The following is a 42,459-nucleotide window of genomic DNA, read 5'->3' as shown; positions in this document are numbered from 1 at the left end:
CAGCATCAACAACTAAAATCGCCCCTTCACAAGCGGCTAAGCTTCGAGATACTTCATACGTAAAGTCGACGTGTCCCGGTGTATCGATCAAATGAAAAATATACTCTTCTCCATCTTTCGCCTTATATGTTAACTGAACAGCATTTAATTTAATCGTAATGCCGCGCTCTCTCTCCAAATCCATCGAATCAAGCAGCTGGCTCTTCATTTCACGAGCAGTCAACGCCTGAGTTTTCTCTAAAATTCGGTCTGCTAACGTAGACTTCCCATGATCAATATGAGCAATAATCGAGAAATTTCGAATATGCTCCTGTCTCTTTACTCTCTCTTCATGATTCATACTTTCACCTTCTCCTGTTAATCGGCACAATTACACTAGCATTGATTATATCAGCCAAAAAAGCAAATGACAACGAAAAGCGGAAGGCGCTGGTCAGCGACGTATGGACTGGAGCGATCCGATCGAGATAAAGGAAACACGATGAACGCCAGTGAATCGATGTTGACTTATCGCAAGGAGGAGCGTGGAAGTCCACTAGTCGCTAGCGTCTGGAGCTAGACAATACGAAAAGCGGAGCCGACTGTTCAGACACGACAAGCAAATGACAGAATGACGGAATGGCGTTCTTCAGCCATGCAGTCAGGCTGGCATTTGACTCGAGTGTCTAGGAGACGGAGCTGGACAACAACGAAAAGCGGAAGGCGCTGGTCAGCGACAGAAGCAGAAAAACCCGCTCAATGATCGAAAGCGGGTGGCAAAGCTTTATCCATCAAATATCGTTGTTGTCACCACTGTCACCGTTTCAGCAATGGATTGACCGACGGCGGAAAATAGATTAATCGCTCCTTCTTCTTCTAGCCTCGCTTGTTTTTCTGCTAAATCTTGCTGCGTGACGTCTCGCTCAATCCAAGTTTGCGGACGATCGACATGAATGGCAACCTCTCGCTCATAGCCAGACTCTTTTTCCCCATTGTTTTGAAAGATGCCAATCAACATCCCTAAAAAGAATACGGAAGTGACTAAATAAATTTTTAACAAAAAAGCTTTCATGATTATTCCTTTCTAATCGGTAGAAGGTTTCGCTTGAACCGCTTCGGCTTGCCAATAATAATCCGCAAACACATCGGCAAAAGCATTCGCCGTCCGATTTAATTCCTCATAAGTATTGTCCACGCCACCGAATTCTAAAAGCAGGGCATTGTTAGACAAATCTTGATTGAACTTTCCGTTTGTCTTTTTTCCTCGTTTTAAAATCACCCCTCTTGAGAGCCCTTTATATTTTTCTTCGAGAAGATGATGCAATTGGGTGGCGAGCTTCACGTTGTTCTCATAATTAGCATGCTCTCCCCCGATAACAAACACCAACTTGGCATAGTTTTCCCCGTTAATCGTTGTCGTCGTTACCTGCTTCCGCTGTGAATCGCGGTGAATATCAATAAAGTATTGCAAATCTCGATTATTCGTTTGAGCAGATGCGACAATTTCACGTGATTGTTGATAAGCCTGACCATAGCTTCTTCCTGACTGTTCAAGCTTAGCAATGACATCTGTTTTATCAATCGCTGCTCCAATCCCTTTATGTTCAAGAGCTACTTGGACCATTTCCCCTACTTTTGTCACATTCAATGAAGAATGCTGCGCTGAATCCGGAGAGGAAACCCCTTGAAGCAAAGGTAAGTAGGATTCTCTCGTATGAGTGAAATACATAAACACACGTTCTTTCCCATTCGTTGTCATCGTCGGTGGCGAACTTTGCGGGTCCTTCTTAATTTCTTTCGGATTCTCCGCCGCCGGTGCATCATTACTCGGTAGTAACGCGTCCGCTGGCGGTTCCGATTCAATCGGCATATTTGTATAGTTCGTTCCTTCTCCAGCTACTAAAATTTGTCCATCATAAATAGAAAACCCCGGCACCTCTCTACCTAAAAAGCTCCTTGGGTCTTGGAAACGAACATTGGTCGCATATCTAAAAGCTAGTTCACTTAATAAAGGTGGCTTCACATTTTCAGGTGCATACGTCATAAACATTCGATTCTCTAACGTATACAAATAATAAAGCGTTTCACCTTTCACATGTTCGGTTGCTTCATTGACGGAATGAGAAGAAATTCGATAATTATAGGCTAGCGAAGTCAATAACCCGACAACGGCAAAAAGCGAAAGGAGAGAGATCGTTAACAGCATCATACCCTTTATGATCGTTGACAAATTAATAGATAAAATATAGTTCGACGGCGTCCCCTTCATTGCTCCACCCTTTCTACTAAAGTCTTGTACTATACGTATGACGATAGAGAAAGAAGCAGAACCAATAGTTTACTTCGTGAAAAAGCCAGTATTTTGCTGATCAATTGCTGGGTGAAGCGCGGCATTTAAGCTGTTTGCCAACAGATTAGCTGTGTCTGTCATAAATAAATCAATCTCTTTTGGTGTGACCATTAAGTTATGACCTAATGGAGCTAGCACTTCATGAATTAGCTGACGCTTTTCATTCTCTTGGAGCACACCAATCATTCCGAGAAAGGAACGTCTCTTTTCCTCATTTGGAAGATGTTCATCGGTTAACTTCTCTCTCTGCCCAAACGAAAAGCCCATCGGAGCGAGAGCAGTAGATGGGCGTTCCCCCTCTGTCATTCCTTTTCCTAAATGCTTCAAAATATAGTCAATCGTATCACTCGTAATCGATACCGCATCTACAACCGTTGGCACACCAATTGCAATCACTGGAATTCCTAACGTTTTTTCACTAATTTCTTTTCGTTTGTTGCCTACACCCGCTCCAGGATGGATACCGCTATCTGATACTTGCACTGTGGCATTGACGCGTTCAATAGAGCGTGAAGCAAGCGCATCGATCACAATAAGAAAATCAGGCTTAGACCGCTCCACGACCCCAAAAACGATATCGCTCGTTTCGATGCCCGTCATTCCCATTACACCAGGCACGAGAGCACTAACTGGTCGGTATCCTTCCTCCACATGTTCAGGCTGCAACTCAAAAAAATGTCTCGTCACCATTACGGAGCCACAAACGAGCGGACCGAGAGCATCCGGCGTCACATCACCGTTACCAAGGCCAACGACTAAACAACTCGCTCCTTCTTCAATTCCCTTCTTTTTTAAAAAAGTGGCTAACTCCGCGGCTAATACTTTTTCTACTTCATGCTGGTGAGTCGTATCATGACTTCGAATTCCTTGCGATTCTACCGTTAAATAAATACCTGCTTTTTTTCCTGTTACCTTCTCCCCTTCTTCATCGATCGTCACGTTGGTCACTTTAATTCCATCAACTTGACGTTCTTCTGACAAAACACCTCGTACTTCCTCTACTCCACCTTGGCGCTCTTTCGCCATTACCCTTGCTTCAACAGCTAAATCTGTTCGAACTTGATACACGTCTAAGTTAATTGATTTCTCTTCCATTCAAGGTATCTCCCTTCAATTTCACGTTATTTTTCATTTTACCCGACTGTGTAAAAGTTCATTCCTTTACACAAAATCCGAATGTAAGTATTGCAATCTAGCTTCTCGTTTGATAGAATAACTTTTGTTCTTTAATTGTGAAAATCGAGCAATAAATAGAATCTCGATCGTTTTAGGAGGTGACAGGAATGCCAAATATTAAATCTGCCATCAAACGCGTAAAAACTACTGAAAAACGCACTGAGCAAAACTCTCAAGTAAAATCAGCTATGCGTACAGCTGTAAAGAAATTCGAAGTAGCTGTTGCTAACAACGAAGATAACGCGAAAGTACTTTTAACTGAAGCAGTAAGCCGCCTTGATAAAGCAGCTGCAAAAGGATTAATCCACAAAAACACTGCTAGCCGTACAAAAGGCCGTCTTATGAAAAAGCTAAACGCTTAATAGTAAAAAATCCTTCAAGTCATCTTGAAGGATTTTTCTCATTATGGCGTCTTTTTCATTATTCCTTGTAATTGAAATAAAAACATTTCAATAATCATCGTTTTTGTCATCCCACTTGATTTCATTTGCAAATCACTATCCGCAAGCATCTGAATAATCTGAGCGAGCTGTTCATCTGTGAAATTTCGCGCTTGCCCAGCTGCAAGCTTCACTCGGAACGGATGCACTTTCAAAAATCCTGCTATTTGCTGCTGGCCATAGCCTTTTCTTGACAGCTCTTTCGTCTGATAAATAAGTCGAAACTGCGAAGCGATCAATGAAAGGATTTTAATCGGTTCCTCATTTAACTTCAGCAAATCATAATAAATACGAAATGCCTCTTCGATTTTTCCTGTAACAATCCGATCCACTAGTGAAAAAATGTCTTGTTCTAGCGACCGGGCCGTCAGCTTGTCCACCATCTCTTTCGTAATTCGCTGCTCTCCCTGCGCATAAAGTGAAAGCTTATCCAACTCCGACGTCAGCATCATTAAATTCGTACCAGCAAGTGCTAGTAAATGCTCAAGTGCTTCTTCATCCATCTCCACATGATGACTTTTCGCCCGGTCTTTCAGCCAGCCTGTCAACTCTTTTTCGCTGAGCTTTTTCGCTTCTAATACAGCCGCTTCTTTTTTCAATAGTTTCGTTAGCTTCTTACGCTCATCTAGCTTTTCATACGGGGCTAACAACACAAGAATCGTATATGGAGCCGGGTCTTTTATGTACTGCTCAAACTTCTGTAAATTATGTTCGACCTTTTCCTTCGTTCGCTCCGCCGTCAAAAATGTTGGATGATTTAAAAACACGACTTTCCTTTCACCCATAAACGGAAATGTTTCCGCTTCTTCTAAAGCTGTCTCCACAGGCGTTTCCTCTAAATCGTATAGAGCGAAGTTAAAATCCATCTCCTCTTCTGTCAACGCGCTAGCAATCAGCTTTTGCTTCGTTTCATTGATTAAAAAGTCTTCTTTTCCGTATAATAAATAAACAGAAGCAAACTGTTTTTGTTCGATCTCTTTCCAAATTGGTATCAAGGGCTTTTTCTCTCCATTTTCATTTGATACTATTCATGTTAAAAAAGCCTGATCGATTTGACAAGGGGAAACTGATCAAGAGGCCTCCCCTTGTAGATCTATATGAACGCCAACAATGATGTCCCGGAAACAGCCTTGCTGACGGTGATCGCTTCTTACTTATATTTTCACCGAATTTGTAAATTTTATCGAAGTTAACTCTTGTCAGAGAAGGAAATTGTCAAGAGAAGTCTAGATTTTTCTGAAATGATCGTCTATACTATAATGGAAATAGGAGGGGTAGTTGTGAACGAATTTGAAAAAAGTGTTCAGTCAAAACGTAACGATGCAGTAGACTCCGGCGTTGGATTCATCGTTTCTTTCGGTTTTTTCGCTACAATGTTTATTATTGCAACAGCTATCAAAATGATCGGATAATTCTGCGTTAGAAGCTCGTCACTCGGCGAGCTTCTTTCTTTTCCCCCGCATTAACGGGCTGGAAGGAACGCAGACATGCAGGTGGGAGGCGAAAAATCCCCCCACCGATTGAAGCGTCACTTTATTTTACGGAATACAGGTAGAAAATGTGCCTCGTCTTCCACGAAAAGTATAAGTAATTTCTCCATGAAGATCCGTTCTCCATATTTTCACTTGATACTTGTGAAGCCGCTGAACAACCTCTCGATGCGGATGCCCGTAGCGATTTTTCCTACCAGCAGAAATGATGCCATATTCAGGCGTCGCTTCCGCAATAAACGGTTCAGATGTCGACGATTTACTTCCGTGATGCCCGATTTTAACAAAATCAACATCAATATGGAAGCGATCAACTAGCTTCTTTTCAGTATTCTCTTCGGCATCCCCTGTAAACAGCCACTTTTTCCCGCCAATTTGGGCATATAAGACAAGTGAGTCATCATTGCCTTCATACTGCTCATCCTCTGGTGATAAAAATTGAAAACTAGACTCGCCAACCTGCCAACTTTCTTGAAATGTGCCATAACGAACAGGAATATGAAACCGTTTCGCCTGTTCGATCGTCTGTTGCATCACCGGCTTCACCTCTGAACCCGGACTAATGATCACTTCTTTCATTTTCATGTGAGGAAACAGCTCGGTAGCAGCACCAATATGATCATAATCACTATGAGTTAAAATCAGCTTATCAATGCGCGTGATTCCCCTACTTTTAAAATAAGGTAGCAACACATCCTCACCAATTTTAAAATCCTTTCGTTGCTTCTGCCATTCCTCTTTATGAAAAGGAAGCAAGCCGCCTGTATCAATCAAATAATTCCCTTGATTAAAAGGTAATTGAATGAACGTTGCATCCCCTTGTCCAATATCGATAAATGTCACTTCCCCTTTTGATGAATACGTTTGCGTGACGATTTGAGCACTCATCATAAAGGCTAACAAGAAAAATACCGGCTGGAGCCTTTTCGATTTTTCCCAGTATAAAAAAGCGAGAAGGCACACGCAGCAGGAAACCACGAGCAAAAGCGCAGACGGCCGACCTGTAACGACCACCGCAAACGGCCATGTACTAACTGTCATTGCTACTTCATCGACCCGACTCAACAAGGCGCCTAATGGCGGTAACAGCGTCAGCACAGGTGGAAACAGAAAGCTAACAATATAAATCACAAGCAACCCGGGTAACAGGAGAAAAGAATAAAACGGTACAAAAAATAAATTCGCCACAAACGAATAAAGCGAGATTTCAAAAAAGTGATACATCATCACCGGTAAGCCAGCGATTTGTGAGACGGTCGTAACAGCAAACATTTTTCCAAGAAAAGAGATCGGATAGGATAAAATCGAGTGCGAGGAAAGAATTAACGAAAAGCTAACGAGGTAGGACAATTGAAAGCCAACTTGATAAAGTAAATAAGGATCATACACGAGGACGAACAAAAAACTGAGGCTTAGTGCATCTAGAGGCATAAACTTCCGTTGAAATTTCATCGACATCAAAATAAGAATCGTCATTAAACAAGCGCGAACGACTGGAGGAGAACCACCCGCAAGCAAGGCATAGACAGGTAGAAATATCAGTAAAATCAGCTGTGATCGCTCTTTCGTCACCCCTATTCGAATGAGCAAGTAATACAAAAAAGCTGTCATTAAACCGACATGAAGCCCTGAAATTGCTAATAAATGAATAATCCCTAGCCGCTGATAGGCGGTTGTGATTTCTTCTTCAGTCAATGTCCGGTCACCGAACAATAAAGCAGCCGCAGTCGGTTGTAGACTTTCTGGAAACGTTTCTTTTATACGGTCAATCCCTTTTGCACGCCATAAGAAAATTTGTTGTTTAACAGAAACCTTCGACTGATAACAAGAGGATAGCGAAAGACGATTTACTTTCAGCTGCCAATACGTATGTTGATGAGCCAAAAATTTTCGATAATCAAACCCGTAACGATTACGCGCTTCTGCCGGTAGGTCTAATGTACCCGCTATGTCGCACATCGTCCCCGGCAACAGTTGCTTCAGCTTATCGGCTTCTTCCTTCGAGGAAAGCTTGTAACTTAAACGAAGCTTTTCACCTGCAGAAGATCGAACGGTTGCCTTTAAGCGATCCCCGTCCATCACCATCTCTTCGGTAAATGATACTCGAAATGCCTCTTCGTCGCCTGTATAGATAGAACGATGTTGCTTTTCATGAAACTGACCGACAAAAAAGGCAAGAACGACTGCAGCGAGCATCAGTTGTTTCATCCGCCCTATTAATCGTATCCATAAATATAGTGCTAATAATGTGAAAAATAGTCGGACACTTCCTAAAACCGGAAGTGCCCATATCATTCCTACGAAAGAAAACAAAGCGACATAAATGAATTGTCCGCGCATATAGCCTCCTTCATTTATTTTGGCAAATGTTTCACTTCAATCCCTTTCAAAAAGTGTTGATTCCATTTATTCGGATAGGCATGACGATAAATAATACGTTGGATGCCCGCTTGTGCTAACGTCTTCGCGCAATTTTCACAAGGCTCATGAGTGACATACGCGGCCGCTCCTTTTAATCGGTCACGATCAGCATGAAGAACCGCATTTAACTCAGCATGTAAACAGCGAATACATCTCTTTTCATCAGATAGCAAACAACCTTCTTCATCACAATGCTCGTGCCCGTGGATCGATCCATTATATCCCGTAGCTACAATATGCTTATCCTTGACAAGGACACACCCCACATGCAGACGATTGCACGTCGAACGTGTTGATACAACATCAGCGATATCTAAAAAATATTCATCCCAACTTTTTCTACTCATTCTCACTTCACTCTTTCTACAACTTTTTTCTTTAGTTTAGCGAGAAAAAAAGGAGCTCGTCAATCAATTTTAATTGACAGTAATTAACGGTTGAAGCTTTTCAAAGGTTTTGTCACCGATACCTGACACATTTTTCAAATCTTCTGCTTGAGCAAATGCTCCTGTCGTTTCTCGATAATCAATAATCGCCTGTGCTTTCGCTTCCCCGATTCCCGGAAGCTCCTGTAGCTCAGCTGACGTAGCTGTATTAATATTGACCGCACCGCCTTGCTCCCCGCTATTAGAACTAGCTGTCTGCACACTCGTCGTTCCTCCACTAACTGCTGGAGCAGTAGCAGGCGGCTCCTCCCCTACTTTCGGAATGTAGATCACCATTTCATCCTGTAGCTTTTGTGCTAAATTAACCGTCGTGCGATCGGCTTCCTTTTGAAATCCCCCTGCCTTTACTACCGCATCGTTAATTCGTTCCTCGCTAGATAAAGAATAAATTCCTGGCGTTTTAACCGCCCCTTTAATATCTATCGTCACTGTTTGTGGCTGCTCAGGCACTTTCACTTCTGTCGGCGCGGCTGTTACTTTCTCCTGCGCCGGTAATGCCGTCTCCTCAATAGCAAATGGCTCAGATGGCGGAGGCGCCTCTTCTTCGGATAACTGATATAATCCAAACGCACAAACTCCAGTAGCAATTAAGACATGTGTTTTATATTTTTCAAGCCAACCTTTTATATCCACTCTTTCCACCTCGTTTGCATAAACTTTTTTTCATCACATACATTGTAAAAGTTGTATTTCTATTAAGGGGGGGAAATCAATGAAAACAGGAGTCATCGGAACAGGTAATATGGGAGAAATCTTAATTCATGCGCTGATCGACTCGAATGCCATCGCAGCTACTGATGTATTCATCATTAATCGTACCGTGGCAAAAACGAAGCGCATCCAAGCAAAGCACCCTCAAATCACTATTTGTGATTCTATTGCGGATGTCATTCAAACTTGTGATCGTGTATTTATTTGTGTGAAGCCCCACGATATTTTCCCGATGCTTAATGAAGTGAAGCATCTATTTCGACCATCACAATGTGTGATCTCGATTACAAGTCCTGTCAGCACCGCTCAATTGGAATCTATTCTTCCTTGTTCATGTATACGAATGATTCCGAGCATTACGAATAAAGTGCTTTCAGGAGCGGTGTTATATACGTTCGGTGAAAGATGTCAAGATGACTGGAAAGCGCACATGAGGGAAACGATGAAATGTATCAGTAGTGAAGCCGTGGAAATTGAAGAGTCGATCACGCGAGCCGCTTCCGACCTCGTCAGCTGTGGACCCGCTTTTTTCAGCTTTTTAACTCGGAAGTTTATTGAAGGAGCAGAAACAACAGGAATGAAGGCAGAGACAGCGGAAACATTAGCGGAATGCATGTTAATCGGGCTAGGTGAGCTATTTAAACAGCAAGAATATACATTGGCAGAACTAGAAGAAAAAGTGTGTGTCAAAGGCGGTGTCACCGGAAAAGGGATTGAAGTATTAGAAGCAGAAGTCGGGGAGATGTTCACGAAGCTGTTCCAAGCCACCCATAAGAAATTTGCAGAAGACAAGCAAGAAACAAGTGCACAATTTGGAATCACCTAACTTATTCGCTACTTATACAAAAAAACCTTGTTATTTACAATTTTTTAACAAAATTTAAGCTCTCAACGTATGTACCATTACGCTGAGAGCCTAAATCAAAAAACATTTCACTTTTTTTGAGCGATGAAAAAGATTCGCTCACTTTCTTTTCGAGGAGCATCATCTGTAAAATCGGCTGTGATCTGCACATTTTCAAAGCCCGCCTGTTCAAGCCATGATGTATATTGCTCTAGCTCGAATGTTCGTTGAGTATGTAGCTCATCAAAACGCTCGTATCGATCACTCGATTCATCGAGAGCAAAAAACGTCAACTCGTGCTCAACACTGTTTGGCAGATCTCCCGCAAAACAATTCCAAATATAAGACACTTCATCATCCGTTGATGTAAAGGTACCATCGGTAAAAATATGATGAATTTTGTAAAGTGAATGGACATCAAATAAGAAAAGCCCATCTGCTTTTAAATGGGTGTGAACGAGGCGAAACGTTTGTTTAACATCCTCTTCACTTGTTAAATAGTTTAAGGAGTCGCAAAAAATGGTCACTGCATCATATGTACCAAGCCCATCTAACTCGCGCATATCTTGTTGATATAACGGAAAGGACAAGCCTTTTTCAGCCGCTTTTTCCTGAGCCATCATTAACATATCTTCAGATAAGTCAATGCCCGTCACATCCCAATTAGCTGCCGCAAGTCGCCATGTCAGTTCACCCGTTCCACAAGCTAAATCGAGCACTTTTTTGCTTGTTAACCTTGTAGTGTGCCGCTCCAAAAAATGAAGCCACTCCTCATAAGGAACATCTTGCATTAAAAAATCATACACGTAGGCAAAGCGCTGATACGTCATGCAAGCAGCTCGCTCTCCACATCGATTTGTGGTGCATCTCCCCATAATCGTTCTAAATTATAATAGACGCGCTCATCACGATGAAACACATGAACGACAACATCACCAATATCAATTAATACCCAGCGTGCTTCATCAAAGCCTTCCATACGTTTGATCGTATATCCAAGCTCTTCTGCTTGATCCTTGACCTCTCTAGCAATCGCTTGTACTTGCTTATCAGAGTTCCCGTGACAAATCATAAAGTAGTCCGTAATTAAAGAAACTCCTTGCATGTTTAACACCACAATATGTTCTGCTCGCTTATCATCTGCCGCCTTAGCAACACGTTGTAAAATTTCAGGTTGACCCATTAACGTTTTTCCTCCTTCTGCTTCTTCGTTAAATCATTGTATGTATCAAATGTATCCGGAAAGATGGGCTTGTTTCTTTTCATTAAAAATTTAATTGTGTTTTTCACCGCTTTAATGACCGCCTCATCTAAATCTTCCTTCGCTAGCTTTCGCACTTTCTCCACTTTCGGAAAATGACGTCCCGGCTCGATATAATCCGCTAAATAGACCACTTTATCAAGGAGTGTCATGCCGACTCTTCCTGATGTATGATAACGAATGGCATCTAGCACTTCCGGATCATCAATCCCTACTTCTGTTTGCACTAAATAAGCCCCAACTGGCGCGTGCCATAGCTCAGAATGGGCAGAAAGTAAACGTGGGTCCATTCCTTCTCTTTCAATAATCGCAGCCATTTCCTCTTTTGGACGAAATTTCGCATAATCATGAAAAATCGCGGCTAGCTCGGCCTTTTGTGGATCAGCTCCATACTTTTCTGCTAACTCAATCGCTGTATGCATGACACCTAACGTATGATTGTAGCGATGCTCAGTGATCTGTTCCTTCACAATCTTTAATGCCTGCTCTCGGTTCATATAACTGATTCTCCTTTATATAGGCAATCACTTTTTCTGGCAGCAAGTACTTTAACGTGCCGTTCGTCGCTGCTTTTTGTCTAAGTAGACTTGAAGAAAGATGAATTTCAGGTGTGTCAATTAAATGAACAGGATAAGGCGTTTCAGTTGAATAGCCTGGACGCTTCACGCCAACAAAAGTCACAAGCTGACATAGCTCATCGACCTTATACCACTTCGGTAAATACTCAATCATGTCGCCGCCGATAATAAAATAAAAATCGATCTCCGGCTCTCGTTCCTTTAATAATTGGATCGTGTCATACGTATAAGATTTCCCATTACGTTCCATCTCAATCAGCTCAAGGCGAAACTTTGGGTGATGATCAATAGCAACAGACAACATCCGCACACGATCTTCTTCTGACACACCTTCATCCATTTGTTTATGAGGAGGTGTTTTATTTGGCATAAAACGAACCTCATCGAGCTCGAGTGCTTCAAGCACCTCATTGGCAATAATGAGATGACCGACATGAGGGGGATTAAACGTCCCCCCTAAAAGGCCAACCTTTCTTCTCATTTCGGCAGCACAAGTTGCTTGTTTTCTCTTGATTCCTTATACAAAATAATGATATTCCCGATAATTTGTACAACGTGCGCTTTTGCCCCTTTAGCGATGCTTCGCGCCACTTCTTGCTTGTCTTCATCACAGTTTTGTAAAATGCTAATTTTCATTAATTCGCGCGCCTCAAGAGCCTCGCCAATTTGTTTAATCATATTGTCATTGACTCCGCCTTTTCCTACTTGAAAAATCGGATCTAAATGATGTGCCTCTGCACGTAAAAATCGTTTTTGTTTACCTGTTAACATCGTTTTCCTCCTAATTGTTGCAACACAACATTTTCCATTTGTTGGACATCAGGAAATATTCCTGTCCATTTTTCAAAGGCAAGCGCTCCTTGATACACAAACATTTTCAATCCGTTTTGTGTATAAGCCCCTTGCTTTTTAGCTTCTTGTAATAATTTCGTTTCTAATGGATTATAAATAATATCAGACATAAAAGCCATTGCTTTTAAATGATCAAGTGCGATTGGCATTTCCTCCACTTTTGGAGCCATGCCAATCGACGTCGTTTGAATGATCACATCATATTCTGCTAGCTTCTCCTCTGCCTCTTCTAATGACCATACGGCTCCTTCTACTTCGTACGGACAAGCCTCGATCATCGCTTTCGCTTTTTCTGGCGTGCGGTTGGCCAATGTGATTCGGCTAATGCCCTCTGACGCCAATGTATAAAAAATGGCGCGAGCCGCTCCCCCTGCTCCAATCACCAACACATGTTGATCGTCTAATACACCAGGATACTCCTCACGAAGAGCACGAACGTAACCTAAGCCATCCGTGTTATAACCGACCCATTGATCCTCTTCACGTACAACTGTATTGACGGCACCAATTGCTTCGGCTAATGGGTCGATTTTATCAAGGAGTGGAATAATCGCTGTTTTATGTGGAATCGTCACATTGAAGCCCTCCACACCGATCGCTTTCATTCCTTTCACCGCGTCCGCTAAATCATCAGGCTGGATATGAAAGGGATGGTAATAGCCGTCCACATTAAGAGCTGCAAATGCCGAATTATGCATCACGGGCGACATCGAGTGAGCAATTGGGGCACCGATCACACCGAATAATTTTTTCATATAGTTCCCTTCCTTAAATTAAAGATGGTCGTAAAAAGACACTAACTCCTTTTGGAACATGAGCAACAACTAATGCTCCTGGTTCATTGACAGTCACCCAACCAAGACCTGAGAATACAATATCTGTCTTGCCCTCTTTAATCCGAAATTCTTGGCGAACCAATTCCGGAAATTCGTCCATTTGTTCTGGGCGAGGTGGAGTAAGCAATTCCCCTGCATGATTTTTATACAATTCATCTGCCTTTTCAAGCTTCGTTCGATGAATCATTAATTCATTCGAAAGATAGCAAGTAAATGAGCGACGACCACCGGATACGTAGTCAAATCGAGCAAGCCCTCCAAAGAATAATGTTTGCTCTTCATTTAACTGAAACACTTTTGGTTTAATTTCTTTTTTAGGCGTAATGTATTTCAAATCGCGTTTATCAACAAAATGAGCCATTTGATGATGATTAATAATTCCTGGCGTGTCAATCAATGCTTGGTCATCATCTAACGGGATTTCAATCATATCTAATGTCGTGCCTGGGAAGTGAGACGTCGTGATGACATCTTTTTCACCAGAGACCTCTTTAATAATTCGATTAATAAACGTCGACTTACCGACATTTGTACAACCAACCACATACACATCTTTTTCATTGCGATAATAATCAATTGCATCAATCGCTTCTTGAATCGATTGACCTTTCGTCGAACTGACAAGCAAGACATCGATAGGCTTTAGTCCAAGTTCTCTCGCTTCCTGCTTCATCCAATGAATTAATCGGTTCTGTTTAACAGATTTCGGCAACAAATCTACTTTATTCCCGATTAAGAGTACTGGATTTTTGCCGACAAAACGGTGCAATCCAGGAAGCCAACTACCGTTAAAGTCAAAAATATCGACCACTTTTACGATTAAGCTGTCAGTCGTACCTAATGTATTTAAAATCTTCAAGAAATCATCATCCGTTAACGAGACATCTTGGATTTCGTTGTAATTTTTCAAACGGAAACAGCGCTGACAAACAATTATTTCTTTTGAAAGAGCCGATGGCGGTGCATAACCAAGACCTTCTCGATGTTCTGTCTGTACTTCGACACCGCAACCGGTGCAAATTAACTTTTCGTTACTCACTTATTTTCCTCCCATTGAATTAAACCTTTTCGTTTAAACACATTCATGATTTGCCTTTCAATTTTGCGGTTGATTCTCGTCCAAAATCCGTCCGTTTGAGCGACTGGAATGACTAAAATCGTATAAAGCCCACTGCGATTGCCACCGAAAATATCAGTTAATAGCTGATCGCCAATTACAACTGTTTCCTCTTTCTTGACACCGAGCAATTTCACCGCTTGACGAAAGGCTTTGCCCATCGGCTTTCTCGCTTCAAAAATGAAAGGGATGTCAAGCGGGTGAGAAAAAGAGCTTACACGCATTTTATTATTGTTCGAAACAATCAACACTTTAATGTCGTGTTCTTTCATATTTTTAAACCACTCTAATAGCTCAGGCGTAGCATCGGGACGATCCCATGCCACGAGCGTATTATCTAAATCGGTAATAATCGCCTTAATGCCTTGTGCCTTTAACTCTTCAGGCTGGATATCATACACACTTTTTATTTGTTTGTTCGGTAAAAATAATTTTAACAATCTGTACACCCCGTTCTGTAAACCTTTCAGTCCCTATCATATCTAATTTTATCGTTCGATACAAAATAAAACTGACGAAAAACGATTCGTCCAAAAATGAATGCATTATTTTTTTATCGACAAAATCCTTCATTCTCCATTTTGTGGATAAACTTATACACATTCCTCTCCTTACAATGGATGTATTTTCCATAGTTAACCACAATTTACCCACATGTTATCCACGTGGCATTGTGGATAACAGAACGCTTGTTCTTCTTATTTATTTTTGGTAAAGTTAGGGAGAAACAACCTCAGCTTAGTATTTTATGCAGACCCATTCAATTATAGAACAAATTTTTCATAGGAGGTGAGTTTGTTTTGAAACACATTCCAGATGATCTGCTGTTAGAATCTTATTTTAAAGCAAGACAGTTGAAATTAAACGAAGAATTTCTTGAACTCATGGAAACAGAGCTCAAAAAGCGTTCATTATTAAAAAATGAAAAGATTTCTTAAAAACGCCTGTCATTCAGGCTTTTTTTTATAACTGTTAAAGCCACTGGCCAAGTTGCTCTCCCACCTTCACTTCACAAGGGATGGACATGTGAGGATTGAGTTGAAAGACATCTTTCTCAAATAATAAAACAACGGTAGAGCCAAAGTTAAAATAAGCGACCTCTTCCCCTTGCTGCCAATAGCGGTTTTCATGTGTTCGTTCAATCGCATTGACAAACATAGCTCCTACTTTCACAACGGCCATTTGACCACGCTCATGCTTGAGCTCAGTTATATCACGATAATTTTTTGCGAGCGGCGCTTTACCATACTGCAAGCCAGGTGAGTTCACCGGATAAGAATAGCGCCCAAGAACCCAACGATCCATGACCTCCGCATCCACCGGGCTATGAATTCGGTGGTAATGAGCAGGGCTTAAATACAAAACGAGAAATATCCCCTCTTCATACGCCTTTGCTTTCTCGTCACTCCCAAGCATTTCTTGTAGGGAATAGGTTTTGCCTTTAACGAGAAACTCTCGATTTTTAGTAATTGTTCCGGCTTCCGCAAGCTTAGCATCGACGGGACTAACTACATGATCCGCACTATAATTTATTTTTCTAGCTTCCGATGAGAGCGTTCTAATAAAAAAATCATGTAATGTTTGGTAATCTTCCACCGAATGCTCCATCTCTTTTTCGTTAATTTGATACGCCTTGATAAACGGGCGAATCATCGGTTTACTGACCGAGGAGCAAGTATATTTTTCAATGAGAGATGATGACCATTGCTTATTTGTTAATTCAATAAAAAAACGATATAATTGCTTTTTCACGCGTTAACCTCCAAAAAAGTAAAAAATCCCAATCAGGTTTGTGGTATAATAGAACATCAATAAAATATTATTATATAATAAACTATTAGCAGGTGGCTGCTAAATTCAAGGAGAGTGTCAATTTGTTTATATCTCATGTGTTAGATTTGACCGTTAAGAAAATGAAAGCACAAACGGCGAATTTGCTGACATTGGGTAATTTAGCTTTAGGTGGTTTTTCAATCTTAATGACGATAAATAACCAACTAAGTTTAGGACTCCTACTGATCTTTGTGGCAGCTTTAGCTGACCGTTTTGATGGCATGGTCGCTCGCAAGATGAATATTGAATCTGAGTTAGGAAAGCAATTGGATTCGATGTGCGATATTATTTCTTTCGGTGTTGCACCCGCATTACTTCTATACATTAGTGTATTATCGAACTTCGGCTTTCCAGGCGCGTTTTTCACGGTATTTTACATCGGATGTGGTGCTTTACGCCTCGCTCGCTTTAATATTACTGAAAACAACGGTTATTTCCAAGGATTACCCATCACGGCGGCTGGTTGTTTGCTAACCCTTAGCTATTTAACCATTTCTCACATCCCAGCACAATCGTTTATGGTAATTATTCTTTGTTTATCTTTCTTAATGATTAGTCCATTTAAATTGAAAAAAGTGTAAGAAAAAGACTGTCCAACAACACGCAATGTTGTTGGACAGTCTTTTTCCTTCTTTCTCCCCCCTTCTCAAACGGACAGGCAAAAAAAGCTTCTTATCCTCATATATTTGAGACATAGCGGATTTTTTAAAGGAGGAGCGAATATGTTGAGCATTATTGCTGCTTTATCCTATTTAACAAAAGAACTAATCTTTTTCGTCTCATATGTCAAAAATAATGCCTTTCCCCAGCCATTATCAGCGGCCGATGAAAAAATGTATTTAGCAAAAATGACCGCAGGTGATTCAGAAGCAAGAAACAAATTAATTGAGCATAACCTCAGACTAGTGGCACACATCGTCAAAAAATTTGAAAATACAGGGGAAGATGCAGAAGACTTGATTTCCATTGGCACGATCGGCTTAATCAAAGCAATTGAAAGCTACTCCGATGGCAAAGGAACGAAGCTAGCCACTTATGCCGCTCGCTGTATCGAAAATGAAATCTTGATGCATCTTCGTGCTTTAAAGAAAACAAAAAAAGAAGTTTCCCTCCAAGACCCAATCGGACATGACAAAGAAGGAAACGAAATTAACCTGCTCGACATTTTAAAATCCACCGATGAAGACGTCCTCGATCACATTCTTTTATCGATCGAACTCAAAAAAGTGCTGAAATTTTTAAGTGTATTAGACGAGCGCGAACAAGAAGTCATCATCGCCCGCTTCGGACTCAACCAAGGCGACGAAAAAACCCAAAGAGAAATCGCTAAACAACTGGGCATCTCTCGCAGCTACGTCTCCCGCATCGAAAAACGAGCCCTCATGAAAATGTTTCACGAATTCTATAAAGAAGAGAAGGGGGAATAAGGAAAAGCGGAAAGTGCCGTTCAGCGACGTATGGATTGGAATGATCTGAACGAGATAAAGGAAAACGAAATGCGGAGCCAGCTTGATCAGCCGCGACAAGCAAAAGACGAGCTGGCTGAAAGGTTGTTTTTTAACCTTTTGGACTGATTGGCTTTTGACCTCGAGCGGCTAGTTGACTTATCCGTGGTCTAGAAGTTTGATTAATCTTTTTTCAGACCGATTATACTATAATAAAAACCTCGATGAGTGACTTCTTTATAACTCTTTATTGGCTTAAAGTACAGGCGATAACCTAAGAAAAATAAGAAGAAAAGCCCTAACAAGTTTATAATCATTTCCATTCCAACCCTTATATATTTAGTATGTCTCTAAATAAACAATCATCATAATAGTTAATAAGGTGAGACTCGCAATAAAAATTAATTGTTTTTGAAGTTCTGAAACTTTATGGGTTTCATTATAATCTTTTCGGAGTATTGAAAATAAATAAAGGCAAACTATTGTCCTCCATACAATTTCAAACATATTCATTTCAGTATTACCTACTAAAATAAAATAGGCAAAAATAGATAAAATAATTAAGCTGGTCAGAAATAATCTAATTTTTTCAATCATATGGTTACTTCTTCCTCTTCCCATAAGCATAAGGGGCGTAACAAGCACTCCCACTTACTATATATTCTATTCTTCTTTCCTAAAGAAAGCTAAACTTATAGCTGAACCTGCTGATACAGCAATTGTGCGTACTATACCGTCTAAATCCAACTGTTTCGGTTGAAATATTAACGCAAAAACAATAATACAAATAAATAACATTCCAAAATAAATAAAAAACCCGGCTGAACACTCTCAGCCGGACGTTAACACATTAGTCAATAGACACAGAAATCATTACACCTGTGATTGTTGCAAGTAATAAGCCCATAATCATCATAACCATTCGCTATCACTCCCGAAACATTAGTTACTAATAATGTACCACATTTCGGTCATTTTGTAGCAGGCTTCTCACAAATTCTTCACATTTTATGCTTTTGCTAATTGCTCGACCATTTTCATGACTAATTGAGAAGAATGAAGGGCCGCTTTCGGTAAAAATTGATCAAACGAGATATTGGATTCTTTGCCAGCAATATCAGACAACGAGCGGATAATCACAAATGGCGTGCCGAATTGATGAGCTACTTGAGCAATCGCTGCCGCTTCCATTTCTACCGCTTGTAAATCGTTGAATTTTGTGCCGATAAACTTCACACGCTCTGGATCGCTCATAAATGAGTCTCCTGTCGCGATTAAGCCTGTCACGACTCGAATGTCCTCTTCTGCTTTTGCACAGCTTACAGCGATGTTAAGAAGCTTTTCATCGGCCTGGAACCCAGCAGGCAATTGAGGGACTTGTCCATACTCATAACCAAAAGCAGTGACATCGACATCATGATGGCGCACTTCTGTAGAAATGACAACATCGCCGACATTTAATTCTGGGTTTAATCCCCCCGCTGATCCAGTGTTAATAATGACATCCGGTTGGAAATGCTGAAGCAAAACAGATGTCGTCATCGCTGCATTTACTTTCCCGATGCCAGAACGAAGTAAAACCACTTCTGCTCCATTCATCGTACCTGTTGTATATTCACTGTTTGCGATCGTCTCTACTTGTTTCACGTCGATATGATCACGCAAGATTGTTACTTCTTCTTCCATCGCACCAATAATAGCAATTTTCATCTTCTTTTCCTCCAATTTCGCAAACGCTAATCAATTGACCACTCGAAAATGATCATTTCGCTATATTTTATCATTTTTTCGCAACAATTGCTTGCCATCTCTTCCGTTTATCTTGTATACATAGAAAAAGATGATTCATTTAAAAAGGAGAAAATATCATGCAATTTCATTTAGATTTACTAGAAGACAAGGTCGAGTTCTTTGAAGCAGCTGATCTCGCTTCTTTAGAAAAGAAGATCGAACAGCAAATCGAGCACAACAAAGCAATTATGCTTAGTGTCCACTCCGTTTCCCATCAAATGCATATCGATCCCGATGGACGCACATTCTATTCAGCCGTTGTTCATTTTAAGCTAAAAAAATAAGGAGCTCGCTTATGCGAACTCCTTAAAAACGCCCTTTATCATTTTGTTCGAGCTTGTACATTTTTGTCGGCTTCCATCCTTCGCCATCTACCCAAGTAAGGAATATACGATATGCTTCGTCCGTGTTGCTTTTTGGTGACACTGTCCCGATCGCATCGTTCGGACCTTTACCTTTTACATACCAAACGACCATATTATCTTGCGTAATACCAGTCGCATAAGAAAGAGCATCTAGCTTCTCTTGCCAATCCTGAGAATTGCTGTCAAAAGATGAATTATGCTCACCTGTTTGCGAAGTGCCGACGCCTTTCCAGTTTGGATCGACGATTTCTTGCTCTACGTTCGCCTCATCGCTCTCTTTGATGATTTTTTCATCTTTTTGTTCTGTTTCTTCATCTTTTTTTTCTTTATCGCTCGGTTCTTCTTTTTTTTCTTCTTTCTTATCAGTATCGATCATTGCCGTCTCATCTTCTTTGTTTTTGTCCGTATTGCTAGCGGTATTTTGCTCGGTTGCTGGTTTCTTTTCCACCGGCTTTTTCGCTACTTCATCATTTCCACCAGAGAAAATGGTAAATGCAACAACCACAATTAGAAGAACAACCACCGCAATGGCTGTGTTTAATACACGATTGGTTTTTTTTCGTTTTGAATTTCGTTCTGCACGAGTCGCCATCTTGTTTATCTCCTCCCTAATGCATCATTCAACATTTTATCATGACTTTTGCTTAACATGAAGTCATTTAAACAGAAAAAACGCTAAAGATCGATTCCTTTAGCGTTTTTTTGATTCATTAACTAATTGAAACAATTTTAACAGACATGTCTCCACCTGGCGTGATAACGTTTACTTCATCGCCCACTCGTTTTCCAATTAAGCTTTTCGCAATTGGAGAATCATTCGAAATCTTACCTTCAAATGGATCTGCTTCTGCGCTACCGACAATTGTATAGGCTTCTTCTTCACCATCTGGCAATTCAACGAATACAACCGTTTTCCCTAAAGAAACAACACTTGGGTCCACTGAATCTTCTTCAATAATTTTCGCATTGCGGATCATTGTCTCTAATGTACCGATACGACCTTCAACAAATGCTTGCTCTTCCTTCGCTGAATCGTATTCAGAGTTCTCGGATAAGTCACCAAAACTGCGAGCGATCTTAATTCTCTCTACTACTTCTTTGCGTTTTACTGATTTTAAATGTTCAAGTTCCTGTTCTAACTTTGCTTTTCCCTCTTCTGTCATAGGGTATACTTTTTCTGCTGGCAAGTCCCTTCCACTCCTTTTCATCTCGCTGCCTTCCTGTTTTAGGAAAGCAAAAAACATCAGCAGGCTGCCTCAAAAGCGTCTGCTCCCGAAAAAACGTTATATAATGAAAATATTCTTCATTACATAAGCTTGATGCCGGTAACGACCCTTTACTATTGAGACAGCCCTGTTTCTTAAAGATTATGTCTGTTTCATAAAAAGATACTATAAAATAGCATTTTGTTCAAGAATTGTTTGAATTTTAGTCACAACAAGGTCGATGGCGACGTGATTTTGACCGCCTTCAGGAATAATAATATCGGCATAACGCTTCGTCGGTTCAATAAATTGATTATGCATCGGCCGAACAACCTGAATATACTGGTCAACCACCGACTCAAACGTCCGCCCACGCTCCTGAATATCACGCATCATACGACGAATAATACGAATATCGGCATCAGTATCAACAAACAGCTTGATATCCATTAGGTCGCGCAGTCTCGGATCTTCTAGCACAAGAATACCTTCTAATATAATGACATTCTTTGGCTCCATCACAATTGTTTCTGCTGAGCGTGTGTGTTGAACGTAATCATACACAGGCTTTTCAATCGGTTTGTATTGTAATAACTGATTGACGTGTTCAATTAATAAATCGTTATCAAAGGCGAATGGATGATCATAATTCGTGTTTAATCGCTCTTCAAACGGCAAGTGACTTTGATCTTTATAATAATAATCTTGCTCAATAATCATGACCGAATGACCTTTAAAAAATTCGTCAATCGCTTTTGTCACGCTTGTTTTCCCGGAACCGGATCCTCCGGCAATCCCGATGACTACTGGTTTTTGCTCCATTGGTCTTACTCTAGCCCCTTTCGCATCATGTTGTCTCGATACACGGGTTGATCCACTTTAAAGCGGACGATTTGTAGTGGATGACGAGCGGCATCTAGTTCATTGCCATCTTCATCCCAAACTTTATCAATTACCTGTGCAAAGTTCTCAATTTCCGGGCCAAAAAACTCTACTTCGTCTCCTGGACGGAAAAAGTTACGTTGTTGTAATGTGACCATTTGTGTTTCCGCGTCATAATCCAACACTAAACCAACAAAATCATGTGTCGCTTTTTTGCCATGCACACCGAATAATTGTTCATTCGCACCAGGTGTTCCTTGGAAGAAAGCCGGAGCCGCTGGTCGATTGGCACATTTATCAAGCTCATCTAACCATTCTTGCTTCACTTTAAAGTTTTCTGGGTCCGCGCAATACGCATCAATAATTTGGCGATACACACTAACAACAGTGGCAACATAATGGATTGATTTCATTCGCCCTTCCACTTTCAAGCTGTCAATGCCAAGCTCGATCATTTGCGGGATCGATTCGACAAGCTTTAAGTCTTTAGGACTCATGGCAAATGGCGAATCCTCATCAGAAAACAGCGGATTTTCTCCTTTTTCATCTAATGAATATAAGTCGTAATCCCAACGGCAAGACTGACAGCAGCCTCCACGATTCGAATCGCGAGCAGTCATATGGTTACTTAACACACAACGACCGGAGTAAGCAATACACATCGCCCCGTGAATGAACGCTTCGATTTCAATATCGACTTTTTCCTTCATTTCATGCATTTCTTCTCCTGTCGTTTCACGAGCAAGCACGACACGGTGAAGACCTTCATCTTTCCAATATTGAACCGCACGCCAGTTAGATAATGATTGTTGTGTACTTAAATGTACTTCGACTTTTGGCGCGACACGGCGGCATGTTTCAATGATTAGCGGATCAGCTACGATAATCCCTGTTACACCTGCTTCTTGCAAGCCGCGCAAATAATCTTCTAATCCGTCTATATTTTCATTATGAGCATAAATATTCGTCGTCACATAAATTTTCGCTCCGTATTTGTTAGCAAATTCCACCCCTTCTTTCATTTCTTCAAAGGTGAAATTCCCCGCATTTGAACGGAGTCCATATTCTTGTCCGCCGATGTATACAGCGTCCGCTCCGTAATGAACAGCTATTTTTAATTTTTCAAGTGTTCCGGCTGGAGCCAATAATTCAGGTTTTTTCACAATGACTCGTTTGCCATCAACGATTTTGGAAATTTTATCATTTATGATCGTATCCACGCGAGTTCCTCCTTAATAAACCGTTTCTTTAAAGAAAAAGCCAGTATCTAGTGGGCGATTTTCTGGTTGAATTGCTTCGATTTTTTCAAGAAGTTCATCTTTAACTTCTTCGTATTGTTCTGGCTCGTCTACACATAAATCAATCGCTTGACGATATAATTTCGTTACTTCTAACAAGTATTCAGGTGAATGTAGAACCCCGTCAATTTTAAAGCTATCGATTCCGGCTTCTATCATTTCCTGTAGCTCGTCAATGATACAAATATCATTCGGACTCATAATATGAGTCCCGTTTTCATCCTCATAAATCGGGTATTTATTGCTGCGCTCTTTATCGTGAAGGAACATATTTTTTGCTTCTTTACGATTTTCAATTTCCATTGCCTTGCCTTGATACTCAAAATAATGCCCAAGTAATGGTCGCTTCGATTGGAACATACATGTCATTCCATGCACTTGCACTTCAATCGCAACTTCGGCATTCTCTTTAATTTCCATAATCGCATCCATGTTTAGTTCACGAGCTAATACTGCACGGACGGCTCCTCTTTTGCCCCAATAATTACACGTAAAATAATTCGTTGCTGTCGTTTCTGTATTCCAATGAAGCGGCATAGTAGGAGCTACTTGGCGAGCAGCCATTACTACAGCCGGATCACCGAAAATGATCGCATCACAATTCGCTTCTTGTAAAAAAGCAACGTAGTCATCTAATTCGTTTGCTCGATCATTATGAAAAATCGCATTCATAGCGACATATACTTTTTTTTCTAGTGAATGCGCAAGCTCAATCGCTTTCTTCACTTCTTCACGATTGAATTCTCCCGCTAATCGTAAGCCGTAACGCTGTTCTCCAATGACAAATGCATCGGCTCCAGCTTCCGCTAACGGCAAAATAGCCTCTACACTATTGGGAGTCACGAGTAATTCTGGTTTATTCATGTTTCTTTCCACCTTTTTTAAGACTGACAGCCAAGCCATCACCGACCGGGATCATTGCCGTGTCGTAGTCTGGATGACTCATCAGCCATTCATTATACTTTTGAATTTTTTTCACTAAGTTTCGCGTTCGTTTCGTCTGAACTAATTCTTCAGCAACATACCCTTTGAATAAAACATTATCGGTATAAACCGTCCCTTGTTTCGTTAAAAATGCAGTATAATGCTTAAAGAATTTCGTATACTGACCTTTCGCTGCATCGATAAAAATAGCATCATACGGTCCTTTTTCCCCGACTTCGTCGATGACCTCTAACGCATCTCCATAAATGACAGTCACTTGGTCCCCGTATTTTGCACGATCGATATATTCCAGTGCCTTTTGGTAACGCTCTGAATCGCGTTCGATCGTGACAATTTCTGTTCCTGGAAGAGCCGCCGCCATTCGTAAAGCAGAATAGCCGATCGCTGTACCAATCTCTAGAATTCGCTTCGGCTTTTGTAATCGTAACATTTGAAGAAGAGCTTCAATACCTACTACTTCCATAATCGGCACTCGATGCTCTCTAGCAAACTCCTCCATTTCAACAAACAGATCCGACCGCTCCCTAACTAACGTTTCTATATAATGATGGATTTTATCGTCCAATTTCGCTCCCCTTTTCTAAAAAGGCTTAACAAGAAAAAGAAGAAAGCCCCCTAAAGCTTTCCACCTTTTTTTGCACTTTATTATCCATTGACTAAAAAACACTTGAATTATTTTAACATATTATAGAGTAAAAAGCGACTGTTCTCACTTACTGCTGTTTTGCATTCGTAATGTACTTTTCTTTCAGTTGATTATGTTCTTCTAGCGTTTTTGAATAATACACATCGCCAGCTGGTGAAGCTAGGAAATAGAGATAGTCTGTCGTTTCTGGATTTAAAGCGGCTTCAACCGAAGACACCCCGCTGTTGCTAATCGGCCCTGGTGTGAGCCCTTTCACTTTATACGTATTATAAGGTGACTCTACCTTTAAATCTTTGTAATACACACGACTTTTATGTTTTCCAAGAGCGTATAATACCGTGGGGTCCGTTTGCAAAGGCATATTTTCCGCTAGGCGGTTGTAGAAGACGCTAGAGATCTTTCGACGATCGGACTTCTCCGTTGCTTCCTTTTCAATAAGGGAAGACATTGTCAGCAGCTGATGCGCTGTCATTTTCTTCGCGGCCATAGATGGTCGGTATTGCGCTAATACACTGTCCGTTTTCTTAATCATATCTTCTATGATTTCTTTGACAGGCTTTTTCTTATCTCCATAATGATATGTTGCCGGATATAAATAACCTTCTAGCGGATATTTAATCTTTTCCGCTAAAATTTCTTCTGTTAATAACTCTGGATATTTTCGGATCATTTGTTTAATAAACTGTGGGTCATTCATGACTTTGAGGATTTCACTTTGACTGCGGCCTGTTTCTTTACTAATGATCTCGGCAATTTGCGACAATTGATACCCTTCCGGAATAGCTAGCTCCACTTCTCCCGCTACAACCTTTCCTGTTTTCAGCATTTCGATCAGTTCATCGATCGTCATGGCCCGGTGAAAGGAATAGTTGCCCGCTTGAAAATGGTCTTCTCCTTTATATTTCACATAGTATTTAAAGATTTCCGCATTTTTCACTACACCTTTTTGTTCAAGCTGATCCGCGATGACGGAAAGACTAGAACCAATTGGAATTGAAACTGGGATTGGGGTTTGATCATTTTTATCAACAGGTTGAAGTGCCGACTGTACAAAGAAGTAAATACCTGCTGTTGCACCTCCTATAGCTAGAAAGAAAGTGATGATCATGAAAATGATCGATTTCTTCAACCGCCTCTTTCTCCCTGGAGGCTGCAAATAAAGCTGCTTCGACATATTGTTTCCCCTTTCAACATTAAACGAGTCATTCGCCCTCCCATTATACTACAATTCCATCAAAAAAGGACCGGGAAGTCCGGTCCTTTTTCTTATTCCTCTTCTTCATCAAGGAATGTGTTTAACATTTCCTCAATTAAATCCCATTCTTCATCGCTTTCGATTGGCATTAATTCACCATCTTGGCCTTCTTCTGCTGGAATGAAAGAAGATGCATGAATTTCGATTTCTTCATTTTCATCTTCCTCTGCCCCTACTGGGAAGTAAAGCACATAAGATTTTTCGAATTCGTCAGAATCAAACGTGAACAACACTTCGCATAATTGCTCGTTTCCGCTTTCATCAATAATTGTAATTTGTTTTTCATCATGTGTCATATCTTTTTCCACCTCATTAGTATTGACTGTCGAGAAATCCTTGAAGGATCATCCCGGCCGCCATTTTGTCGATTACTTTCTTGCGTTTCTTGCGACTAACATCAGCTTCAAGCAATACCCGCTCGGCTGCCATTGTGGTCATGCGTTCATCCCAGAGGACCACAGGCAATGAGTAGCGTTCCTCAAGCTTTCGTGCAAATGCTTGTGAAGCTTCTCCGCGCGGCCCAATCGTATTGTTCATATTCTTGGGCAATCCAACAACAAATTTCTCGATGTTATATTGCTCGCAAAGAATGTCAAGCCGATCCAAGCCAAAATCTTGCTTTTCTTCATCAATGCGAATTGTTTCAATTCCTTGCGCAGTAAAGCCCAATTCATCGCTAATTGCGACGCCAACTGTTTTCGAGCCAACGTCTAATCCCATTACTCTCATAAAAACTTATCCCTCTCGCTGCTGTTTCAAGTACGTTTTCACAAGCTCTTCAATAATTTCATCACGCTCAAGCTTGCGGATCAAATTACGTGCATCGTTATGGCGTGGGATATAAGCAGGGTCCCCAGAAAGTAAGTAACCGACAATTTGATTGATTGGATTATATCCTTTTTCCTGAAGGGCGTCATACACTTTAAACAATACTTCTTTCACATCTTGTTCAAACGGCTCCTCAGGAAAATTAAATCTCATCGTTTGATCAAAAGAGCTCATAATTAGCACCTCGCTTTAGGCTCAACAACTGTAAGCCTGCTTTTGTACAAGTTATTTACATTGTACAATAAATCGCCATGGAATCAAACGGATTTCACCCATTCTTCAACAAATTGTAGAGCTTCTTCTGTTTTCGAAGGGTCTTTTGCTCCTGCTTGTGCCATATCTGGGCGTCCGCCGCCGCTACCACCACAACGTGATGCGACTTCTTTCACAAGCTTACCAGCATGATAGCCTTTGTCCACTAAATCTTTCGTCACACCTGCAATGATATTCACTTTATCTTCGCTCGGTGCCGCTAAGACAATGATTCCAGAATCAAGCTTTTGCTTTAACTCATCCGCCATGGTGCGCAAGTTATTCATGTCTGTCGCTTGTACACGAGCAGCTAAGAATTTCACACCATTTACTTCTTTGACGTTATCTAATAAACTTCCTGCTTCTATATTAGACAATTTGTGTAGAAGTGATTCATTTTCACGCTGTAATTCTTTCATCTCTGCTTGCAAGCTTTCCACTTTTGTCACAATATCTTTCGGATTTGTCTTTAACTTATTCGCCGCTTCTTTCAGTAAAGTCACTTGCTGATTTAACAATTGGTAAGCAGCTTCACCTGTCACTGCTTCAATACGACGTGTTCCTGCACCAATTCCGCTTTCAGATACAACTTTAAATAGACCGATGACAGACGTATTCGGCACATGACAGCCACCGCATAGCTCAAGGCTATAATCCCCAACAGACACGACGCGAACGACATCCCCATATTTTTCACCAAACAGCGCCATTGCTCCCATCGCTTTCGCTTCATCAAGCGATTTATTAGCAATATCAACTGCTAGGCTTCTCCAAATTTTCTCATTAACGATCGTTTCAATTTGCTCTAGCTCTTCTGGCTGTACTTGACCGAAATGAGAGAAGTCAAAGCGCAGACGATCCGGGCCTACTAATGAACCCGCTTGGTTGACATGCGTGCCAAGAACATCCTTTAATGCTTGGTGTAAAAGATGCGTAGCTGTATGATTTTTAATAATTTTGCTGCGAGATGCCTCGTCCACTCGAGCGATCACTTGCTGACCTGTTGTTAGTGTACCTTGTTCCACAATTGCTTGCTGCACATGCTGGCCATTCGGAGCTTTTTTCACGTCTTGAATGACTACGCGAAGACCATCTGCTTCTAATACCCCTTTATCAGCAATTTGACCGCCGCTTTCAGCATAGAACGGTGTCTCATCCAAAATAAATTGAACTTCTTCGCCTGCTGTTGCTGATTCAACGATCTCACCGTTGGCAATGATGACCGCAACCGTCGTCTCTACCGTTAATTGGTCGTAGCCGCTAAATTGACTTGCCACTTTAATGTCACCTAACACGCCGCCTTGAACTTGCATCGAATCGACATCTTGACGAGCGGCACGTGCGCGTTCACGTTGGTTTTCCATTTCTTTGTCAAATCCTTCGTGATCGACTTTCATGCCTTCTTCTTCTGCATATTCCTCTGTTAATTCTACTGGGAAGCCATACGTATCATATAAACGGAACACATCTTCTCCCGCGATCACATCAGAGCCCTTGCTTTTCGCTGTTTCGATCATAGATGATAAAATCGCTAACCCTTCATGAAGGGTTTCATGGAAGCGTTCTTCTTCGTTTTTAATCACCTTTTGAATAAATTCCGTTTTTGCTGACACTTCTGGATAGAAGTCCTTCATAATTTCACCGACCACTGGTACTAATTCAAACATAAATGGACGGTTAATATGGATTTGTTTCGCATAGCGCACTGCACGACGCAATAGACGACGCAACACATAGCCTCGACCTTCGTTTGAAGGAAGCGCTCCATCACCGATCGCAAAAGCCACTGTGCGAATATGGTCCGCAATCACTTTGAACGCAACATCTTTTTCTACACTTTCACGGTATTTCTCACCAGAAATTGCTTCTGTTGCTTCAATAATTGGCATAAATAAATCGGTATCGAAGTTCGTTGGTACTTCTTGAACGACGGAAGCCATACGCTCAAGCCCCATCCCCGTATCAATGTTCTTCTTCGGTAGCGGTGTGTATGTACCATCCGGATTATGGTTGAATTCAGAAAATACAAGATTCCAAATTTCTAAATAGCGTTCGTTTTCCCCACCTGGATATAATTCAGGATCATTTGCATCGTTGCCATAAGGTTCGCCGCGATCGTAGAAAATTTCTGTGTTCGGTCCACTTGGGCCTTCACCGATATCCCAGAAGTTACCTTCTAAACGAATGATTCTTTCTTCCGGCAAACCGACTTCCTTATTCCAAATTTCAAACGCTTCATCATCCTCTGGGTGAATCGTTACAGATAATTTATCCGCTTCAAACGCCATCCATTTTTCATCCGTCAAAAATTCCCACGCCCAGTGAATCGCTTCTTTTTTGAAGTATTCACCGATCGAGAAGTTACCTAGCATTTCAAAGAATGTATGATGACGAGCTGTTTTTCCTACATTCTCGATGTCATTTGTTCGAATCGACTTTTGGGCATTCGTAATCCGCGGATTCTCTGGAATCACCCGACCATCAAAATATTTCTTTAATGTTGCTACTCCACTATTAATCCATAACAAACTTGGATCATCATGCGGCACAAGCGGAGCACTTGGCTCCACTCGATGGTTTTTTTCTTGGAAAAAGTCTAAAAACATTTGACGAATTTGTGCACCAGTTAATGTTTTCATTATAAATTCCTCCTTGGTTAGCAATTATTTCACAGGTTAAAGACAACAAAAAAAGCCCCGTTCCCCGGACAGGGACGAAGCTTTTCGCGGTACCACCCTGATTATAAATCGATCATTCGATTTATCTCTCTTCTGCCTTAACGCGGCTAACGACAGCGATTAACTGCTCTCTGGACTAGCTTTCTGTTATCCTTCACCTAGAGCTTCTTCCAGCCAAGGAAGCTCTTCTCTGTGGTATGATGACCATTAGGCGGACTATAACATACTCGATCCTTCGTCGATTTAACATTTCAATTATAACCGAATTATAAAAAATTTCATCCCTACTTGTCAATGAGAGGCTTGTGTAGTCGGGCCTTTACCCGCCGATCCGCAGAAAAGGCGGCTTTTACAATAATCAGCACAGGAACCGCCACAACCATTCCTACTACCCCGCCAATCTCTCCTCCAGCTAGCAAAGCACCGATAATAAACAGCGGGTGGAGATGCAAGCTTTTACCGACAATCCAAGGAGAGAGGATATTTCCTTCAATGAATTGTAAAGCAAACACGATAATGGCTGTGTATATAGCAATTTTTAAAGAAATCATGAGCGCCACAAATATCGCTGGTACAGCACCAATCAACGGTCCGAAATAAGGAATCACATTCGTAATACCTATAATCCCTCCGAGCAAAATCGGATAAGGAAGACCAATCATCGAAAATAACAAGGAGGCTGCTCCTCCGATTAATAGGCAAACGAAAAGCTGTCCGCGAATGTAGGAACCTAACGAATAATCTAGTTCATTTACAAAACGTAAAGCCCGAGTACGCCACCGTTTCGGCGTTATTTTCCAAGCCGTTTTTTTGACGCGGCTCATATCTTTCAATAAATAAAAAGAGATAAATGGAACAATCGCTAATACAAACAAAAAATTGATCGCCTTCATCATGATATTCATCAATTGTTCGACTAGCCCCGTTAACCAGCCTTCAAAACGAACAAGCCGCTCACGAAGCTGCTCTTGTAAACCATCTGGCCAATTTAACGTTTCCACTTGCAAGACAATGATCTGTTGCTCATACATTTGCGATATTTTTGGTGCACTCGCCGATACATCTCTTAATTGCTGAATAAATAATGGTGTTCCTTTAAACAAGACAAAGCCACAAAGGCCGAAAAATAAAATATAAATGATAATAATAGCTCCTACTCGTGAAATACCACGCTTCACCATCGCCTTCACAAGCGGATGAAGTAAATAAGCGATAAAGCCCCCTAACAAAAACGGTAACAAGCTAATCCATACCCAATGAAAGATCGGCAGTAACAACGGCCTTAGCAAAAACAAAACATATATCGTTAATAACGTTAATAAAGCCGCACTTGCCATATAAAGCCACTTTAACTTGATTTTGCTTTCCATGATGAAAAAACATCCTTTTTGCTTAGTTTGTGGCTGAATAGATCCTATTTATTCATTGAGAACATATTTTTCTTTAACTAAACAAAAACAAGACCGGTGATGATACCCTTCTTAATAGCTAACTATATTCTTTTATTCTATAATAACTTAATAAGTGCATTGTTTTTCTTATAATCGCTGCATAAATATTTTTATTACCCCTAATTTCTAGATCAGCATAAAGTGATGAACTTAAATATATATTTAGTTTAAATAAGGAGGAAAATAAAACAAACGTGAAGGAATTTAACCAGAAAGATATCGAATTATTAGTGAAAGAATGTAACATCTATGCTTCTCCCAAAAATGAACTTGTCACTATTGAGGCACTTCCACCTCAATTGACATGTGTTGGTAAAGGAACAGATGCTGCGGTGTTTGTCCACGCTGCTTTTCCTCAATATGCATTCAAAATATATGCTCATGGTAAAGAAGGAACAAGACAGAATGAAGTAAAAGCATATGAAAAGCTCAGCAGCCATCCTTTTTTTCCTAACTTTTATGGAACTGGCGAACGGTTTATTGCGATTAGCTACGAAAGCGGACTCAATTTACAGGACTGCCTCACCGAAGGAATAGATATCCCACCTCACGTGATTGAACAAGTAGACGAAGCCATCGCTTATGCTCGTCAAGTGGGACTTAATCCTCGCGATGTTCATTTAAAAAATATTATTATGCAAGACGATACGATCAAACTAATTGACGTGTCTGAATATGTGTTACCTGGAGACGACAAGCGATGGGAACATTTAAAAGAAGGATACCGAATGTACTATCCACTCATCCGTCATCGCAAAATTCCTATTGAACTAATCGACTTTGCTAAAGCTCATTATCAAAAATACAAAACAGTTGGATTTTCTGGAAAGATGATCAATCAATTCCTTTCGTTATTTGCAAAAAACCAAAGCAAAGAGGATGCCCAATGAATCAGGCATCCTTTTTGTTGTCTAGCTATAGGCGTTGAACAGCGCCTTCCGCTTTTCTTTTGTCCAGCTATAGGCGCTAACGGCTAGTGGACTTCCGACATCCTCCTTGCGATAAGTCAACATCGATTCACTACCGTTCATCGTGTTTCCTTTATCTCGTGCGGATGACTCCAGCCCATACGCCGTTGAACAGCGCCTTCCGCTTTTCTTTATCAAAACATTTTTTTCATTCTTTTGAGCATTCTGCCGCCGAATGTGGAGTTGTTGCGGTTAATCATGGCCATTACTGCCATCCCCGCGCCCAGTCCGACTAGGGAAGTCATTGTTCTAGACATAGTATCCGCCTCCAGGTTTAGTTTTGTCCAGGCTCCGCTTTTCTCTGTCCAGCTGCAGGCGCTAACGACTAGTGGACTTCCGACATCCTCCTTGCGATAAGTCAACATCGATTCACTTTCGTTCATCGTGTTTCCTTTATCTCGTGCGGATGACTCCAGCCCATACGTCGCTGAACAGCGCCTTCCGCTATGAACTCATTTTTCTTTCATCTTCCTCAAACAGGTCGTCAAGGGAGCTGAGTGAGCCGTCTTCTTCGACTTGATGGACGGAGATGAGATCGTCGATAACGGAGAGTTCGATAAAGCAGTTCCAGCAATAATACTGGGTCGTGCCGATTTTTCCGATTTCTTTACCTTGACAGTTTGGGCATGTGAGCATGTATGCCACCTCGCACTTCTCTTAGCTTTTTGCTAAAAGGGTGTCCACGTTCAAGGCTTTTTATACATGTGTCAAGAAAGAATGATCTCGACAGCTTTAGTATGGTCTCAGTCTAGAAAATCATAAGGCGAAACATTTTCCATGCCGATCATTGGATCAATCGCTGTCATTGTTTCTTCTGTTAATAAAAGAGATTCTTCACTCTTTACATGTTGATGTTGAGGATGCAACATGGCAAGTAATTTTTCTTTAAGGGTCGTTTTTCGAGTTAGGTCGTCATTTCTTTCGATTCCCATTCGAAACGCCTCTTCTTCTCCACATAAAATGAGAAATTGTTTACTCCTTGTAATCGCTGTATACAATAAATTACGTCTTAACATACGGTAATAGCTTTTCACGACTGGCAAGATCACAATTGGAAATTCACTCCCCTGTGATTTATGAATCGAACAGCAAAACGCATGCGTAATTTGATTCAAATCGGCTCTCGTATAGGTGACTTCATTACCGTCATAAGAAACAATCACCATATCCTGTTTTTCGGTATTTTCCTTTGCATAAAAGATCGAAACGACTTCACCGATATCACCGTTAAAAATATTTTGCTCCGGCTGATTCACAAGCTGTAACACTTTATCACCGATTCGATATTCCACATCACCAAATGCCAGCTTTTTGCGCGAACCATCAGGATCTCCATTAAAGATTTCTTGCAGGATGACATTCAGTCGGTCAATCCCCGCGGGACCTCTATACATCGGTGCGAGCACTTGAATATCTCGTGCCGTAAACCCTTTTTTGATTGCATTTTGGACGACTTTCTCTACAACTTCAGGAATTTGCTGCACCCGACACGTTAAAAAGGAGCGATCCTTTTGCTGTTGAGTGACGTTCGTCGGTAGTTTTCCTTGTTTAATTTCGTGCGCCATTTCAATGATGGAAGATCCTTCGGCTTGGCGATAGATGTCCGTCAAACATACCGTTGAAATCACTTCTGAGGCGAGAAGATCTTTTAGCACTTGCCCCGGCCCAACAGATGGGAGCTGATCTTCATCGCCAACTAGCACCACTTGTATATCATCAGGAAGAGCTTTAAATAATTGATGAGCAAGCCACGTGTCAACCATCGACATTTCATCAATGATTAATAATCGCCCTTCAATTTCTCTTCCTTCCTCATCCTCTAGCGATTCTTGACCGTTAAATCCAAGCAATCGATGAATTGTCACAGCAGGCAGTCCAGTGGATTCCGCCATTCGCTTCGCCGCTCGTCCAGTCGGTGCCGCTAATTTAATCGGAAATGGCTCATCCTTCCCATAACTTTTCGGATCAAGTGAGCACCCATGTAACTCTGCATACAACTCAACAATCCCTTTAATAACGGTCGTTTTTCCTGTCCCTGGTCCTCCAGTTAACAACATCATCGGTGACATTAAAGCCGTTTGGATCGCTTCTTTTTGCGTCGGCGCATATTGCACACCAGTTCGCTCCTCTAAATCACCAAGTGCCAACAAAAATTCGGACTCAGGAAATTGATCTTCATATTGTTTCTGCTTTAATAGCCGTTCAATATTCGTCACGAGTCCTTTTTCAGAAAAAAATAAAGAAGGTAAAAATACACGATCGTTTTCACCGACTACTTTCCCCTCTTCTTCAAGAGCGATTAACTGCTTGGCAATCGCTTCAAACGAAATTTCCTCTCGACCGCTTTTTTCAAGCAGTACTTTCACCGCTTGCAATAACGGCTCGGCTTCTAAATAACAATGGCCCTCCTGCAAGCATTGTTGCTCCACCGTAAATAAAATGCCGGCTTTCAAGCGATCTGGATGCTCCCCTTGAATGCCGATTTGTGCGCCAAGCTCATCGGCGCGACCAAAGCCGATCCCTTCTATATCTTCCACAAGCTGATAAGGATTTTTTTGAATGATTTCAATCGATTGCTGCTGATATGCTTGAAAGATTTTCATCGATAGCTGTGGACCAAAGCCGTATTGGTTGAGAGCAATCATTACCTGCTCCAGCCCTTGATGCTCAAGTAGCGTCTCGTATAGCTTTTTCGCTTTATCCTCAGGTAATCTCGGCACTTCTTCAAGCACAGCTGGGTTGTCCAAAATTTTGGAGATTGCTCCATCACCGAGCGTCTCCACAATTTGTTCGGCCGTTTTTTTACCGATCCCTTTAAACAATTCACTCGATAAATACGTCACAATTCCTTGCTTCGTTTGTGGAATTTCTTTTTGAGCCACTCTTGCATGAAACTGGCGCCCAAATTTCGGATGTTCTTTGAAATTTCCATAAAACACATACATTTCCTGCTCATGAATTTGTGGAAAATAGCCGGTAACTACCGCTTCTTTTTCATCGTAATTATCGTTCGTTTCTGACACTCGAATGCGTAAAACGGAGTAAAAGTTCTCTTTATTGTGGAAAATCGTGACAAGATGGCGGCCTTTTATATACTTTTCTCCATCCGCAAATAAATCCATCGAATCCTGCTCCATGTGCGCCACCCTCCACTATGCTTAACTTTCTTCTGCTGCCTTTTCGATCATTTTCTTCCCGTACCCTGCTAGCATATGATCCGGCTGTACTTCTAACGCTTTATTAAACATCGCCATCGCTTTTTCCGCATCCTCTAAATGACCAACATAAGCGACACCGAGGTTATAATACGCATCGGCATGCTCTGGATCTGCTGCAATGACTTGCTCCAATTGAGCAATCGCCTCATTTAACGCATTCGCTTTCGCTAACGCCAAGCCGAATTGGAAGCGAGCTTCTGTATCTTCTTCATTCAGTTCAACTGCTCGCTGTAAATAAGGCAACGCCAACACCGCTTGATCCAACTGCATCAACGTCATCCCTAGCATGAAAAAGGCATCGCTTTCCTCTAACCCTTTATGTATGGCTTGCTCGAACTGTTTACAAGCTTCCTCTAAATGATTTTGCTCATATAAAAACGTACCGAATGCATAATAAGCGGCACCAGCTTCTGGATCTACTTCAATCGCTTTTTGATAAAACTTTTCCGCTCGCTCCAATTCGCCAATCGTCGAGAGCACATGTCCAAAGTTAATATAAGCTGTCGGTTCTTCCGGTGCTTCTTCAATTCGTTCTGTGAACAGCTTTAACGCCTCTTCAATTTTTCCTTGCTGTAAAAACTCAATACCTTGTAAATTTTTATCCATAATCCACCTCTAACTGTTTTGATAAAAAAATTATAACATATACAAAGAAAAAACCTTTCAAGCAATAAGACGCTTCAAAGGTTTTTCCAGCTATTTAGCCGACATACGTCAGGCATTCACCATTTTTAAACACTTGATCGATCGTACCGCCGCCAAGACATTCCTCACCGTCATAAAAAACGACGGCTTGTCCCGGTGTAATCGCGCGAGTCGGCTCGTGAAACTCCACATTCACCTTGCCATCTTCTAGCATATGAACCGTGACTTTGTTGTCTTGTTGACGATAGCGGAACTTCGCTGTGCACTCAAAGGTTGACGGCTTTGGCTGATCCGTCACCCAGCTAATATCGTCCGCGATCAATGAATTGGAGTAAAGCAATTCATTATGGAAGCCTTGCTCCACGTATAAAATATTTTTCTCCAAGTCCTTACCGACAACAAACCAAGGATCACCAGAACCGCCAATGCCAAGACCGTGGCGCTGACCGATCGTGTAGTACATCAATCCGTCGTGACGCCCTTTCACTTCGCCATCCATCGTCGTCATATCGCCAGGCTGCGCTGGTAAGTATCCACTAAGGAACTCTTTGAAATTACGCTCGCCGATAAAACAGATACCGGTACTATCTTTTTTCGTCGCTGTCGCTAGTCCTGCCTCCGTCGCAATCTCGCGTACCCGTTTTTTATCAATATCGCCGATTGGAAACATCACTTTCTCTAATTGCTCTTGCTGCAATTGATTTAAAAAGTACGTTTGATCTTTGTTTTCATCAAGGCCGCGTAACATTTTGACTTCGTCGCCACTGCGATCGACTCGCGCGTAATGTCCCGTTGCCAAGTAATCCGCACCAAGGTTGATCGCATGCTCTAAAAAGGCTTTAAATTTAATTTCTTTATTGCACATCACATCAGGATTCGGTGTACGCCCTGCTTTATATTCATCAAGGAAATAAGTAAATACTTTCTCCCAATATTGTTTCTCGAAATTGACGGCATAATAAGGAATGCCGATTTGATTACATACTCGTATGACGTCGTTGTAATCCTCTGTTGCTGTGCAGACGCCGTTTTCATCCGTGTCATCCCAGTTTTTCATGAAAATACCGATGACATCATAGCCCTGCTCCTTTAATAAAAGGGCCGCAACCGAAGAATCAACTCCGCCAGACATCCCTACTACGACACGAGTATCTTTCGGTGCTTTGTTCATTCAGTCCACTCTCTTTCTTTTTGCTTACGCTTTCGTTAAGCGGGCAGTAATTTGGGCAATCACTTTTCCTACTTGTTCAATGTGCTCGGATGAATTTCCTAATCCAAAGCTAAAACGAATCGAATTGCGAAGACGATCGGATTCTTTGCCAAACATCGCTACTAGTACATGTGACGGTTCAATCGCTCCCGCTGTACAAGCGGAGCCGCTAGAAGCCGCAACACCTGCAAGGTCAAGGTTGACAAGCATCGCCTCGACATCCGTTCCAGGAAAGCTTAAGTTTATCACGTGAGGTAACGCTTGCTCAAGTGATCCGTTTAAATGGAAATCGACTTGATGAACGGATAAATTATCAAGCAGTTGCTGTTTAAAACCGATATACTGCTGCCTTTTTTCTTCTCGACTTGCTTCGGCGATTTCTACCGCTTTTGCCAACCCAACAATCGCTGACACATTTTCTGTTCCGGCCCGACGCTTTCTTTCTTGCTCACCGCCGAATACTGTTGGTGATAAAGCAAGCCCTTCTTTCGCATAAAGAAAGCCGATGCCTTTAGGCCCATTGATTTTATGACCTGATGTCGTTAATAAATCAATCTGCTCTTTTTTGACATCAATCGCTTGTAGCCCGTACGCTTGGACCGCATCGGTATGAAAAGACGCTTGATGATCTTGTAACAGTTCACCAATTTCTGCGATCGGCTGAATCGATCCTACCTCATTGTTTCCATACATAATCGAAACTAAAATCGTATCTTCTCTAAGCGCCGCTTTCACATCCTCTACTTGAACAATCCCTTGTTCATTCACAGGCAAGTATGTGATTTCAAAGCCTTCTTTCTCTAGCTGTGCACACGTATGTAACACCGCATGATGCTCAATGGATGTTGTGATAATATGACGACCTTGTTCCTTCATCGCTCGCACGGTACCAACAATCGCCAAATTATCCGCTTCTGTTCCACCACTTGTAAAAATAATTTCATTAAAATCGGCACCAATGCTTGAAGCAATCGTCGTTCTAGCTGTGTCTACCACATGGCGTGCTGCTCGTCCGAATGAATGAATGCTCGATGGATTACCAAATACTTCAGCCATTTGAACACTCATTACTTCAATGACTTCTGGATGAACAGGCGAAGTCGCCGCGTGATCTAAATAAATTCGTTGCATATCGATCACCCCTTAAATATAGAACATATAGCCGTCAGATTCACCTTGATCGGTATGCTTGGCTAAATCATCTAACGTCGTATTTTCTAGTACGTTTTTAATCGCGTCACTAATGCGAATCCACAGCTCTCGTTTCGCTGGTTCTTCGTCTTCAATTCCTTCTACTAAGCTAATCGGTCCCTCTAGCACGCGAATGACGTCACCAGCTGTAATGCTTTCCGGCTCTCTCCCCAGCACATAGCCACCGTAAGCCCCGCGAATACTGCGAACTAGCCCAGAATTACGGAGCGGTGCGATCAGCTGCTCTAAATAATGCTCAGATAAATTATGAGCCTCCGCAATCACTCGCAAAGAAGTCGGCCCTTCTCCATGTCGCTTCGCTAATTCAATCATAATCGTCAAACCATATCGACCTTTAGTTGAAATTCTCATATATTTACACCTCGATTAGTTTCTTGTTTCCGTTGATTTACTTTGTTAATTTAACAACACAATGCCAAGAGACATAAATAAAAGGCCAATCGTAAAGATCATTAGCCTAACCATCATATTCCCTTGCTGTTTCATCCACTGAATCCCCTGTTCATATATACCTTATTATACCCATCTAAATTGTACCAGTTCAAACGGTCGCTTCCGCTATTATAGCATAGATCAGTAGACAAATAACATGATCATACCTGATTCTATATGGTAAAGTGGAGAAAAAGACTCGGGAAAAGAAATGAGGAATACATATGAAACCATTAGCCTTTCGCATGCGCCCACGAACAATTGAAGAAATCGTTGGACAAAACCATCTAGTTGATGAAGGGAAAATTATTCACCGCATAGTTGCGGCGAAACAACTATCCTCAATGATTTTATACGGACCACCTGGCATTGGAAAAACGTCGATTGCTAGTGCGATCGCCGGCAGTACGAAATATGCCTTCCGCACTTTGAATGCCGTCACAAGCAACAAAAAGGATATGGAAATTGTCGCCGCAGAAGCGAAAATGTCTGGGAAAGTGATTTTACTACTTGATGAAGTGCATCGTCTCGATAAAGGCAAGCAAGATTTTTTGTTGCCTTTTTTAGAAAACGGGATGATTACGTTAATTGGCGCCACAACAAGCAATCCTTACCATGCCATTAACCCCGCGATTCGTAGCCGCTGTCAAATTTTCGAATTAAAACCGCTCACACCTGAACAAATTAAAAAAACATTATCGAGAGCGTTGAAAGATGAAGAAAGAGGACTTGGAAAATATCCAGTAGAAATCGAAGAGACTGCGCTAGACCATTTCGCACAAGCCAGTGGTGGCGATGTTCGCAGTTCGTTAAATGCACTGGAACTCGCTGTCTTATCGACTCCACACAATGACGATGGATGCATTTTCATCCATCGAAACATTGCCGAAGAATGCTTACAGAAGAAAAGCTTCTCTCATGATAAAGATGGCGATGCTCATTACGATGTGTTAAGCGCCTTTCAAAAATCGATTCGAGGCAGTGATGCCAACGCGGCTCTTCACTATTTAGCCCGATTGATCGAGGCAGGCGATTTGCCGAGCATTTCAAGAAGATTGCTCGTGATCGCTTATGAAGATATCGGCCTTGCGAGCCCACAAGCGGGACCACGTACACTCTCCGCCATTCAAACAGCCGAAAAAATCGGATTCCCAGAAGCACGAATCCCGCTTGCTTCTGCTGTGATCGAGCTGTGCTTATCGCCGAAATCAAACTCTGCCATTTCTGCCATTGATGCCGCAATCGCCGACGTTCGTGCCGGCAAAAGTGGAGATGTTCCTGGTCATTTAAAAGATGCTCACTACCAAGGAGCGAAAGAACTGGGGCGTGGACTGGAATACCAATATCCACATGACTTTGAAAGCGGCTGGGTCAAACAGCAATATTTGCCGAATACAATAAAAAACAAACGCTATTACGAACCGAAGAAAACAGGGAAATTTGAACAGGCACTTTCGGGGATTTATGAGAAGATTGAGAGAGGGAAATAATAAAATTTCCTTTATCTAACATACCGACACGAACTCTGTTAATAAATGTAACTAACACACAACCCTCTAGCTAGACAATTATAGTTTAACTAGAGGGCTCCACTTCAATACTTTAGTTTCCTATCACTTCAAATAATGTTGGTATGCTTCTTGAAAACGTTGTGGAACATCCACGCCTAATTCATCTTCTAATCGTTGCTTCACCGTTTGATAAAATGTCACAACATCCGATTTTTTATTTTGTTTAATGAGAAATAGGAGCATCTCATACATATACTCTTCATTATATTCATCTAACTCTAGCATTTTCTGCAAAACTTGTAGTTTTAACACCAAGTGTTCCTCAGCTTCTGCACTCTGAATGTAGCTCTCAAGTGCGTGTAATACCCGCTGTTTCAACTGATATTTTAACTGTATAGCCCATTCATACTCTTCTCCTAATAAAAAATCGCCATTAAACAAATGTAATATTTTTTGAATGGCTGCTTCACTGTATCGATCTTGTTCTAACATTGCATTTAATTCTCCATAATCACTAGTCAGTTCTACTTGTAACTGATAGCAATTATTTACTAATATAACGGGCTGCTCATTTCCTTGTGGCTTAAACACTCTTCTTAAATGATAAATCGCTGTATGTAAGTTAGCCGTAGACTTTTCTTCATCTATTCCAGGCCAAAGTACTTCTTTAATAACTGAACTGAGCACCAGTCTATTTCTATTCATCCATAAATACAAAAACAATTCTTTCACTTTTTTTGTACGCCACTTGACTACTTCTTTATTCGGGGTGAGCAATTGAAAGCTACCTAGCGTACGGACATAAAACGCATTGTTTCTTTGCCTATTGTCAACATGGATTATTGATTTTTCCGCCTTCTTTAGCGCTTTAATTAATCGCTTTTCATGTACTGGCTTTAACAAATAATCCACTGCATTCACTTCAAAAGCATCAACCGCAAACTGAGAATGGGCGGTGACAAAGATCACTTGTATAGATGGATAGTTTTCTAGCAAATATTGTGCGACATTCAACCCGTGCACTTCGATCATTTCCATATCTAAAAACACAATATCAATTGATTCTTTATCTAACAGCGGGAAAGCATCCTGTGCATACGTGAATGCCCCTTTGATGTTAATCGAAAACTGTTGTAGCTTGTTCAACATAATCGTTAGGACGTCGATGGCTATTTTTTCATCATCAATGATTACGATATTCATCTCAATCTCCTTTCTGGTAATGAAATCATAATGGTCGTTCCTTCTCCTTCCTTGCTCAACAATTGAAAGGAAGCATTTTTCATTAATTTAATCTTTTTGAAAGGATTAGAAAAACCAATTCTTGGATTTTGTTTATTCATAAGCCGCTGTTGCTCAGCTTCTGGTATTCCTACACCATCATCTTGGATTTTAATACAAACAAAATCACCGTCACGCTGTACGCTAAGTTCAATTGTACCACCTTCCTGTTTTTTCGAAATACCATGAAACACGGCATTTTCAACAAGTGGCTGAATCGTTAACGCTGGAATTCGCACATCAATTGTTTCATCTATATCATATTTGACAGCAAGTCGATCCCCGAAACGCATTTGCTCGATATATAAATATGCTTGTACAAGTTCCAGTTCCTCTTCTAGTGAAACGGACGTATGACGATAATGAACATTTAGCTTTGCTCGAAAATAGGTCGATAAACAATATAAAGCTTCACGTGTTTGATCGATATTGGTATAACTGAGACCGATAATCGTGTTTAATGTGTTATACACAAAATGCGGTGTTACTTGAGCATATAAAAAGTTCATTTCATTCTCAATCGCTTCAACAGATGACTGACGAACAGCAAGATAAGAGCGTATACGTATCAACAACTCATCCATATCAATCGGCTTTTGAAGGTAGT

At 41.2% G+C, this 42,459-nt stretch carries 49 protein-coding genes (1 of these 49 cut by a window edge); 10 read left to right on the top strand and 39 right to left on the bottom strand.

Features of this window, described 5'->3' with window-relative positions; genetic code table 11:
* The coding region (locus tag CEF22_RS07035) for a GTP-binding protein (RefSeq protein WP_157843274.1) at nucleotides 1-340 on the bottom strand (340 nt) is incomplete at its 3' end.
* Between the two features lie 66 nt (nucleotides 341-406).
* Here CEF22_RS07035 and CEF22_RS18480 point away from each other — a divergent pair.
* Complete coding sequence (locus CEF22_RS18480; RefSeq protein ID WP_157843189.1) at nucleotides 407-559, top strand: hypothetical protein; 153 nt, start codon at nucleotides 407-409, stop codon at nucleotides 557-559.
* A 204-nt stretch (nucleotides 560-763) separates the two neighbouring features.
* Here CEF22_RS18480 and CEF22_RS07030 read toward each other — a convergent pair whose 3' ends face one another.
* The 3 genes from CEF22_RS07030 to gpr all read right to left on the bottom strand — a co-directional run bounded on the left by CEF22_RS07030 (nucleotide 764) and on the right by gpr (nucleotide 3,424).
* A complete protein-coding gene (locus tag CEF22_RS07030; protein ID WP_100402300.1) occupies nucleotides 764-1,051 on the bottom strand; it encodes a DUF3679 domain-containing protein in 288 nt (95 codons plus the stop codon).
* Between the two features lie 12 nt (nucleotides 1,052-1,063).
* A complete protein-coding gene (gene spoIIP, locus CEF22_RS07025; protein ID WP_100402299.1) occupies nucleotides 1,064-2,248 on the bottom strand; it encodes a stage II sporulation protein P in 1,185 nt (394 codons plus the stop codon).
* A 69-nt stretch (nucleotides 2,249-2,317) separates the two neighbouring features.
* Nucleotides 2,318-3,424, bottom strand: coding sequence for a GPR endopeptidase (gene gpr / locus CEF22_RS07020; RefSeq protein WP_100402298.1), 1,107 nt, complete (start codon nucleotides 3,422-3,424; stop codon nucleotides 2,318-2,320).
* Between the two features lie 188 nt (nucleotides 3,425-3,612).
* Here gpr and rpsT point away from each other — a divergent pair, with 188 nt between their 5' ends.
* Entirely contained in the window at nucleotides 3,613-3,867 is a 255-nt protein-coding gene (rpsT, locus tag CEF22_RS07015; RefSeq protein ID WP_095477724.1) for a 30S ribosomal protein S20, read from the top strand.
* Nucleotides 3,868-3,908: 41 nt separating this feature from the next.
* On the opposite strand, the gene holA is transcribed toward rpsT, so the two are convergent.
* A complete protein-coding gene (gene holA, locus CEF22_RS07010) occupies nucleotides 3,909-4,940 on the bottom strand; it encodes a DNA polymerase III subunit delta (RefSeq protein WP_100402297.1) in 1,032 nt (343 codons plus the stop codon).
* 285 nt (nucleotides 4,941-5,225) lie between these two features.
* Between holA and CEF22_RS07005 the strand changes: the two genes are divergently transcribed.
* Nucleotides 5,226-5,357 carry a YqzM family protein gene (locus CEF22_RS07005; RefSeq protein WP_094834020.1) on the top strand — a complete coding sequence of 44 codons (132 nt, stop codon included), beginning with the start codon at nucleotides 5,226-5,228 and terminating at the stop codon, nucleotides 5,355-5,357.
* A gap of 126 nt (nucleotides 5,358-5,483) precedes the next feature.
* Here CEF22_RS07005 and CEF22_RS07000 read toward each other — a convergent pair whose 3' ends face one another.
* The 3 genes from CEF22_RS07000 to CEF22_RS06990 form a co-directional block, all read right to left on the bottom strand.
* Nucleotides 5,484-7,775 (bottom strand): DNA internalization-related competence protein ComEC/Rec2, encoded by a 2,292-nt coding sequence (locus CEF22_RS07000; RefSeq protein WP_100402296.1) that lies wholly within the window; start codon nucleotides 7,773-7,775, stop codon nucleotides 5,484-5,486.
* A gap of 14 nt (nucleotides 7,776-7,789) precedes the next feature.
* Nucleotides 7,790-8,203: a deoxycytidylate deaminase gene (locus CEF22_RS06995; RefSeq protein ID WP_094834022.1), complete on the bottom strand. Its 414-nt coding sequence runs from the start codon at nucleotides 8,201-8,203 to the stop codon at nucleotides 7,790-7,792.
* 69 nt (nucleotides 8,204-8,272) lie between these two features.
* On the bottom strand, nucleotides 8,273-8,935 hold the full coding sequence (locus CEF22_RS06990; protein WP_198508036.1) for a helix-hairpin-helix domain-containing protein: 663 nt from the start codon (nucleotides 8,933-8,935) through the stop codon (nucleotides 8,273-8,275).
* Between the two features lie 79 nt (nucleotides 8,936-9,014).
* Here CEF22_RS06990 and comER point away from each other — a divergent pair, with 79 nt between their 5' ends.
* Nucleotides 9,015-9,839 carry a late competence protein ComER gene (gene comER / locus CEF22_RS06985; protein WP_100402294.1) on the top strand — a complete coding sequence of 275 codons (825 nt, stop codon included), beginning with the start codon at nucleotides 9,015-9,017 and terminating at the stop codon, nucleotides 9,837-9,839.
* Nucleotides 9,840-9,946: 107 nt separating this feature from the next.
* On the opposite strand, the gene CEF22_RS06980 is transcribed toward comER, so the two are convergent.
* Genes CEF22_RS06980 through CEF22_RS06945 form a run of 8 tightly spaced genes read right to left on the bottom strand, consistent with a single transcriptional unit; the run spans nucleotide 9,947 to nucleotide 14,941 of the window.
* Entirely contained in the window at nucleotides 9,947-10,687 is a 741-nt protein-coding gene (locus tag CEF22_RS06980; protein WP_100402293.1) for a class I SAM-dependent DNA methyltransferase, read from the bottom strand.
* On the bottom strand, nucleotides 10,684-11,040 hold the full coding sequence (rsfS, locus tag CEF22_RS06975; RefSeq protein ID WP_100402292.1) for a ribosome silencing factor: 357 nt from the start codon (nucleotides 11,038-11,040) through the stop codon (nucleotides 10,684-10,686). The genes CEF22_RS06980 and rsfS overlap by 4 nt, the downstream gene beginning before the upstream one ends.
* The gene (gene yqeK / locus CEF22_RS06970) at nucleotides 11,040-11,615 is read right to left on the bottom strand and encodes a bis(5'-nucleosyl)-tetraphosphatase (symmetrical) YqeK (RefSeq protein WP_100402291.1); all 576 of its coding nucleotides are present in this window, start codon (nucleotides 11,613-11,615) and stop codon (nucleotides 11,040-11,042) included. The genes rsfS and yqeK overlap by 1 nt, the downstream gene beginning before the upstream one ends.
* Nucleotides 11,569-12,177 (bottom strand): nicotinate-nucleotide adenylyltransferase, encoded by a 609-nt coding sequence (locus CEF22_RS06965; RefSeq protein WP_100402290.1) that lies wholly within the window; start codon nucleotides 12,175-12,177, stop codon nucleotides 11,569-11,571. Before CEF22_RS06965 ends, yqeK begins: the two co-directional genes overlap by 47 nt.
* Nucleotides 12,174-12,467 carry a ribosome assembly RNA-binding protein YhbY gene (gene yhbY, locus CEF22_RS06960; RefSeq protein WP_100402289.1) on the bottom strand — a complete coding sequence of 98 codons (294 nt, stop codon included), beginning with the start codon at nucleotides 12,465-12,467 and terminating at the stop codon, nucleotides 12,174-12,176. The genes CEF22_RS06965 and yhbY overlap by 4 nt, the downstream gene beginning before the upstream one ends.
* Nucleotides 12,461-13,303 (bottom strand): shikimate dehydrogenase, encoded by an 843-nt coding sequence (gene aroE, locus CEF22_RS06955; RefSeq protein ID WP_100402288.1) that lies wholly within the window; start codon nucleotides 13,301-13,303, stop codon nucleotides 12,461-12,463. The genes yhbY and aroE overlap by 7 nt, the downstream gene beginning before the upstream one ends.
* 13 nt (nucleotides 13,304-13,316) lie before the next feature.
* Nucleotides 13,317-14,423, bottom strand: a complete 1,107-nt coding sequence (gene yqeH, locus CEF22_RS06950; protein WP_100402287.1) for a ribosome biogenesis GTPase YqeH — start codon at nucleotides 14,421-14,423, stop codon at nucleotides 13,317-13,319.
* Nucleotides 14,420-14,941: a YqeG family HAD IIIA-type phosphatase gene (locus CEF22_RS06945; protein WP_100402286.1), complete on the bottom strand. Its 522-nt coding sequence runs from the start codon at nucleotides 14,939-14,941 to the stop codon at nucleotides 14,420-14,422. Before CEF22_RS06945 ends, yqeH begins: the two co-directional genes overlap by 4 nt.
* Before the next feature lie 360 nt (nucleotides 14,942-15,301).
* Here CEF22_RS06945 and sda point away from each other — a divergent pair, with 360 nt between their 5' ends.
* Entirely contained in the window at nucleotides 15,302-15,439 is a 138-nt protein-coding gene (gene sda / locus CEF22_RS06940) for a sporulation histidine kinase inhibitor Sda (protein WP_100402285.1), read from the top strand.
* A gap of 34 nt (nucleotides 15,440-15,473) precedes the next feature.
* Here the strand turns inward: sda and CEF22_RS06935 are convergent, their stop codons facing one another.
* Nucleotides 15,474-16,253 (bottom strand): phosphatidylserine decarboxylase, encoded by a 780-nt coding sequence (locus CEF22_RS06935; protein ID WP_100402284.1) that lies wholly within the window; start codon nucleotides 16,251-16,253, stop codon nucleotides 15,474-15,476.
* Nucleotides 16,254-16,375: 122 nt separating this feature from the next.
* Between CEF22_RS06935 and pssA the strand changes: the two genes are divergently transcribed.
* Nucleotides 16,376-16,915, top strand: a complete 540-nt coding sequence (pssA, locus tag CEF22_RS06930; protein ID WP_095477693.1) for a CDP-diacylglycerol--serine O-phosphatidyltransferase — start codon at nucleotides 16,376-16,378, stop codon at nucleotides 16,913-16,915.
* Between the two features lie 141 nt (nucleotides 16,916-17,056).
* Nucleotides 17,057-17,761, top strand: a complete 705-nt coding sequence (sigK, locus tag CEF22_RS06925; protein WP_100402283.1) for an RNA polymerase sporulation sigma factor SigK — start codon at nucleotides 17,057-17,059, stop codon at nucleotides 17,759-17,761.
* Nucleotides 17,762-18,787: 1,026 nt separating this feature from the next.
* On the opposite strand, the gene mtnN is transcribed toward sigK, so the two are convergent.
* Nucleotides 18,788-19,489 (bottom strand): 5'-methylthioadenosine/S-adenosylhomocysteine nucleosidase, encoded by a 702-nt coding sequence (gene mtnN, locus CEF22_RS06915; RefSeq protein WP_100402282.1) that lies wholly within the window; start codon nucleotides 19,487-19,489, stop codon nucleotides 18,788-18,790.
* Nucleotides 19,490-19,647: 158 nt separating this feature from the next.
* Between mtnN and CEF22_RS06910 the strand changes: the two genes are divergently transcribed.
* Entirely contained in the window at nucleotides 19,648-19,854 is a 207-nt protein-coding gene (locus CEF22_RS06910) for a YrzA family protein (RefSeq protein WP_100402281.1), read from the top strand.
* Nucleotides 19,855-19,876: 22 nt separating this feature from the next.
* On the opposite strand, the gene CEF22_RS06905 is transcribed toward CEF22_RS06910, so the two are convergent.
* The 12 genes from CEF22_RS06905 to CEF22_RS06850 all read right to left on the bottom strand — a co-directional run bounded on the left by CEF22_RS06905 (nucleotide 19,877) and on the right by CEF22_RS06850 (nucleotide 31,294).
* Complete coding sequence (locus tag CEF22_RS06905; protein ID WP_100402280.1) at nucleotides 19,877-20,527, bottom strand: YrrS family protein; 651 nt, start codon at nucleotides 20,525-20,527, stop codon at nucleotides 19,877-19,879.
* Between the two features lie 118 nt (nucleotides 20,528-20,645).
* Nucleotides 20,646-21,122 (bottom strand): transcription elongation factor GreA, encoded by a 477-nt coding sequence (gene greA, locus CEF22_RS06900; RefSeq protein WP_095477759.1) that lies wholly within the window; start codon nucleotides 21,120-21,122, stop codon nucleotides 20,646-20,648.
* A 204-nt stretch (nucleotides 21,123-21,326) separates the two neighbouring features.
* A complete protein-coding gene (gene udk / locus CEF22_RS06895; RefSeq protein ID WP_095477681.1) occupies nucleotides 21,327-21,962 on the bottom strand; it encodes a uridine kinase in 636 nt (211 codons plus the stop codon).
* A 5-nt stretch (nucleotides 21,963-21,967) separates the two neighbouring features.
* Nucleotides 21,968-23,242, bottom strand: a complete 1,275-nt coding sequence (locus CEF22_RS06890) for a peptidase U32 family protein (RefSeq protein WP_100402279.1) — start codon at nucleotides 23,240-23,242, stop codon at nucleotides 21,968-21,970.
* Nucleotides 23,243-23,254: 12 nt separating this feature from the next.
* Entirely contained in the window at nucleotides 23,255-24,184 is a 930-nt protein-coding gene (locus tag CEF22_RS06885) for a peptidase U32 family protein (RefSeq protein WP_100402278.1), read from the bottom strand.
* A complete protein-coding gene (locus CEF22_RS06880) occupies nucleotides 24,177-24,830 on the bottom strand; it encodes an O-methyltransferase (protein ID WP_232726077.1) in 654 nt (217 codons plus the stop codon). Before CEF22_RS06880 ends, CEF22_RS06885 begins: the two co-directional genes overlap by 8 nt.
* 148 nt (nucleotides 24,831-24,978) lie before the next feature.
* Nucleotides 24,979-26,085, bottom strand: a complete 1,107-nt coding sequence (mltG, locus tag CEF22_RS06875) for an endolytic transglycosylase MltG (RefSeq protein WP_100402277.1) — start codon at nucleotides 26,083-26,085, stop codon at nucleotides 24,979-24,981.
* 92 nt (nucleotides 26,086-26,177) lie between these two features.
* Entirely contained in the window at nucleotides 26,178-26,474 is a 297-nt protein-coding gene (locus CEF22_RS06870; RefSeq protein WP_269799376.1) for a DUF1292 domain-containing protein, read from the bottom strand.
* Between the two features lie 4 nt (nucleotides 26,475-26,478).
* Nucleotides 26,479-26,895: a Holliday junction resolvase RuvX gene (gene ruvX, locus CEF22_RS06865; RefSeq protein WP_100402275.1), complete on the bottom strand. Its 417-nt coding sequence runs from the start codon at nucleotides 26,893-26,895 to the stop codon at nucleotides 26,479-26,481.
* 6 nt (nucleotides 26,896-26,901) lie between these two features.
* Nucleotides 26,902-27,168 carry an IreB family regulatory phosphoprotein gene (locus CEF22_RS06860; RefSeq protein ID WP_094834049.1) on the bottom strand — a complete coding sequence of 89 codons (267 nt, stop codon included), beginning with the start codon at nucleotides 27,166-27,168 and terminating at the stop codon, nucleotides 26,902-26,904.
* 83 nt (nucleotides 27,169-27,251) lie between these two features.
* On the bottom strand, nucleotides 27,252-29,885 hold the full coding sequence (gene alaS / locus CEF22_RS06855) for an alanine--tRNA ligase (RefSeq protein ID WP_100402274.1): 2,634 nt from the start codon (nucleotides 29,883-29,885) through the stop codon (nucleotides 27,252-27,254).
* Nucleotides 29,886-30,208: 323 nt separating this feature from the next.
* The gene (locus CEF22_RS06850) at nucleotides 30,209-31,294 is read right to left on the bottom strand and encodes an AI-2E family transporter (RefSeq protein ID WP_100402273.1); all 1,086 of its coding nucleotides are present in this window, start codon (nucleotides 31,292-31,294) and stop codon (nucleotides 30,209-30,211) included.
* A gap of 275 nt (nucleotides 31,295-31,569) precedes the next feature.
* On the opposite strand from CEF22_RS06850, the gene CEF22_RS06845 reads away from it, so the two are divergent.
* A complete protein-coding gene (locus tag CEF22_RS06845) occupies nucleotides 31,570-32,265 on the top strand; it encodes a serine/threonine protein kinase (RefSeq protein WP_100402272.1) in 696 nt (231 codons plus the stop codon).
* A 212-nt stretch (nucleotides 32,266-32,477) separates the two neighbouring features.
* Here the strand turns inward: CEF22_RS06845 and CEF22_RS18475 are convergent, their stop codons facing one another.
* The 7 genes from CEF22_RS18475 to cymR form a co-directional block, all read right to left on the bottom strand.
* A complete protein-coding gene (locus CEF22_RS18475; RefSeq protein WP_157843188.1) occupies nucleotides 32,478-32,600 on the bottom strand; it encodes a DUF3918 family protein in 123 nt (40 codons plus the stop codon).
* 187 nt (nucleotides 32,601-32,787) lie between these two features.
* Complete coding sequence (locus tag CEF22_RS06835; protein WP_095478049.1) at nucleotides 32,788-32,979, bottom strand: hypothetical protein; 192 nt, start codon at nucleotides 32,977-32,979, stop codon at nucleotides 32,788-32,790.
* Between the two features lie 107 nt (nucleotides 32,980-33,086).
* A complete protein-coding gene (gene recD2 / locus CEF22_RS06830; protein WP_100402270.1) occupies nucleotides 33,087-35,480 on the bottom strand; it encodes an SF1B family DNA helicase RecD2 in 2,394 nt (797 codons plus the stop codon).
* A gap of 21 nt (nucleotides 35,481-35,501) precedes the next feature.
* Nucleotides 35,502-36,167, bottom strand: coding sequence for a tetratricopeptide repeat protein (locus tag CEF22_RS06825; RefSeq protein WP_100402269.1), 666 nt, complete (start codon nucleotides 36,165-36,167; stop codon nucleotides 35,502-35,504).
* A gap of 94 nt (nucleotides 36,168-36,261) precedes the next feature.
* Nucleotides 36,262-37,377, bottom strand: a complete 1,116-nt coding sequence (gene mnmA, locus CEF22_RS06820) for a tRNA 2-thiouridine(34) synthase MnmA (protein ID WP_100402268.1) — start codon at nucleotides 37,375-37,377, stop codon at nucleotides 36,262-36,264.
* 24 nt (nucleotides 37,378-37,401) lie between these two features.
* Nucleotides 37,402-38,547, bottom strand: a complete 1,146-nt coding sequence (locus CEF22_RS06815) for a cysteine desulfurase family protein (protein WP_100402267.1) — start codon at nucleotides 38,545-38,547, stop codon at nucleotides 37,402-37,404.
* Between the two features lie 12 nt (nucleotides 38,548-38,559).
* A complete protein-coding gene (gene cymR, locus CEF22_RS06810; protein WP_095478039.1) occupies nucleotides 38,560-38,979 on the bottom strand; it encodes a cysteine metabolism transcriptional regulator CymR in 420 nt (139 codons plus the stop codon).
* A 305-nt stretch (nucleotides 38,980-39,284) separates the two neighbouring features.
* Here cymR and CEF22_RS06805 point away from each other — a divergent pair, with 305 nt between their 5' ends.
* The gene (locus CEF22_RS06805) at nucleotides 39,285-40,550 is read left to right on the top strand and encodes a replication-associated recombination protein A (protein ID WP_198508035.1); all 1,266 of its coding nucleotides are present in this window, start codon (nucleotides 39,285-39,287) and stop codon (nucleotides 40,548-40,550) included.
* A 123-nt stretch (nucleotides 40,551-40,673) separates the two neighbouring features.
* On the opposite strand, the gene CEF22_RS06800 is transcribed toward CEF22_RS06805, so the two are convergent.
* Together CEF22_RS06800 and CEF22_RS06795 are read right to left on the bottom strand one after the other, a co-directional pair.
* Nucleotides 40,674-41,774 carry a response regulator gene (locus tag CEF22_RS06800; RefSeq protein ID WP_100402265.1) on the bottom strand — a complete coding sequence of 367 codons (1,101 nt, stop codon included), beginning with the start codon at nucleotides 41,772-41,774 and terminating at the stop codon, nucleotides 40,674-40,676.
* Nucleotides 41,771-42,459, bottom strand: the 3' portion of a protein-coding gene (locus CEF22_RS06795) for a hybrid sensor histidine kinase/response regulator (protein ID WP_100402264.1). The gene runs 2,365 nt beyond the window's last position; only the last 689 of its 3,054 coding nucleotides appear in the window; its start codon lies beyond the right edge, outside the window; its stop codon occupies nucleotides 41,771-41,773. The genes CEF22_RS06800 and CEF22_RS06795 overlap by 4 nt, the downstream gene beginning before the upstream one ends.

The organism is Bacillus sp. FJAT-42315 (assembly GCF_002797375.1).
Classification (GTDB): Bacteria; Bacillota; Bacilli; order Bacillales; family Domibacillaceae; genus Bacillus_CE.
The sequence above is the reverse complement of the archived record's forward strand: the minus strand, read 5'-3'. Positions and strand labels throughout refer to the sequence as shown.

What these genes read in the sequence shown, in the direction of transcription:
- CEF22_RS06885 (WP_100402278.1), bottom strand. Translation starts at nt 24,184, where the DNA reads ATGAATAAACCAGAATTACTCGTGACTCCCAATAGTGTAGAGGCTATT.
- CEF22_RS06980 (WP_100402293.1), bottom strand. Translation starts at nt 10,687, where the DNA reads ATGACGTATCAGCGCTTTGCCTACGTGTATGATTTTTTAATGCAAGAT.
- udk (WP_095477681.1), bottom strand. Translation starts at nt 21,962, where the DNA reads ATGGAGCAAAAACCAGTAGTCATCGGGATTGCCGGAGGATCCGGTTCC.
- comER (WP_100402294.1), top strand. Translation starts at nt 9,015, where the DNA reads ATGAAAACAGGAGTCATCGGAACAGGTAATATGGGAGAAATCTTAATT.
- yhbY (WP_100402289.1), bottom strand. Translation starts at nt 12,467, where the DNA reads ATGTTAACAGGTAAACAAAAACGATTTTTACGTGCAGAGGCACATCAT.
- sigK (WP_100402283.1), top strand. Translation starts at nt 17,057, where the DNA reads ATGTTGAGCATTATTGCTGCTTTATCCTATTTAACAAAAGAACTAATC.
- mtnN (WP_100402282.1), bottom strand. Translation starts at nt 19,489, where the DNA reads ATGAAAATTGCTATTATTGGTGCGATGGAAGAAGAAGTAACAATCTTG.
- recD2 (WP_100402270.1), bottom strand. Translation starts at nt 35,480, where the DNA reads ATGGAGCAGGATTCGATGGATTTATTTGCGGATGGAGAAAAGTATATA.
- CEF22_RS06815 (WP_100402267.1), bottom strand. Translation starts at nt 38,547, where the DNA reads ATGCAACGAATTTATTTAGATCACGCGGCGACTTCGCCTGTTCATCCA.
- CEF22_RS06860 (WP_094834049.1), bottom strand. Translation starts at nt 27,168, where the DNA reads ATGAGCTCTTTTGATCAAACGATGAGATTTAATTTTCCTGAGGAGCCG.
- mltG (WP_100402277.1), bottom strand. Translation starts at nt 26,085, where the DNA reads ATGTCGAAGCAGCTTTATTTGCAGCCTCCAGGGAGAAAGAGGCGGTTG.
- mnmA (WP_100402268.1), bottom strand. Translation starts at nt 37,377, where the DNA reads ATGAACAAAGCACCGAAAGATACTCGTGTCGTAGTAGGGATGTCTGGC.
- CEF22_RS06805 (WP_198508035.1), top strand. Translation starts at nt 39,285, where the DNA reads ATGAAACCATTAGCCTTTCGCATGCGCCCACGAACAATTGAAGAAATC.
- CEF22_RS07000 (WP_100402296.1), bottom strand. Translation starts at nt 7,775, where the DNA reads ATGCGCGGACAATTCATTTATGTCGCTTTGTTTTCTTTCGTAGGAATG.
- CEF22_RS06965 (WP_100402290.1), bottom strand. Translation starts at nt 12,177, where the DNA reads ATGAGAAGAAAGGTTGGCCTTTTAGGGGGGACGTTTAATCCCCCTCAT.
- CEF22_RS06910 (WP_100402281.1), top strand. Translation starts at nt 19,648, where the DNA reads ATGCAATTTCATTTAGATTTACTAGAAGACAAGGTCGAGTTCTTTGAA.
- CEF22_RS06905 (WP_100402280.1), bottom strand. Translation starts at nt 20,527, where the DNA reads ATGGCGACTCGTGCAGAACGAAATTCAAAACGAAAAAAAACCAATCGT.
- CEF22_RS06995 (WP_094834022.1), bottom strand. Translation starts at nt 8,203, where the DNA reads ATGAGTAGAAAAAGTTGGGATGAATATTTTTTAGATATCGCTGATGTT.
- CEF22_RS06800 (WP_100402265.1), bottom strand. Translation starts at nt 41,774, where the DNA reads ATGAATATCGTAATCATTGATGATGAAAAAATAGCCATCGACGTCCTA.
- CEF22_RS06850 (WP_100402273.1), bottom strand. Translation starts at nt 31,294, where the DNA reads ATGGAAAGCAAAATCAAGTTAAAGTGGCTTTATATGGCAAGTGCGGCT.
- CEF22_RS06825 (WP_100402269.1), bottom strand. Translation starts at nt 36,167, where the DNA reads ATGGATAAAAATTTACAAGGTATTGAGTTTTTACAGCAAGGAAAAATT.
- aroE (WP_100402288.1), bottom strand. Translation starts at nt 13,303, where the DNA reads ATGAAAAAATTATTCGGTGTGATCGGTGCCCCAATTGCTCACTCGATG.
- CEF22_RS18480 (WP_157843189.1), top strand. Translation starts at nt 407, where the DNA reads ATGACAACGAAAAGCGGAAGGCGCTGGTCAGCGACGTATGGACTGGAG.
- cymR (WP_095478039.1), bottom strand. Translation starts at nt 38,979, where the DNA reads ATGAGAATTTCAACTAAAGGTCGATATGGTTTGACGATTATGATTGAA.
- CEF22_RS07030 (WP_100402300.1), bottom strand. Translation starts at nt 1,051, where the DNA reads ATGAAAGCTTTTTTGTTAAAAATTTATTTAGTCACTTCCGTATTCTTT.
- yqeK (WP_100402291.1), bottom strand. Translation starts at nt 11,615, where the DNA reads ATGAACCGAGAGCAGGCATTAAAGATTGTGAAGGAACAGATCACTGAG.
- ruvX (WP_100402275.1), bottom strand. Translation starts at nt 26,895, where the DNA reads ATGAGAGTAATGGGATTAGACGTTGGCTCGAAAACAGTTGGCGTCGCA.
- rpsT (WP_095477724.1), top strand. Translation starts at nt 3,613, where the DNA reads ATGCCAAATATTAAATCTGCCATCAAACGCGTAAAAACTACTGAAAAA.
- CEF22_RS06835 (WP_095478049.1), bottom strand. Translation starts at nt 32,979, where the DNA reads ATGCTCACATGCCCAAACTGTCAAGGTAAAGAAATCGGAAAAATCGGC.
- spoIIP (WP_100402299.1), bottom strand. Translation starts at nt 2,248, where the DNA reads ATGAAGGGGACGCCGTCGAACTATATTTTATCTATTAATTTGTCAACG.
- rsfS (WP_100402292.1), bottom strand. Translation starts at nt 11,040, where the DNA reads ATGGGTCAACCTGAAATTTTACAACGTGTTGCTAAGGCGGCAGATGAT.
- alaS (WP_100402274.1), bottom strand. Translation starts at nt 29,885, where the DNA reads ATGAAAACATTAACTGGTGCACAAATTCGTCAAATGTTTTTAGACTTT.
- gpr (WP_100402298.1), bottom strand. Translation starts at nt 3,424, where the DNA reads ATGGAAGAGAAATCAATTAACTTAGACGTGTATCAAGTTCGAACAGAT.
- CEF22_RS18475 (WP_157843188.1), bottom strand. Translation starts at nt 32,600, where the DNA reads ATGTCTAGAACAATGACTTCCCTAGTCGGACTGGGCGCGGGGATGGCA.